This window comes from Rhizobium sp. NZLR8 (assembly GCF_019685025.1).
Taxonomy (GTDB): Bacteria; Pseudomonadota; Alphaproteobacteria; order Rhizobiales; family Rhizobiaceae; genus Rhizobium.
The window spans coordinates 1-55000 of record NZ_JABDVY010000009.1 but is presented as its reverse complement, the minus strand read 5'-3'; the positions used below and the strand labels follow the sequence as shown (position 1 = coordinate 55000).

Genomic DNA, 55000 nt, shown 5'->3' with positions numbered 1-55000 from the left:
CGATGCAGCGCCTGGACCATGTCACGATCGATACCCGCGATGCCTCTCGTATGATCGGCTTCCTCAACGCCGTGCTCGGCGTCGAGGAAGGCTATAGGCCACCCTTCGACTCGCCCGGCCACTGGCTCTATCTGGACGAACGCCCGGTCATCCATCTCAGCCTGACGTCACGCAGCACCGATTTTCCGCCCGGCATCTTCAATCATGTCGCCTTCAGCCTCTACGAATTCGGCGCGGCGCTGGAGCGCATCAAGGCGAGCGGCTATCGCTATGAATATTACGATATTCCCGACACCGATCTCGGCCAGATCTTCGTCTATGGCCCCGAAGGCGTGAAGATTGAGCTGCAATATAAGCGGCCGACCTAAGCGCCCCACCGCCATTCGATGTGACGAATTCAGGGGCAATTGCCGCCTAAAACGGCGTTTGGAACACAAACGTTAAAAAATTCTCATCGACATTAACGGCTTGTTTACCACGTTTCGTGAAAGGTGCGGATTGAGCAGTAGCAATCCGCATTCCTTTTCCCAGTGTCGCGTTTCCCAGGGATGCCGCTACATCGTCCAGCTTGAGGAAAGCCTAATTGACTAACCTCTTATGAATGATGTGCTCCGGTCGGCGTGAAGACGCTGGCCACAGACGGAAAAGCCAATGATCGAGCTCTGACGAGGGGTCGAGCAGTCGAAGCGAGCAAGAAGATGAACGGATCGCGATCAAATCCTTCCCGACAGTCCGACAGGACCTCGCTCGATGCGCTGAACCGCACGATCGAAGGGCTGGAGGCACGCATCGAAGGGCTGATAGGCAGCGGGCGCGAACAGCGGCCGCGCACGGCAACAGCCGAGCGCGAACCCTACCCGGCCTCCAATGCTCCGCGCCCCGCAAGGGCGCCGCTCGAGCCGCGGCCGGATCCGCTCGCCGAAATCCGCCAGCGCCAGCGCGCGCTTGAAGCGGGCCGCGAGCGACCCTACACACGCGAGCCGGCCCCGCAGTTGCGCGAACCAGCCCCACAGTTGCGCGAACCCGCGTCGCGCGTCGCCACACCACAACCGGCACCCGCCCTCCGTGCGGGCGACGACACGATGACCGAGATCGCCCAGGCGCTCGTCAATCTCAGGCATGATCTGAAGCGCGATATTTCCGAGGGCGTCACCCGCGAGATGAACGCGCTGCGCGCCGAGCTGCGCGAGATCAAGGCGAATGCCGGCGATGGCGGTTTCGCCGATGATATGCGCGCCGATATGGGCCGCCTTGCCCAGAGCATTACTCAGTTGACCGGCCGCTCGAGCGGTCCGGAGGCGACCGGCCTGCGCGAGGACTTCGAGGAGCTGCGCTCGCTGATGGACGGGCTGGCGCGCGAGGATTCGCTGCGCCATATGGAAAACCGCTGGGACGGCTTCGAGAGCCGGCTTGCGGCGCTCGATACCGAGGGGCTGCAGGAAGAGCTGGTTTCGCTCGCCTATAGGCTCGACGACATCAAGCGCCATATCGGCGGCATGGGCGAAAGCCCGGCGGTCCGGGCACTTGAGGACAAGCTCATCGCCATCGCCACGGCGATGGAGCAGTTCGGCAACATGATCCAGCCGCACGACCGGGTCATGTCGGAGCAGTTCGCCGCCATGGACACGCGGCTTGACGAGATCAGCCGGGCGATCGCGGCAAGCGGGCGCGCGGCTGCCACCAACGATCCGGCGCTGATGCAGCGGCTGGAAGGCCGGCTTTCGGCGCTGGCCGATCAGATCGATCTGATGAGCCATGATGCGGCCAACCGCGCAACGCCGGCCGACGAGCTGGCGATGCGGCTCGAAGCGCTGACATCTCGCGTCGAGGAGTTGACGAAGGCGGAAGCGACGTCACGGCTCGACGAACGGCTGGAGCATCTTTCCTATCTCCTGGAGCGCACGCAAACGACGGCGCAGCCCGACCTCACCGGCACGCTTTCCGACATTTCCCGCAAGATCGACGCGCTTGAGAACGGCGCGGTCAACGACGTGCTGGCGCAGCGGCTCGACGGTCTCGCCCGGCGCATCGACGAGATGGCCTACCAGCAACCGGCACCGGCCGCCGCGGTTGACGACGGCGCCTTCCGGCGTCTCGAAGGGCGGCTGAGCGACATCGCCGCCCGGCTGGAAGAGAGCACATCGGCAGCGCCGACCGATCCACATGCGCTGAAGAACCTCGAAGACCAGATCGCCAATCTTTCGGCACTGATGAACACGCCACGCGAAAGCGCCGCGATCCCAGCCGAATTCGACCGGCGGATGGGCGCGATCGAAGACTATATGGCGACGAGCGACGAATATATCATCGAGGCGGCGCGCCAGGCGGCAGAAGCCGTCGTCGACGCCTATTCGCGCCATGGCGGCCCGCAGGGCGCCGTGGCTGCTGCCGATATGTCGGCGCTGACGGCGCTGGCCGAGGATCTGCGTCACCTCGAGGAAATCAGCCGCGACAGCGAGGAGCGCACGCACAAGACTTTCAAGGCGCTGCACGAGACGCTGGTGCATATCGCCGACCGCCTCGACGGCATGGAAGAGCGCGGCGGGCGGGTGAGTGCCCAGATGCCGGTGGCCGAGGTCGATTTCGATGTCGATCCCTACGCGCTGATGGTGGCCGAGGCCGAGATGGACAGGACGCCGGCCGCTGTCCTGGAAGCGAAGGCCTCTCCTGTTATCCGCACGGCCGAGGTTGCAGCCGAACCTGCCGCCCCGGTGCAAGCCAATGCCATGAGCGGAACGAGCGCGATCGCCATCGAAGCCGCGACCAGGACGACTGAGAACGTGACGCCAATACGGGCACAGGCACCGGCAAAGGCCAGCCTGCTTGCCAGCCTCGGCAAGCGGCTGCTGCCCGGCAGGAAAGCCGAGAGCCGGGCAACCGAACGCCCGATGATCGACCCCGCGCCATCGATCGATCCGACCGACGTGGTGCCGACGGATGCGGCAAACGAACTGCTCGAACCGGGCTCGGGCGCGCCCGACGTGAAGAAGATCCTTGAACGGGTCCGCGCCAGCCAGAGTGCCGCACGCGGCAAACCTGCCGCCGAAACCGATCGCGCCGATTATATCGCCGCCGCGCGTCGTGCAGCGCAGGCAGCCGCGATGGAAGTGGACGCCAATCCGAAACAGGCAGCCGTCAAGGCCGAGAAGAAGGGCGCAAGCGTCGACAAGGCCGGCAAGACCGATAAGTCTGACAAGACGGGCAAGACCAGCGCCTTTTCGCGCTACCGGCGACCGATCCTGCTGGCCGTCGGCGCCGTTCTGCTGGCGATCATGGCCTTTCCGCTTGCCCGGACGCTGACGAGCGGCGAGAGCGCCCCGCAGGCGCCAGCCGAAGTCTCGGCGCTGACCGGCGCGACGGAAAATCCACCGCCGGCCTTGCCTGAGGCAACACCCGCCCAGCCGGACACCGGCGCGGCAGAAACGGCCGCTCCCACAGCGCAGACGACACCCCCGGCCGCCGAACAGGCTACGCCGGAAGCAACCCCGCCGGTTGCTGGCGATCATCTGACCGATGCCGCGCCGCTCGACGGCGAAGGGGCCGCGACGTTTGCGCCTGCCGCGCCCTCCGGCACAGCGCAGGAGACATCGGGCTTTGTTGCGAACATGTCGGCGGCCGCATCCGCACCGCAGGCCGCCATCACGATTCCCGATGCCATCCAGCCGAAATCGCTTGCCGATGCGGCGCGAACCGGCGATGTGTTGGCGCTGTTTGAGATCGGCGCGCGTTATTCGGACGGCCGCAACGGCATCACCGTCGATCAGAAGCAGGCGGCAGGCTGGTACCAGCTTTCGGCCGACAAGGGCTTTGCACCGGCGCAGTACCGGCTCGGCAGCATGTACGAGAAGGGCAATGGCGTCGAACGCGACATCGCGAAGGCGAAGAGCTTCTACGAGCAGGCGGCAAACCAGGGCAATGCCAGCGCCATGCATAATCTCGCCGTGCTCTACGCTTCCGGCGCGCTCGGCCAGCAGGACTATGCCACGGCCGCCTCATGGTTCACCAAGGCCGCCAACCTCGGCATCACCGACAGCCAGTTCAACCTGGCGATCCTTTGCGCGAGGGGCAACGGGGTTCCGGCGGATATCGAAGAATCCTACAAATGGTTTTCGATCGCCGCCAAGGCCGGCGACAAGGACGCGGCGCAGAAACGCGACGAAGTGGCCAAAGCCATGAAGCCGGACCAGCTCGAGCGGGCCCGCACTAAGGCCGATCTCTGGAAGCCGGAGCCGGTCGACCACCGCACCAACGCTATCGACATTCCCGACGAATGGGCCGGCACTGGCCTCAAGACGGCGACGGTCGACATGAAGAAGGCGATCCGCAATATCCAGGCGATCCTCAACAATAGCGGTTTCGACGCCGGCTCACCGGATGGCGAAATGGGCGCAAAGACAGTGACCGCGATCAAAAACTTCCAGAAGTCGGTCGGCCAGGAGCCGGACGGCAAAGTGACCGACGCAACCGTCAAGGCGCTGCTCGAACGCAACAAGCAGGGCAGCAAGGCCATCTAGAACCTTTCCGCTCTTTTCGGGTGCGGAAATGGCCGATGTCTCGTTTGCGCCAGCCCGGGCGCAAACCGCACGGCCCTTTTGCTGTAATTGCCCTACAAAAGGCTTGGCGGCCTCAGACATTTTTCGTTTTTTCCGCCGCCTGTCACGCAATCTGAAAAAAGCCGGATTATGCGGGACAGATCGATCGTCGCACCTGCCGAATCGTCCGCTTTCGATCTCCGTCGCCACAGGGGCCGATCGAAAGCCTCTGGCAACGATTTCACAGTATGGTGCGCATTCGAACGGGGTCGTGACAGAAACCGCCCGGCAGGGGCGGTCATCATTCGGGGTCGGCTGTGACAATCTATCTGCCCATCGCAGAATTGTCGGTGAACATCTTCATCATTCTCGGCATGGGGGCGGCCGTCGGATTCCTGTCTGGAATGTTCGGCGTCGGTGGCGGCTTTCTGATCACGCCGCTGCTGATCTTCTACAATATCCCCCCGATCGTCGCGGTCGCAACCGGCGCCAACCAGGTGGTGGCGTCGTCGATCTCGGGTGCGATCACGCATTTCCGGCGCGGCACGCTCGACGTCAAGCTCGGCACGGTGCTTTTGGTCGGCGGCCTCTCGGGGGCGACGGTCGGCATCTGGATCTTCTCGCTGCTGCGCGCCATCGGCCAGCTCGATCTGATCATTTCGCTGATGTATGTCATCTTCCTCGGCACGGTCGGCGGGCTGATGCTGCTCGAAAGCATCAATGCCATGCGGCGGGCGGCGCGCAACGAGCCGCCGGCACCACGCAAGCCCGGCCACCAGCACTGGGTGCACAGACTGCCGCTGAAGGTGCGTTTCAAGAAATCGAAGGTCTTTCTCAGCGTCATTCCGATCGTTGCGCTCGGCTTTGCGATCGGCATCCTCACCTCGATCATGGGTGTCGGCGGCGGCTTCATCATGGTGCCGGCAATGATCTATCTGTTGCGCATCCCGACCAATGTCGTTGTCGGCACCTCGTTGTTCCAGATCATTTTCGTGACCGCCTATACGACGATCGTGCAGGCGGCGACGAACTTTTCCGTCGATATCGTGCTCGCCTTCATCCTGATGGTCGCAGGTGTCATCGGCGCGCAATACGGCGTGCGCGTCGGCCAGAAGCTGCGCGGCGAGCAGCTGCGCGCCCTGCTCGGCCTGCTGGTACTCGCCGTCGGCGTGCGTCTGGCGATCGCGCTGGTGGTGACGCCGGCCGACATCTATTCGGTGGTGATGGGAGCGGGCAACTGATGCGCCTGCTTGCCGCCGCCATCGCGCTTCTTTGTCTGCTGCCGGCGGCTGCCGGAGCGCAATGGCTGCCTGGGCAGGCAACCGAAGCGGTGCGTGAAGGGCTGGAAATCGGCACGTCGACCAGCGAAATCGCCATCACCTCGGATTTCCACGGCGCCGACCTGACGATCTTCGGGGCGCTCTCGAACACCGACCAGCTGCTGCTCGCCATCGGCCAATATGACGTGGTCGTGGTGCTGGAAGGCCCGCGCCAGGATGCGACGGTGCGCAAGAAGGAGCGCGTCTTCGGCATCTGGGTCAATACACGCTCGATGACCTTCGAGGCGGTGCCGCACTCCTACTCGATGTCGAGTTCGCGGATGATCGACGACCTGACGACGCCGCTCGAGCTGACCGATCAGGGGATCGGCATCGATCACATTCCGCTGACGCCGGTCGGCTTTGTCGGCGATGGCAGCAATCTCGGCGAATTCCGCGATGCCTTCCGGCGGCTGCAGCAGGGCGGCGGGTTCTACGACCGCAACCCGAGCGGCGTGCGCTTCGTTTCCTCCAACCTCTTCAAGGCGAGCCTGCGCCTGCCGGCAAACATTCCGAACGGCGTCCACACGGTGCGCGCCTATCTCTTCAAGAGCGGCAATCTTATCACCCAGGAATCGCTGCCGCTGCGCGTCATCAAAACCGGCATCGAGCAGACGATCACCGACGCCGCGCATGGTCAGCCGATCCTCTATGGCTTCGCGTCCGTGGCTCTTGCCGTCATCACCGGCTGGGGCGCCAGCCTGATCTTCCGCAGGGACTGATCTGCGATAAGACGCGGCATTCACGCGAATTTCTTCCTTGCAACGGCGGGCGGTCAAGCGGCCGCGTCGCGCCGATGCGGTCATTCTCACCGCTGAAAACCGCTTGCATATTGCTATCAGTTGCATTAGGTTTCAACCAGTTGTGATATGCAATCTGTTTTGATCGTGGCTGGCAAACCCGGAAGGAGGATGGAATGAGAAAGCTTGTCGTCTGGAACCTGATGACCCTCGACGGTTATTTCGAAGGCACGAAGCCGTGGGATATCGACTTCCACAATCTCGCCTGGGGACCCGAGCTGCAGCGCTTGGCCGAGCAATTCGGTGAAGAAGGCGATCTGCTGGTCTTTGGCCGCAAGACCTATGAGGGCATGGCCTCCTACTGGCCGACCGCCGAAAGCGAAGACAAGATCAAGGCCTATATGAACGGCATCGCCAAGATCGCCGTGTCGCGGACGATGACCGAGCCCGGCTGGAACAATGCCCGCGTCGTCAGCGATCCGATCCCCGAATTGACGAGGCTGAAACAAGAGGACGGCAAGACGATCTTCATCTTCGGCAGTGCCGAGCTTGCCGACAGCCTGCTGAAAGCCGGCCTCATCGATGAAGTCAGGATTTGCGTCGTGCCCGTCATTCTCGGCGGCGGCAACCCGCTTTTCAAGCCTGCAGGGGAGCAGGTCGCGCTAAAGCTCATCCAATCCTCAACGACGGAAAGTGGCGCAGTGATCTTGCGCTACCAGCCCGTCAAAGCGTAGCGGGTTAGACTATCTGATGACGACGGCGGTCCAATCTATGGCCGCATTCGGCTTTTCCTCCTCAAATCCCGCCTCTATCATCGTCGCCGAACAGAGGGCGACGGAGCATGGCAAAAGGCGCAGACCCACCGTTTGCGGAAGAACAAGATAAACGGCCGGCGGTGGGTGCACCGGTGGAGATCCGATGCAGCGACGGCGTGATGCTCGGCGGCCATCTCTGGACCTCGGGCGAAGCGAAGGCTCGCGCCAGCGTCATTATCAATCCGGCGACTGGCGTGCTTGGGCGTTATTATCATCGTTACGGCCACTTTCTCGCCGCTCACGGTTTCGACGTCCTGACCTATGACTACCGTGGCATCGGGCTTTCGCGGCCGGTGCGGCTCCGCGGCTGCGATTATCGCTGGCGGGAGTGGGGCGAACAGGATTTCGACGCGGCGCTGTGCTTCATGGACGGACGGGCAGACCAGCCGCTCTATGTCGTCGGCCACAGCATCGGCGGTTTTCTGCCGGGCCTCTCGGAACATGCCGGCCGGATCGACCGCATGCTGACGATGGGCGCCCAATATGCCTATTGGCGCGATTATGCGCCGGCGCGCCGGATGCGGCTGCTGATCAAATGGCACATCGTCATGCCTATGCTGACGGCGCTCTTCGGCTATTTTCCCGGCAAACGGCTCGGCTGGCTCGAGGATCTGCCGGCGGGCGTCGCCCATGAATGGAGCTTTCGCCGGGCGCGCATGGAGATGAGCCACCCGGCCGCGGAGCGGGACGAGGTGCTCAAACGTTTTGCCGCGGTGACCGCACCTATTCTTGCCGTCGCCATGTCGGACGACGAACTCGGGACCGTGCCGGCGATCCGTCGCACGCTTGCCTATTACCGCAACGCCAAGATCGACGAAGTGCTGCTGCAGCCCGCCGATCTCGGCTTCGAGGCGATCGGCCATTTCGGCCTGTTCCATGCACGCCATTCCGAGGGCTTCTGGCGCGATAGCGTCCTCTGGCTGCGCGACGGCATCCATCCCTGGCCGGCGCAGGCAGCTATCCAGGGAAGTTCGTATTCGACTAAAAACCGGTCCTTAACATTTACGAGTTAGTAATCTCTCGGAAACGAGAGGTTTTGTCATGCGTACTCGTATCGTTCTGACCGCCGTGGGTCTCGCACTGCTTGCCGGCTGCGCGACGGCACCGAAGCAGACGAGGAACATCTGTGCCGTCTTCGATGAGCGCGACGGGCTCTTCTCCAGCTGGCAGCGTGCAGCCGAGCGGACGGAGAAGAAATACGGCGTGCCGGTGCCGATCCTGATGGCGACGATGTATACCGAATCCGGCTTCCAGCCCTATGCGCGGCCGCCGCGCACCAAGCTGTTCGGCTTCATTCCCTGGACCCGGCCCTCAACCGCCTATGGTTATTCGCAGGCGCTCGACGGGACATGGGATCACTATCAGTCGCAGACCGGGAACTGGACAGCGCGGCGGGCAAACTTCGCCGACGCCATCGATTTCATCGGCTGGTATCACGCCCAGAACAGCGCGGAGACCGGCATTCCGCTGAACGACGCTTATAATCTCTATCTCGCCTATTATTCCGGCCCGACAGGATACAAACGCGGCGACTGGCGCTCGAACGGACAATTGCAGCAGACGGCGCAGAAATTTGCGCGGATGGCCGGGACGTATCAGCAGCAATTGCAGGAGTGTGATTGATTTCAGGGTGTGCCGTGTAAGTCCCGTATCCGAGACAGCAATCGCTACCCCCGCAAATTCCCGTATCTGACCGAATAGATCCGATCCCGGCCCAGCAGATGCGCCATCAGCGAAGATGTGTCGAACAGGCCCTTCATCGCCTGATGGGCGAGATCCAGGCCGCCGCTCATGACGCCGAAGGCCGGCATCAGGAGGCGGGCGCCATCGGTGGCGAAACACGGACGGCGGACGGATTTTTCGCGGCGGCGCACGGTCGCGGAGGGGTGCAGGTGGCCGGCGATTTCGCCGCTCTGCAAACCGCTCCGCGGCTCGTGGCGAAAGGTCAGTCCTGCATAATGCATCTCGTCGACCGAGGCGCCGGGCAGATCGACGACGCCGTCGGGATCGTGATTGCCATTGACCCAGATCCATTCGCGGCCGCGGGCCATGGCGACGATCAGCGCCCGGAAATTCTCCGGCAGATGCGCAGAACCGATGCGGTCGTGGAAATTGTCGCCGAGCGAGACGACGAGCTTCGGATCATAACGAGAAATGACGGCGGCAAGCACGGTCAGCGTCGCCAACGTATCATAAGGCGGCAGCATCATGCCGCGGCGGGCGAAGGCCGCGCCTTTTTCCAGATGCAGGTCGGAGACGACGAGCAGGCCGGCATCCGGCAGATAAAGCGCGCCGAGCGGGTCGCAGACGGCGGCAATGCCATGGACCGATGTCTCGATCCCCGGCATCGCGGTCTGTCCCGATATGTCGCGCGCAAGCGCCAGGCGGTTGATCACGGTCAATATTCCCAAACAAGTCTCAAGCGAGCGCCTCGGCGATCAGATCGTCGGCCGCTTCGGCGAGCAGCGCATCATGCGCCTCGCCTGGCACCGCTTCACGGCCGATTTCCAGCATCACCGGCACGGCGAGCGGGGAAATATGGTCGAGAGCGCGGTGGGTGATGTGGCCCCTGATTCGCCTCAGCATATCGCCAAGACGGCCAATATCCAAAAGTCCCGTCGCCGCATCCTGCCGCGTCGCCTGCAGCAGGATGTGATCCGGCTCGTGGCTGCGCAGCACGTCGTAGATCAGATCGGCCGAGACGGTGATCTGGCGGCCGCTCTTTTCCTTGCCCGGATGACGGCGCTCGATCAAGCCTGCAATCACGGCGCAATTGCGGAAGGTGCGCTTCAACAGGAAGGATTCGTCGAGCCAGGCTTCGAGATCGTCGCCAAGCATATCCTCGTCGAAGAGGTCGGAGAGGCTGAGCCTGCCATTGCCGATCATCAGTCCCATATCCTCGAGCCCCCAGACGGCCAGCGAATAATCGGTGGCGACGAAGCCGAGCGGCTTGGCGCCGGCCCGCTCCAGCCGGCGGGTGAGCAGCATGCCGAGCGTCTGGTGGGCGAGACGGCCTTCGAAGGGATAGGCGACCATATAGCCGCGGCTGCCGCGCGGGAAGGTTTCGATCAGGAACTCGTCGCGCTTCGGCAGCATCGACTTGTCTTTCTGCAGCGACAGCCAGTCGCGCACTTGATCCGGCAGTTGGCGCCAGCGGTGGGGGTCGGCGATCATCGCGCGCACCTGCTCGGCGAGATAGGTCGACAGCGGGAACTTGCCGCCATTGTAGGAGGGGATCTTCGGATCGAGCGAAAAGGCCTGCGATGCCAGGCATTCGTTTTCGCGGATGCCCTCGAAGCGCAGCACCTTGCCGGAGAAGACGAAAGTATCGCCCGGCGACAATTGCTCGAGGAAATATTCCTCGACCTTGCCCAGCGTGGCGCCGCCGCGGCCGATCCTGCCGCCCTCGCCGCGCTTGACCATGCGGATGTTCAGCATCGGGCTTTCGACGATGGTGCCGAGATTGAGGCGGTATTGCTGGGCGACGGCAGGATTGGAGACGCGCCAGCGGCCCTCCTTGGTCTTGCGGATGCGGGCATAACGCTCGTAGGTGCGGAGCGCATAACCGCCGGTCGCGACGAAATCGACGATGCGCTCGAAGGTTTCCCAGGTCAGATCGGCATAGGGCGAAGCGCTGATGATTTCATCGTAGAGTTCCAGCATGTCGAAAGGTTCGGCGCAGGCCATGCCGAGCACGTGCTGGGCGAGCACGTCGAGCGCGCCGCGGCCGACCGGCGGGGTGTCCTGGGCACCGATATAATTGGCGTCGAGGGCCGCCTGACACTCCATCACCTCGAAGCGGTTGGCCGGCACGAGGATCGCCTTCGACGGCTCGTCCATGCGGTGATTGGCGCGGCCGATGCGCTGGGCAAGCCGCGAGGCGCCCTTCGGCGCGCCGACATGGATGACGAGATCAACGTCGCCCCAGTCGATGCCGAGATCGAGGGTGGAGGTGGCAACGACGGCGCGCAGCCGGTTTTCGGCCATCGCCGCCTCGACCTTGCGGCGCTGGGCGACATCGAGCGAGCCGTGATGGAGGGCGATCGGCAGATTGTCGTCATTGATCGTCCAGAGCGCCTGGAACAGCATTTCCGCCTGGCTGCGGGTGTTGACGAACAGCAGTGTCGTTTTGTGTTCGACAAGCTTGTTGTAGACGTCGGGAATGGCATAGCGAGCGGAATGGCCGGCCCAGGGAATGCGCTCTTCGGTCGACAGGATCGAGATATCCGGTTTGGCGCCACCCTCGACGACGACGAGACCGGCATGATGCTCGCTGCTCTCCTGCCCGCTGCCCTCCTGTTGGGCGACCAGCCATTTCTGCAGATCCATCGGCTCGGCGACGGTCGCCGACAGGCCGATGGTCTGGAGGCCGGGGGCAAGGCGGCGCAGGCGGGCAAGGCCGAGCGACAGCATATGGCCGCGTTTGGAGGTGACGAGCGAATGCAACTCGTCGAGCACGACATATTTCAGGTCCTTGAAGAAGCGCTCGGCCTCGCGGTTGGCGAGAAGTAGCGCGACCTGTTCCGGTGTCGTCAGAAGAATATCCGGCGGGTTGAGCTTCTGGCGCTGGCGCTTGGCGTTCGGCGTGTCGCCGGTGCGGTTTTCGACGGTAACCGGCAGGCCCATCTCCTCGACCGGTTTCATCAGGTTGCGCTCGATATCGATGGCAAGCGCCTTCAGCGGCGAGACATAGAGCGTATGGATGCCGGTGAAGACGGAGCCTGGCGGAATCCGGCCGCGGCGGGTGAGATCGGTAAGCGACGGCAGAAAACCGGCGAGCGTCTTGCCGGCGCCGGTGGGCGCAATCAGCAGCGTGCTTTCACCGGCCTCGGCGCGGGCGAGCAATTCCAGCTGATGGGCGCGCGGCCGCCAGCCCTTTTCCGCAAACCAGCGGGTAAAGGCGGCAGGCAACAAAGCGCGGGCTTCGGCATCGATCTGGTCCACGCCCTGAAACTAGTGAAATCCTAAGGAAAAAGAAGAGCGGCAGCTTTTCACATGGCGATATAGCGGTCTTTGCGATGGTTGATGGCAATCGTGAGGTTGAGCACGACCGCGCCGAGCACGGAGCAGGCAATGATGAAGGGGCTGGCGACGAAGAAGGAGAGCGCCAGGATGATGCCGTCGAAGCCGAGCTGGACGAAACCGGCGCGCCAGCCGAAACGATCCTGAATATAGAGGGCGAGAATGCCGATGCCGCCGAGGCTGGCGCGGTGGCGAAAGAGCGCCAGCATGCCGGCGCCGATGACAAGACCGCCAAAGAGCGCCCCGGCGAAAGGATTGACATGGGCGATGCCGATGAATTCCGGGACGAATTCGGACAGGACCGATGTCAGGGCGATGGCGGCGAAGGTCTTGATGGTGAAGGCAAGACCCAAGCGGCGAAAGGCGAGATAATAGAAGGGCAGGTTCACCGCGAAGAAACAAAGGCCGAAGCTGATCCCGGTCGCATAATGCGCGAGGAAGGCAAGACCCGCCGTGCCGCCGGCGAGCAGCCCCGCGCCGGAGAGAAGCGAGACGCCAAGCACGGCGAGCATGCTACCGGCGACGATGCCCTGGGCGTCGTCGAACGGCGAGTGGCGATCGGCGCTGGTATTCAGAAGGCCTGCGAAGGCGTTGGATGCCATGATGTTCCCCTGTCGGCTTTCTCCGTTTCTATCCGGCGCCGGGAGAAAGGCAAACAGCGCCCTGTTGACAACCGGTATAATCATGGATATTTTTTATCCACGAATTGGAGAGATGCTTCGATGAAGATGAGCGATGGAGTCGAGCAGGCCATTCACAGCGTCGCGATGCTTGCCGGCCTCTCCGAAGGCGGCGTGCTTTCGGCCGCAGCACTGGCGGAGTTCCACGGCGTCTCGACGAGCTATCTGCTGAAACATCTGCAGGCGCTGTCAGGCGCCGGCATCCTCGATACCGTGCCGGGGCCGAAAGGCGGATACCGGCTGGCGAAGGCGGCCGAGGAGATCTCGCTGCTCGACATCCTGCTTGCGGTCGAGGGACAGGCGCCCGCTTTCCGCTGCGCCGAAATCCGCCAGCGCGGGCCGAACCCGGTCGCCGATCGCTTCTTCGCCAAGCCCTGCAACATCAGCGCGGCGATGCTCCGGGCCGAACGGGTCTATCGGACCGAACTCGCCAAGACCAGCATTGCCGACCTCGGCATCGAACTGACGGCCCTCGACGACGGATCGATCGCAGCCCGAGGCTGCGCCTTCCTTGAAATCCATGAACGCAAGACGGCTCGCTGAGCCATAACCAAGGAGAAGATCATGCAACCGCGTTTCAACTTCGCAAAAGCCGCCCCCGATGCCTACAAGGCGATCGTCGCGCTCGAGCAGTACGTCCAGTCCTCCGGGCTCGAGCGCCGCTTCATCCACCTGATCAAGCTGCGCGCTTCGCAGATCAACGGCTGCGCCTATTGCGTCGACATGCATGTGAAGGAAGCCCGCCATGATGGGCTCAGCGAGCAATGGATCAACCTGATGTGTGTCTGGCGGGAATCACCAGTTTATGACACCCGCGAACGGGCGCTGCTCGGCTGGGTCGACGCCGTGACCAACATTGCCAGAACCGGTGCACCGGATGCCGATTACGAGACGCTGAAGGCGCATTTTTCCGAGGAGGAAATGACGAAGATCACCGTGGCGATCGGCGCGATCAATATCTGGAACCGACTTGCCGTCGGCTTCCGCTCGCAGCATCCGATCGATGCCGCAGTCAAGGCAGCGTGATCAATTTCTGCTTAAGGGAACCATCCCGGCGACCGACCCGAAAATCTCGGGTCGGTTGAATATAAGGTCACTCGTAATTCGGAGTGGCCCGCACGGCAACGGCATCAGGCGATGGGCCTGAGAGGTCGATGCTATTGAAGAGGTCGCGGACAACTTTCGCGATTTCCTCTGCGGAAGCGCCCTTGGGGTATTCTTCCTGCATGCGGCGTCTTACAAGCTTTTCCAAATCTGACATAACTCACCTCATCAAATCCGGCGCGGGAAGAAGTGTCGCGTCATGGCTGAGCAGAGGCAAGTTACGTTTTGTTTAGAATGGCTTACCGATTTGTAATGTTAGAGTGCGATGTAGCGGTCGGCACGGTGGTTGATGGCGACGAAAAGGTTGAGGACGACGGCGCCGAGCACGGAATAGAAGACGACCGGCGGCGTGGTGACGAGGAAGGCGGCGGCGAGCACGCAGAGGTCGATGGCGAGCTGGACGAGGCCGGCGCGGATGCCGAAACGCTCCTGAACGTAGATACCGAGAATGCCGACGCCGCCGAGGCTGGCGCGGTGGCGATAGAGCGCCAGTACGCCGAAGCCGAGCAGCAGGCCGCCGAGAAGGGCCGCCCAGGCCGGATGGATGCTGGAAATGGAGAAGAAGCGCGACTGCACGTCGGCAAGCACCGAAGTCAGGCCGATGGCGATGAAGGTCTTGATCGTGAAACCCATGCCGAGACGCTTCCACGACAGCCAGAAGAACGGCAGGTTGAGCAGGAAGAAAGCAAGGCCGAAATTGACGCCGAAGGCATAATGCAAAAGGAAGGCCACGCCGGCCGTGCTGCCGGTAAGAAGCCCGGCGCTGGCGAGCACGTAGAGGCCGAGGGCTGCGACGAGGCTGCCGGAGAATATGCCCTGCACGTCTTCGATCGGGGCATGGCGCGTGGCGCTGGCATTCCAGAAGCCGCCAAGGGCATTGATGAGCTGTGTCATGTCGCCAGTCTCCACGGCAGACGAGTTCAAGAACACGCCGGAGAACACCGGGCGCGGCGAAATTTTGCGTAATGAAATGAGCTTGAGCGCCTTGGCGTTTATCGCTGGGCTCGCTGCCGATGCGGTGCAGTATCGGGTTTTTCAGTGAGCCGATCAAGCGAAATAGGTAAGCAATGCTGACCTATAAAAACATCGCAAGAAATGTTCGCTCACGCCGGCTTGCGCGTAAGAAACAGAATGCCGGCAACTGGTTTGCCGCCATCTTTGCGAATGACCGTCTTGGTGATTTTGAGGATTTCGAGGCCGTGACGGGCGAGCAGCTTCCGCACATAGGCTTCCGAATGGGCGTAACGCAGCGATGGCGCGAGATGAAAGCCGTCGCCCTCCCCCGCATCCTCGACGGAAAAGGCGATGTCGGCGCCGGCGGCGGCGAGGTCTTCGACGATGGCAAAGACGCTTTCGAGATTGCCGAGATACATCAGCACATCGGCTGCCGTCACCAGGTCGGCGCGATGTCGCGCCGCATCGGTAAACAGGCCGGAGAGATCGGGCGCGAGCGACAGATCGGCCTGGGCGAGACTGTCATAGACGTGTTTCTCGGCGGCCTTGGCCAGCATGTTCTGCGAGAGGTCGAAGCCTTCGAGACGGGTGACACGGCCATGGATTTCCGAGCCGAGCAGACCGGTGCCGCAGCCAAGATCGACGGCCAATTGGTAATGCCTGCCGGTGGAGTTAACGAGGGCTGCGAGCTTCTGCGGGACGCTGTAATCGAGTTTTTCGACCAGTGCCGATTCGAAACGGTCGGCATAGTCGTCGAACAGGCGCTCGACATAGCGGCTCGGCGGCCGGTCGGGTGTGGCGCTATCGCCGAGCAGGGCGAGCTTGAGTGCGGCGCCGAAAATGTCTTCGGGATCGAGGGCAAGCGTGCTGCGATAGGCCCCGATCGCGGCTTCCCCCTTGCCCGCCTTTTCGCGATAGGTGGCGAGGCGATACCAGCCGGCGGCCCAGCCGGGCACGAGTTCGAGCGCCTGCTCCATCAGCTCGGCCGCCGCCTCGGGCTCACCGCCTTCGTCGAGCATGCGGGCGTAATCGGCACGGCGGTCGGCGATGACATCGCCTGAGGAAAGCTGGTGGGGCTGCATAATTAGACCTGTTGACTTTTACGCATGTCGTTATCGCAAAACCGCTCCACACTTTTGCGCGACATGCGTTACAGCGCCGCGCGTCTTTTAAGACGCGCAAAGGACGCTGTAACACTTTCAATCCGCGCATCGTGCTTTCCGAAAATCGATTCCGATTTTCGGGCCGATGCGCCAGCCCGCATTTGGCTGCGGCCACAAAAAAACTCAAGTCCTATTTCACAGGCGAAGCGGCCAATCCCGGAAAGGGCTTGCGGGCGGTACGCCGCAACCTTATTCCAAGGGCAAACAGGAGATGGCGCATGTCCGATCAGGTGAACAAGTTCCTCGGCGATTCCTTCGCCCGCACATTGATAAAGCTTATCGTCGTGTCGCTGATCGTCGGTTTCGTCATGACAGTCTTCGGCCTGACGCCGTGGAACATCATCTATGGGTTCCGGGATTTCATCCTGGAAATCTGGCATCGGGGTTTCTCGGCGCTCGGGCGCGTCGGCGACTACCTCATCGTCGGGGCGACGATCGTCATCCCGCTCTTCGTCATCCTTCGCCTTTTCAGCTATCGCCGGTAACATGACATCGATCGACCTTTCCAGGCGCAGCCTGCTCATCCTTTCCGGACTCACGTTTGCCGCCGGCATCGCCGGCTGCACCACGACCCCGCACCTTGCCGGCACGCCGTCCAACGGCGAGGACGAAACGGCGAGCGTGCTGCCGCTCGTCAACCAGTTGAGGGCGAAGAACGGTCTGCCGCCGCTTAGCCCCGATCCGGCGGCGAGCACGGCTGCTCTCTTCCAGGCCAAACGCATGGCGAGTGCCGGCAAGATGGCGCATCTGATGGGGCTAACCGACAGTTTCGGGGCGCGGGTCAAGGCGAGCGGCGTCCAGCTGCCGGCGGCTGAAAATATCGCCGCCGGCCAGCAGAGCGTCGATGCCGTGGTGACGGCCTGGATCAACTCGCCGCATCATCTGGAAAACATGCTCGGGCGCTATGACGGCCTCGGCGTCGCCGTCGCCCATAATGTATCTTCCAGGAACCTGCCCTATTGGGCCATGGTGTTGTCCAGCTGAGGCGATTCGGCCTCGAGATAAGGCCATCATGGATACGCGCAGCAACGACAACAGGTTCGCTTTCGATGTGACGCACCGGCTGGTGCTGTCGATCGCCATTCCGATGACGCTCGGCTTCATGACGACGCCGATGCTCGGGCTGACGAATACCGCCGTCGTCGGCCGTATGGGTGACCCGGAAGCACTTGCGGGGCTGGCGATCGGCGCGATGCTGTTCGATCTGATCATGGGCAGCTTCAACTTTCTGCGCGCCTCGACGACCGGTCTGACGGCGCAGGCCTATGGCCGGCGGGATGGGCACGAGCAGCAGGCGATCTTCTCCCGGGCGATGATTTCGGCGCTCGGCTGCGGATTGGCGCTGCTTTTTCTTTCGCCGCTGCTGATCGCGGCCGGGTTGAGGCTGATGGGCGCGCACGGAGCGATCGCCGAGGCGACCAGCAGCTATTTTTCGATCCGCATCCTCGCCGCACCGGCAGCACTGGCGAATTACGCCATCCTTGGCTTCGTGCTCGGGCGCGGACAGGGCAAGATCGGGCTGCTGCTGCAGGCGATCATCAACGGCATCAACATCCTGCTGTCCATCTATCTCGGCCTGACGCTCGATTGGGGCGTGGCGGGGGTCGCCTGGGGTACGATGGCCGGCGAGACGGCCGGCGCGTTCGCCGGGCTTTTCATCGTGCTCAGCGGCTTTGCCAAGGCGGAGCGGCCAGCATGGTCCGAGGTTTTTTCCCGGCGCCGGCTGGCTGAGCTTTTCGCGCTCAACCGCGACATCCTGATCCGCACCTTCGTGCTGATCGGCGCCTTCACCATCATGACGCGGATCGGCACCGGTTTCGGCGCGGTGACGCTTGCCGCCAATGCCGTTTTGATGAATTTCGTTCTGCTCTCCAGTTATTATCTCGACGGGCTCGCCAATGCCGCCGAGCAGATCACCGGCCGGGCGATCGGCGCGCGCTACCGGCCGGCGTTCGACCGCGGGCTGAAGCTGACGACCTTGTGGTCCTTCGGGTTGGCGGCGATCGTTTCGGCTTTCTTCTTCCTCGCCGGTCCCTGGCTGATCTCGGTGCTGACGACCTCACCGGAGGTGCGACAGGCGGCTGAGACCTATCTGCCCTGGGCGGCGGTGACCGGGCTGACGGGCGCGCTCGCCTTCCTGATGGACGGGGTCTTCATCGGCGCCACATGGTCGGCCGAGATGCGCAACCGGATGCTGATGTCCTTTGCTGGCTATCTCCTGATGCTCGCCGTCTTCGTCCCGCTCTTTGGCAATCACGGCCTCTGGCTGGCAATGAACGCCTTCCTGCTCTTCCGCGGCTTTTTCCTGGCAATACTGGTCAAGCCGCGGGCCGATCAGGCATTTCGGGCCGCCCAGTAATCCAGCCTGGTGTCGCGCAAGTCGCGGATCGAGTTGGCCTTTTCGCGATCCAGGAGTTTGGTGAGGCCGCGGACGATATCGCCGGCCAGACCAGGCCCTTCATAGACCATGCAGGAATAGAGCTGGACGAGATCGGCGCCCGCCCTGATCTTTTCCAGCGCGGTTTCGGCCGAGGAGACACCACCGACGCCGATGATCGGCAAAGCCTGGCCGACGCGCTTGCGCATCCTGGCGAGCACGGCCGTCGATTTTTCGAACAGCGGCACGCCGGAGAGGCCGCCTGTCTCTTTCGCCTGGCGCTGATCCTTGAGACCGTCGCGCGACAGCGTGGTGTTGGAGACGATCAGACCATCCAGCGCATGCGCGAGCGCTTCCGCCGCGATATCGTCCATGCCTTCCTCGGTCAGATCAGGAGCGATCTTCAGAAAGACCGGGACCTTGCGGCCGGATGTCACTGCTGCCTCGTCGCGCGCCGCAAGCACGGCAGACAGCAGTGCGGCGAGGCTTTCACGGCCCTGCAAGTCGCGCAGGCCCGGCGTGTTCGGCGAAGAGATGTTGGCGGTGAAATAACGCGCGACGGAATGGAAGCGGCGAATGCCGGCGACGTAATCGGCGATGCGGTCGTCGCTGTCCTTGTTGGCGCCGATATTGACGCCGACCATGCCCTTGCCGCTCAGCGCGGCAAGGCGCCCGAAAGCTGCCTCATGGCCTTCATTGTTGAAGCCGAGGCGGTTGATGACGGCTTCATCCTCGACCAGGCGGAAGATGCGCGGCCGCGGATTGCCGGATTGCGGCTTCGGCGTCACCGTGCCGATTTCGGTAAAGCCGAAACCAAGCTTCAAGAGCGCCTCCGGCACCTCGGCATTCTTGTCGTAGCCGGCGGCCATGCCGAGCGGATTGTCGAAGACGAGGCCGGCAACCGTCTGGCGCAGGCGTGGATCGGGGGTGAGCTGGCAAGCGGGCACCAGGCCGGATTTCAGCGCGGCGATCGACATGCCGTGCGCCGTTTCCGGATCGAACAGGAAGAGACCCTTGCGGGCGACACGCTTGAAAGGATCGATCATGGCTGCAGCTCCGGGAAGACATGGGCGCCGGTCTCGTCGAGCGGCAGCGGTACTTCTGAGAGCACGGCGGCCAGCGGCAGGTCGGCAAAGAGATGCGGGAAGAGATCGCCGCCGCGCGAGGGTTCGAACACCAGCTTGTCGCCAAAACCCCTTCCATCGACGGCAATCAGCAGCAGCCCGGAGTGGCCGGCAAAATGCAGCGCCGCGGTCTGCTTCACCTGATCGGCGGTCGAGAAATGGATGAAGCCATCCTTCAGATCGATGCCGGCGCCATGAAAAATGCCGGTTTGTCTGGCTTGCTGCCAGAGCGTTTCCGTCACGATCTTGTAAAGGGTCGGTGTCACGCTCATCATGGCCTCGCGATTGCTGGTCCTCGATCACCAGCGCTTTGCCGGAAAGAGGCGGCGATGTCCACGCCCCAGCACTCAAAAACGGGACCGGCAGAAACAAATTCCGGAGGATGAGACGATGAAGATTTTGGTTCTCACGCTTAGCGTTCTTCTCCTGCCGCTTGGCGCCGCGGCGGCCGAACCCGATGCAAGCCGGTTCCAGCTGGAAAAGAGCGGCGACCATTTCGTGCGGCTCGACCGGCAGACCGGGGCAATGTCGATCTGCCAGGACAAGGACGGCGCCCTCGTCTGCCGGATGGCGGCCGACGAACGGGCGGCCTATGAGGACGAACTCGACCGGCTTTCCGAGCGGGTGACGAAGCTGGAGCAAGGCGGCTCCATCCAGCGCGCGCTGCCGAGCGATGCCGAAGTCGACCGCTCGATCAGCATCATGGAGAAGATGATGAAGAGTTTCATGGGGATGGTGAAGGAGTTCCAGGCTGATGAAAACGCCAATCCCCTTCCGCAGAAGACCTGATCTGATATAATCCCATGAGAAAGCCGGCATGAACGCGGCGGGATGGCGTTCGCGCGCCGGCAATGATCGGGCTCTTGGGAGGGAGTTTTCGATGCACGAACAGACCATCATCATTGCGGACGATCATCCGCTTTTCCGGGATGCGCTGCGTCAGGCGGTGATCGGCATGGAAGGCCGGCAGGCGATCGTCGAGGCCGGCGATTTCGCCGCTGCGCGCACGGCCGCAGGCGCCCATGCGGACGCCGACCTAATGCTGCTCGACCTCGCCATGCCCGGGGTCAGCGGCTTTTCCGGCCTGATGGCGCTGCGCTCCGAATTCGCCAGCCTGCCGATCATCATCGTCTCGGCAAGCGACGATGCGACGACGATCCGCCGGGCGCTGGAACTTGGCGCTTCCGGCTTCATCTCCAAATCCTCCGGCATCGAGGGCATTCGCCGCAGCATCCAGACGGTGCTTGCCGGCGATATCGCCACGCCGGAAAACTATCGCGACGGCCAGGAGCAGGATCCCGATGTCGCCGACCTGATCCACCGCCTGCATACGCTGACGCCGCAGCAGAGCCGGGTGCTGACCATGCTGGCCGAAGGGCTGCTGAACAAGCAGATCGCCTATGAACTCGGCGTCTCCGAGGCGACGATCAAGGCGCATGTCTCGGCGATCCTGCTGAAACTCGATGTCGACAGCCGCACCCAAGCGGTCATCCAGCTCGGCAAGATCAATATGGCGATGGTCGCCTAAGCACTTTCAATAACAGGATTTTATTCCTCATTTACCTTTACTCAGGCGGCACGGTCGGTTAATATTCGGCCTGGTTTAAGCGCGGCAGGCACGAGCCGCACGGAATCGGGCGCATATGCTGTCACACGACCAGATCTGGGGAGCGATCGACAGGCTTGCCGAACGGCATGACCTGACGCCATCCGGTCTTGCGCGCCGCGCCGGGCTCGACCCCACCTCCTTCAACAAGTCGAAACGGCTTTCCGCCGATGGGCGGCTGCGCTGGCCCTCGACGGAATCGATCGCCAAGGTGCTCGGTGCGACCGGGGCGAGCATGGAACAGTTCCTTGTCTTCCTGCGGCCGGATGCCGGTCTTTCCAAGCAGTTGGCCGGAGAGCTTGCCGGAGAGCCTGACGACGCCTTTCCGCCGCAGGGAAGCTCGATTCCGCTGCTCGGCTTCGCCCAGGCCGGCGCCGGCGGCTTTTTCGACGATGGCGGTTTTCCGGCCGGCCATGGCTGGGATGTGGTGGAATTTCCGGCGGCCCCGACACAGAAATCCGGCGTCTATGCGCTGGAGGTGCAGGGCGAAAGCATGATGCCGCTCTACCGCGACGGCGACGTGCTGATCGTCGCGCCGGGTGCGCAGGTGCGCCGCAACGACCGCGTCGTGGTGCGCACATGCGCGGGCGAGGTGATGGCCAAGGTGCTGCTGCGCCAGAGCCCGCGATCGATCGAGCTGATGTCGCTCAATCCCGAACATGCCAACCGAACACTCGAGCTTTCCGACGTCGATTGGATCGCCCGCATCATCTGGGCCAGTCAATAGGAAGATATTCCATGCGCCTTGCCGCCTTGTTCACAGGTCTTACGGGAATGGCGGTGGTGGCCGGCCTGCTGATGGCGGGCGAAACAAGGCTGCGCGGCGGCACGGCCGGGGAAGAGAGCGTGTCGGCAGAGGAGACGGCGACTTCGGTGGATCCCGCCGCGCAAGCCGGCGAACCGGCTGCGATGTCGGACGACCGGGCCGAAGTGATCGCCCGTTCGGCGCAACCGCCGGCTCCTCCCTCCCCTCGGCCAGCCGACGGCACGGCGCCCAAACCCGCCGATATCGCACCACCAGCTGAGACCGCCGCCGGGCAAGCCGCAAATCCTTCCGCGAAAAAGCCGATGGAGCTGACGCGGCCGGCGGTCGAAAATGCCGGCATGCTGTCCTTCGGCGAGCGCAGGCTTCAGCTCGCCGGCGTCGTGCCGACGCCGGCCGACAGGATATGCGGGCCGGCGGGCCGGCAATGGCCCTGCGGCATGATGGCGAAGACGGCGCTGCGCCAACTTTTGCGCAATCGCAGCATCGCCTGCGATATCGATCCGGCCGAATGGAAGGAAATGGCGACGACCGCATGCCGGCTCGGCACGCAGGATCTCGGCGCATGGCTTGCCGAAAACGGCTGGGCTGAAGTCGCGGCGGGTTCGCCGCTTGCATCGGCCGCCGAGAAAGCCAGGCAGGCTGGAAAAGGGCTTTACGGCGACGATCCGCGCCGGAGATAACTGGCGGTCATGACGGGGACCGATCCCTTGTAATGGCGGCTGCCAATTCCTAATCTCCGCTGATCGAAAAAGGAATCAGAGATGAACAAGCCGCTTTCCGCCCATGATGCGCTGATCTACGTGATGGTGATGGCCTCTGCCGTCGACAGCACGATGAACGACAGGGAGCTGGAAAGGATCGGCCAACTGATCGGATTTCTGCCGGTTTTCCGGGATTTCGATGACGACAAGCTGATTTCGGTGGCGCGCGACTGCGCCTCGCTGCTTTCCGGACCTGAGGGCCTCGACGTCGTTCTCGAAACCGTGCGCGACACCCTGCCCGTCAAGCTCTACGACACCGCCTATGCGCTGGCCGTCGAGGTGGCTTCCGCCGATCTTTCGGTCAAGGCGGAAGAACTGCGGTTGCTCAGCCTGCTGCGCGACCGGCTCGGCCTCGACAAGCTGACCTGCGCGGCGATCGAGCGCAGTGCGATAGCCCGTTTCCGCAAGAGCTGATCCTTAAGTCTTTGTTTTTATGCATGTCAGTAGAGCCCGTAGGGAAAATAGCGCAGATAGATTTCCTGCAGACGGCCGTTGCGCGACAGCGTGGCGAGCGCGTGGTCGATGGCTGACGTCAGCACGCTGTCCTTCTGCCGCAGCATGATCGTCATGCCCTCGCCGAGGAAATGCTCGGAGAGATAGGGGCCGTCGAACAGTGCGCAGCATTTGGCCGAGGCCGGCGAGGAGACCCAGAAGGAAAGCTGCAGCGCATCGGCGAAGGCGGCATCGACCTTGCGCTCCCTAAGCGCAGCAAGCAGGGCGTCCTTGGTGTCGAAGGTCTGCGCCTTGATCGCGGGAAAGAAGGCGGCCAGCATCGCCTCGTGCACCGTGCCCTTGACCACACCGACCGGGTGAGCCGAAAGCGCGGCCGCCGTTTTGCCGTCGAGCGGTACGGCGAGATTGCGCACGAAGCGCGCCGGCAGCATCAGATAGGGCCGGGAGAAGACGAATTGCCGGCGCAATTCAGGCGTCACGGCAAGACCGGCGATGACGGCATCGCCCTGCGAGGCGGCGAGCGCATCCTTCAGATCGGCGAAAGGGATCGCCTGGATCTGGCACTTGTCTGAAATCTCCAGCTCGCTGCAGATCTCGCGGGCGAGATCGACGTTGAAACCGGAAAGCTTGCCGTTCTGATCGGTAAAATTGAACGGCGGGAAATCGACCGAGGTCAGGAAACGCAAGCGGACCAGCGAGGAGAGATCGGGCCTCGCCAGACGTTCGCGGGCATCGAAAAGCAGCGGCAGCGAGGGTGCAGCCTGCTGAGCGGATGCGGCAAAACCCGAAAACAGCACGCGCAGAAACAGCCCGAATACGAGAAAACCCTTCACAGCCAGGGATGCCAACTTGGATTGCATCATCGTGATCTTGGTCTCGGGTTAAGCGCGAAGCGTGCGGTGTCGGCGAGATGTAGCAGAGTCATGCGGGACGGGGAATATGCATGCGACGGATCGTGCCGCATCCGCCCCTCATCCGCCTGCCGGCACCGACCGGGGTCGAGCCACGGGTCTCGGCCCGTCCTTCGGACCCCCGTTTGCGGGGCGAAGGGGATATGCCGCGACCTCGCCGACGCCTCGCGTGGGATGTCCCCTCGCCCCGTTTACGGGGAGAGGGTTAGGGTGAGGGGCAGCCATCAGCGCAGATCGGGCAGCCATGGCAACGCATTGAAGACGATAATTCGGGCGCTAAAAATCGTGGGTATGCCGCCCCGCCGTTAGCGCGGAATTAAAGAATATCGCCTCTATTTGTGGCGACGACACGGACCCGCCGGCCGATTGCATGATGCATGCGTCAACCCCGCCATAATCCCTGAGCCGCGGCACTTACGCGGCGCTCCGTTTGCAACAATTGATTTCAAAGCACCGGGCGTGCGACGCCCGGTCAACCGGGTGACATTTCCATGTTGAAGCATCTGAAAATCCGCACGAAAATCATATCGGTCGTGGCGCTCTTGGGGCTGATCACGATGGCCGGGCTGATCTATGTCATTGCCGAGTTCCGCCGTGCGGATGCCGCCTTCAGCGCCTTCATCGATCATGAAGCGCTGGCCTCGATGCAGAGCGCGCGCGCCAGCGCCTCGGTGGTGGCCTCGGTGCTGCAGGTAACCCTGCTGGCCGAGATGAAGCCCGATACGCCGGCATTCGCCACAGCGCTCGCCACACCGAGCAAGCTGCCGCAGGCCCGTGACCGGATGAAAGATGCGCTGGCGCTGGTTCCCAGCCGCAAAGCGGCGATCGATGACATCCAGGCCGGCATCGATGAGATCGAAACGCTGGCGAACAAGATCATCGAACAGAGCAAAGCCAAGGACAGCGCCGGGGCGCTGGCGAATGTTGCCCTGATCAATGCCAAGCTCAATGCGCTGACCCCGAAGATGATCGCCAACAATGATGCGATGATGGCGATGCTCAAGGACGGCGGCGACGCGCTTTCGGCCTCGGTCAACGGGCGGATCGTCTTCTGTCTCGTTCTGATCGGCATTGCCGTGCTGCTCGCCGTCGGCTTCAGCGTCGTCGTCGCCCAGATGGGCATTGCCGGCCCGATGACGCAGTTGCGCCTGCGCATGACTCGGCTTGCCGAAGGCGATACCACAAGCGAGGTCAGCGGGCTCGACCGCGGCGACGAAGTCGGCCAGATGGCAAAGGCCGTGTCGATCTTCCGCGACAATGCGATCGAGCGCGGGCGGATCGAGGCGCGGGCCGAAGCTGACCGTAACCTCAGTGACGGCGAGCGGCGTGAACGCGACGCGCAGAAAACCCGTGAAGCATCCGAACTCGAAGGCGCAGTTACCGCGCTCGGCGACGGCCTGCGCCGTCTTGCCGCCGGCGATCTCGCCTCGCATATCGACCAGCCCTTCGTCGCGCATCTCGATGCGCTGCGCGAGGATTTCAACAACTCGGTCGAGAAGCTCAACGAAACTCTGCATACGGTCGGCGCCAACGCCCGGGCGATCGGCGCCGGCGCCAACGAGATCCGGTCTTCCGCAGACGAGCTTTCCAGGCGGACGGAACAACAGTCGGCCTCCGTCGAAGAGACGGCGGCGGCGCTGGAGGAGATCACCACGACGGTGCGCGACGCCGCCAAGCGTGCCGAGGAGGCGAGCCAGCTCGTCGCCCGCACCCGCCTCGGGGCCGAAAAATCCGGCGACATCGTCCGCAAGGCGGTCTCCGCCATGCAGCAGATCGAAAAATCCTCGGGCGAAATCTCCAACATCATCGGCGTCATCGACGACATCGCCTTCCAGACTAACCTTCTGGCCTTGAACGCCGGCGTCGAAGCTGCGCGTGCCGGCGACGCCGGCAAGGGTTTTGCCGTCGTCGCCCAGGAGGTGCGCGAACTCGCCCAACGTTCCGCCAAGGCGGCAAAGGAAATCAAGGGCTTGATCACCAACTCCGGCACGCATGTGCAGACCGGCGTTTCGCTGGTCGGCGAAACCGGCAAGGCGCTCGATTCGATCGTCCAGGAGGTGCAGGAAATCAACCAGCACGTCCACGCCATCGCCGAAGCCTCGCGCGAACAGTCGATCGGGCTGCAGGAGATCAACACCGCCGTCAACACCATGGATCAGGGCACGCAGCAGAATGCGGCGATGGTCGAGCAGTCGACGGCCGCCAGCCACAGCCTCGCCACGGAAGCGACAGCGCTGAACAACCTGCTCGGCCAGTTCAGGCTGACAGGCACCGGCGGCTTTGCCGCCAGTGCGCCTATTGCCGCCGCAGCGCCACGCGCCGCCCCGCGCCCGGCCGTCCGGGCAGCCCCGATCCGCGTCGCACGGGAAGGCACAGCCCGCCCGGCCGCCTCGCCGGCCCGCGCCCTCGGCCAAAAAATCGCCAACGCCTTTAACGCCGGCAACAGCACACCGAAAAGCCAGGATGGCGACTGGACGGAGTTCTGAGCAGCAAATTGTCGGCACGAGGCGCGGCGGTCCGGCCGCGCCTCACCCTAGCTGCTTGGTTCGAGCCACTTTCTTGACCCTCCTCAGCCCCCGTTCTGAACGTACCCTGCGAGACGTCAGCGAGAAACAGAGAGGCTGCCGCAAAATCTCTTCTCCCCTCGGGGAGAAGGCGCCGGCAGGCGGATGAGGGGGTCACACACGGAAACCCCTCCCCTCATAATCTATCCCACCATCGAAGCCTGCGTGGACGTCGCTGGAAAGACCGGCTTCGCCGGCCCCCTCATCCGCCCTACGGGCACCAGCCTGGGCGAGCCACGGGTCTCGCCCGTCCTTCGGACCCCCGCTGGGGAGAAGAGGGAATTGCGAAGCCGCGGCATGTCCCTTCGCCGCGTCTATCGGGCCGGCCGCGAGCCGACCTCGACGAGGATATTCCCCGGCGCCGTGCAATAAAACAGCCAGCCACCGCGCATGGCGGCCGGCGGGCCGGAGAGCGCCGCGCCGGCGGCAAAAAGCCCGGCATGCACCCTATCGACATCCGCCCTTTCGGGCAGGATGAAGCCGATATGATAGGTCTGGCGCTGCAGTTCAACCTGGTCGGCGGTGCCGAATTTGGCAATGGCGTGACTGAGGACGATTTCGAGACCGGCATCGTCCGCAAGGATCGCCAAGCCGTTCTGGCCGCGCATATCCTTAAGCGTCAGGCCGAAATGGCGGATGAAAAAATCCGCCGTCGCAGTGATATCGGGTACGTGAAAATCGAGATGGTTCAGGCGCATGACAGTCTCCGTTCAAAAAATCCCGGGACTGCCTTTTGCCGTCTCCGCACGCCGCCGGGATCCCGCATCTGGTGCGGATCACGTCGCGGGTTCTCGTGCCATGGGCCACGGAGCAGAGCTTCGTCAGAGCGCTCTTGACGCTCCAGCGGAAGGGATCGGGCTTACCTCAACCGATCCTGCCTTTTTCGACACTGCCGATCTAGCAGACGGCGCCGGTTTCGGCAATGGAAGCGCTGACACGATCACGCCATTCCAAGCGGTGCTTCTCGAAGGATTGAAACCGGCCATGCCGTTTGCGTGATGCGCCGGCGCCAATAGAGAGTAAGATCGCGTCGTCGCCGGCATCGGAAGGGATCGACATGAAACCCGCACTCATCGGCCTCATCGGCACCCTCATTCTCACCGGTTGCAGCACCGCTAGCTATAGCGGCCCCGGCATGGAGCCGATCCCGGGCAGCATCACCTATAACGGCCAGCCGCGCACCAAGCTCACCAAATCACCCATCGGCTCGGCCTTTCCGCATGATTTCATCGACCAGTACGGCCAGCAGGTGGAGGAAACCTACATCATCCAGCCCGACCGGAGCCTGATCATCGCGCACCGCCGATATAAGCCTATCCGGTTCTTTGGGGATTAGGTGTTGGTCGGCTTCGCGTGCGGGAAGCTGGAGCGGGTGAAGGGAATCGAACCCTCGTATTCAGCTTGGGAAGCTGCTGCTCTACCATTGAGCTACACCCGCGATAGCTGAGATTTCCAACAGATGGGGGCCGCTGTCAAGTCGCGGCAGCCGGGAAGTCTCAGATGCGGAAGTGCTTCGAGAGTTTGAGGCCTTGGGCCTGGTAGTTGGAGCCGAGGCCGGAGCCGTAGAGGCTGGTCGGCTTTTCCTGCATGTGTTCGTAGACCAGGCGGCCAACGATCTGGCCGTCTTCGAGGATGAAGGGCACTTCGTGGCTGCGCACTTCGAGCACGGCGCGGCTGCCGCGGCCGCCGGCCGGCGCATGGCCGAAGCCCGGATCGAAGAAGCCGGCATAATGGACGCGGAATTCGCCGACCAAGGGGTCGAACGGGGTCATTTCGGCGGCATAATCCGGCGGCACATGCACGGCCTCGCGCGAGACGAGGATATAGAACTCGTCGGGATCGAGGATCAGTTCGTTGCGGCCGCGGCTATAGAGCGGTTCCCAGAAATCGTAGATGTCGTGCTGGGCTTTCTTGTCGACATCGACGACGGCGGTGTGGTGTTTGCCGCGATAGCCGATCAGGCCGTCTTCGTCTCCGGCGAGGTCGATCGACAGAGCGATGCCGCTGCCGGACACATTCGGCTGCTTGCTGGCGACCAGCGTCTCGCTTTCATGCAGCTTCAACAGCTCCGGCTCGCTGAGCAAAGCATGGCCGACGCGGAAGCGGATCTGCGACAGGCGCGAGCCGCGGCGTACGACGATCGGGAAGGTGCGCGGGCTGATTTCCAGATAGAGCGGTCCGGAATAACCGGCCGGGATCTTGTCGAACTCCTGGGCATAGTCGGTGATGACGCGGGTGAAGATATCGAGCCGGCCGGTCGAGCTCTTCGGATTGGCCGAGGCCGACATGTCGGCCGGCAGCGCTAAGCTCTCCATCAGCGGCACGATGTAGACGCAGCCGGTTTCGAGCACCGCGCCTTCGGAAAGGTCGACCACATGCAGGCTCAGCCGGTCGAGCTTGTCGGCCACCAGATGCGAGGGGCCGGGCATGAAGCTGGCGCGCACGCGAATAGCCTTGGCGCCCAGGCGCAAATCGAGGCTTGCCGGCTGGATCTGGTCGCGGTCCAGCTCCCGTTCGGAGATCAGACGACCCGTTTCAAACAGCGCTGATATCGCGCCGTCCGCCAGAATTCCCGTTTCACGAGCCATCATGCCTCATCCATCATTTGCCGCCGACAAAACCAAACTCGGGGAATTGACGCAAGCAGCTAACAGCAGTATTGCAGAATTATCCCGTGGTGATTTGGCCGGTCGGCTTGCAGCCACGTTAAACAAGTGGCTAAAAAGACCGGGTTGAAAACCGGTCTGCTTTTGCGACCGGTTTTTTTGTTATGTGAAGGTGATGGCATGAGCAAGACCTGGCGCCCGGCAACCCAACTCGTCCACGGCGGAACCTTGCGTTCGCAATATGGCGAGACGTCCGAAGCAATCTATCTCACGCAGGGTTTCGTCTATGACACGTCGGAGGCGGCCGAAGCCCGCTTCAAGGGCGAGACGGAAGGCTACATCTACGCCCGCTACGGCAGCCCGACCAACGACATGTTCGAAAAGCGGATGTGCATGCTCGAAGGCGCGGAAGACGCCCGCGCCACCGCCTCCGGCATGGCGGCCGTCACCGCGGCGGTGCTCTGCCAGGTCAAATCAGGCGACCATATCGTCGCGGCGCGCGCGCTGTTCGGTTCCTGCCGCTGGGTTGTCGAGACATTGGCGCCGAAATACGGCATCGAGTGCACGCTGGTCGACGGCCGGGATCTTGCAAATTGGGAAAAGGCAATCCGGCCGAACACCAAGGTGTTCTTCCTGGAAAGCCCGACCAACCCGACGCTCGAAGTGGTCGATATCTCAGGTGTTGCCAAGCTCGCCAACCAGATCGGCGCCAAGGTTATCGTCGACAACGTCTTCGCCACGCCGCTTTTCCAGAAGCCGTTGGAGCTCGGCGCCCATATCGTCGTCTATTCCGCCACCAAACATATTGACGGCCAGGGCCGCTGCCTCGGCGGCGTGGTGCTGGCCGACAAGGACTGGATCGACGAGAATCTGCACGACTACTTCCGCCACACCGGCCCGGCCATGTCGCCGTTCAACGCCTGGACGCTGCTGAAGGGCATCGAGACGCTGCCGCTGCGCGTGAAGCAGCAGACTGAGAATGCGGCGAAGATCGCCGATTTTCTGGCCGAGCAAAGCAAGGTCGCCAAGGTGATCTATCCCGGCCGCAAGGACCATCCGCAGGCCGATATCATCGCCAAGCAGATGACCGGCGGCTCGACCCTCGTCGCCTTCGAGCTGAAGGGCGGCAAGGAAGCCGCCTTCGCGCTGCAGAACGCGCTCGATATCATCAAGATTTCCAACAATCTCGGCGACAGCAAGAGCCTGATCACCCATCCGGCAACCACCACCCACAAGAACCTGTCGGAGGAGGCGCGCGCCGAACTCGGCATTTCCCCGGGTACGGTCCGCCTTTCGGCCGGCATCGAGGATACCGACGACCTGATCGAGGATTTCGCCAAGGCGCTTGCCAAGGTCTCGGCCTGATCCAGGGATATTGGCGGCCGGACCTCGCTTGGGGTTCGGCTCGCCAGACCTCACCGGCGTTCGGCTCGCCGGACCTCAGCAGGTTGAGGCCGGGGGAACAAGCTCGGTCGCGCCGGCGTTCGGAAGTGGAATTGACACCGACAATTAGGCTTAACGATCGAAACACTTCGATCACGACCGTTTTAGTGACGATCAACGTTCCGTTTCTTGACGGGCAGGGCCTCTTATAAGATACGGGTAACATATCTTGACTAAGGTGCAAGGCATGTATCGCGCCCTCACAAAAGATATCGAAGTCGTCGTCGAACCATTCTATCTGGAGGAGCAATCCGATCCGGACGACGATCGCTATGTCTGGGGCTATCGGATTGTCATCAGCAACAATTCCGGCATCGCCGTTCGCCTGGTCAATCGCTATTGGAATATCACCGACCAGAATGGACAGGTGGACGAGGTCACCGGTCCGGGCGTCGTCGGCGAACAGCCGCGGCTCAGCCCCGGCGACACCTACGAATATTCCTCCGGCTGCCCACTCGACACCCCCTCCGGGCTGATGTTCGGCCATTACCAGATGGAAACGGACGAAGGCGACACCTTCAATGTCGACATTCCCGCCTTCTCGCTGGATTCACCGGGGTTGTTGCGCGTGCTCAACTGACAGGCCGGCCCGAAATCATTTTGCCCGCTTGATAGATTGCCGACACCGGCCCCTCATCCGCCTGCCGGCACCGACCGGGGTCGAGACCGGTGGCTCGACCCCGGCAAGGGTTAGGGTGAGGGGCAGATATCAGGGGCCAACCGAGCCTATTCGGCCGGCTGAAGTTCGACCGGCTCGAAGCGATAGGTGGTCGAGCAGAATTCGCAGGTGACAGCGATCTCGCCATCTTCCTGGCTGGCCTCGATCTCCTCGGCAGAGAAGCCCTTCAGCACGCCCTTGATCTTGTCACGCGAACAGCTGCAGCGATCGAAGACGGCGCGCGGTTCGTAGACGCGCACGCCGCGCTCGTGGAACAGGCGGAACAGCAGCCGCTCGGTGCCAACCAGCGGATCGGTGAGTTCATCCGCATCGATGGTCTCGACCAGCGAACGCGCTTCGGCCCAGGAATCGTCCTCGCTATGCGGGCGGCTGCCGGTGTCGCCGTCGCCGCCGTGGAGATCCGGTTGACGCATGCGCTCCGGCGCTTCCGGCAGGAACTGGGCGACAAGGCCACCTGCCCGCCAGCGATGGCGTGGCTGGCCTTCATCGTCGCGATCGAAGAGTTCGGCCGCGGCCAGACGCACGCGCGTCGGGATCTGCTCCGACTGGCGGAAGTAGACGCCGGCAATGTCCTCGAGCGTGGTGCCGTCGAGCGCGACAATACCTTGGTAGGGCTGGCCGAACTTGCCCTGGTCGATGGTGAAGGCAAGCACGCCGTGGCCGAGCAATTGCTCCGGCTCGGTTTCGCCAGCTTCAATGGCCTTGTCGAGCAGCGCCTGGTCGAAACGGGCATAGGCACGGACATTTTCCGGCGTCGAAAAATCGGCAACGAGAAGATCGACCGGGCCGTCGCCCTTGGTCTGCACGGTGAACTTGCCGTCAAACTTCAGCGAGGTGCCGAGCAGCACCGTCAGCACGACGACTTCGGCGAGCAGCCGGGCGACAGGGGCCGGATAATGATGGCGCTCGAGGATCGCGTCGAGCATCGGGCCGAGCTGGACGGCGCGGCCGCGCACATCCAGCCCGTCCACCTGAAAGGGGACGACATGGTCATCGCCGGCGAAATCGAACTGGCCGAGGGCGGCTGCAGCTTCTGCCATGGATTCACTCCTAGTTTTCAAGCGAAAGGACAGGGTGCTCTTCGCTCGCGCGGCCACGCGTTTTTCGCACGCGGCGTCCGATTATGGTTCAGATCGCGCCCAGGCACCAAGCAAGAATCGACTTCTGCGCATGAAGACGGTTTTCCGCTTCATCGAAGACCACGGATTGCGGACCATCGATCACGTCGTCCGTCACTTCCTCACCGCGATGAGCGGGCAGGCAATGCATGAACAATGCATCATTGCCGGCCTTCGCCATCAAGGCCGCGTTGACCTGGTAAGGCTGAAAGACATTGTGACCCCGGGCCCGATGTTCCTGATTCATGGAGACCCAGGTATCGGTCACCACGCAATCGACGCCTTCGACCGCACGGTCGGCATCATGGCAGAGCATGATTTCGGCGCCCTCATTGCGGGCCCAGTTCAGATAGTGATCCTTAGGCTCCGAACCAAGGGGCACGGCCATGTTCATGCGGTAGCCGAAGCGGGCGGCGCCTTCGACCAGCGAATGCAGCACATTGTTGCCGTCACCGGTCCAGGCGATGGTCTTGCCCTTGATCGGGCCGCGATGCTCTTCGAAGGTCATGACATCGGCCATGATCTGGCAGGGATGGGTGTCATCCGTCAGCGCATTGATCACAGGCACGGTCGCATGTTCGGCAAGCTCCACCAGCCGCGAATGTTCGGTTGTGCGGATCATGATCGCATCGACATAACGCGACAGCACCTTGGCGGTATCGCCGATCGTCTCGGCGCGGCCGAGCTGCATTTCGGTGCCGGAGAGAAACAGCGTTTCGCCGCCGAGCTGGCGCATGCCGACGTCGAAGGAGACGCGGGTGCGCGTCGACGGCTTCTCGAAGATCATCGCCAGCATCTTGCCGGCGAGCGGCTTGTCGCCCTTGCCGGCCTTGAAGGCCTGCTTGCGGGCGAGCGCATCGTTCATGATGGTTCTAAGATCGGCTGATGTGACCGCCGAAAGATCGAGGAAATGTTTAGGAGCCATGTTCTTACCTGTGCTGCGCCCGAAGGCGGCAATCTCTTCAAGCTGTCTTCTTGACCTTGGCGGCGCGGATGCTCTCGGCGGCGCGCTCGATGCGGGCAAGGCCCTCGCGGGCTTCCTCGGCGGTGACGACGAGGGGCGGAAGAAGGCGGATGACGTTGTCGCCGGCGGGCACGCCGAGCAGATGCGCCGCCCGGATCGCCTGCAGCAGTTCGGCTGAGGGAACGGCCGCCTTGATGCCGAGCAGAAGCCCCTCGCCTCTGATATCCTCGATCACATCGGGATAACGGTCCTTCAACGAGGCCAGCCCCTGGCGGAAGACAAGCGCTACGTCGCGCACCTGCTGGAGGAAGCCGTCGGCGAGGATGATGTCGAGCACGGCGCTGCCGACAGCCATGGCGAGCGGATTGCCGCCATAGGTCGAGCCGTGGGTGCCGGCCTTCATGCCGGAAGCGGCTTCTGAGGTGGCAAGGCAGGCGCCGAGCGGGAAACCGCCGCCGATGCCTTTGGCGACCGCCATGATGTCGGGTGTGACGCCCGACCATTCATGGGCAAAGAGCCTGCCGGTGCGGCCGACGCCGGTCTGGACCTCGTCGAGGATCAGCAGCAGGCCGTTGTCGTCGCAGAGCCGGCGTAACGCCTTCATGAACTCGGTGGTGGCAGGACGCACACCGCCCTCGCCCTGCACCGGCTCGATGAGGATTGCCGCCGTGGCGTCGGTGATCGCGGCGCTGACCGCTTCGATATCGCCGAAAGCCACCTGATCGAAGCCGGGCGCCTTGGGGCCGAAACCTTCGAGATATTTTTCCTGGCCGCCGGCGGCGATCGTCGCCAGCGTGCGGCCGTGGAAGGCGCCTTCGAAGGTGATGATGTGGAAGCGCTCGGGATGGCCGTTGGAAAACTGGTAGCGGCGCGCCGTCTTGATCGCGCATTCCAGCGCCTCGGCGCCCGAATTGGTGAAGAACACCTTGTCGGCGAAGGTGACGTCCGTCAGGCGTTTCGCCAGGCGCTCCTGGCCGGGGATCTCATAGATGTTGGAGAGGTGCCAGACTTTGTCGGCCTGCTCCTTCAGCGCGCCGACCACATGCGGGTTGCTGTGGCCGACCGAGGTGACGGCGACGCCGGCGCCGAAATCGAGATAACGCTCGCCGCCTTCGGTGATCAGCCACACGCCCTCGCCTCGCTCGAACCGCAGCGGGGCACGAGAGTAGGTGTCATAAAGCGGCGCGGCTTCAGCCATGGCGCGATCTCCTGGTTGCCGGGCAACGACTCCGGCTAAGGAAACCAGGCCCGAAAAATCAAAAATGCCGCCTTGCGGCGGCCAGCGGTACTATTTCCTTTTCGCGCTGCAATGTCAACAAAACTGCGCCCTTAGCGCATGCAGCAAGGTTGTACAGCGGTGTTTTCGACCTTCAACAGGCTTTATTGCAGAAATGACACGCTGGGGCAGCAAGTTGGGGAAAACTCCGAATTCGATTCATCCGGATTCATGCGACTCTTGTCACGGAGTCACGCTCACACTAGGTTAAAGTTCAATTACTAGACTGCATGCGGCGGAACTAGTCACCAAAATTGATCAAGCGTTTCTTGTTTCGGAGCTTCCGAGGCAACGGTGAGGGATTCTGCCATCACCAACGCAGAAGGTGGAGACAGGGCATGAACTGGACAGACGAGCGGGTCGAGAAACTCAAGAAGCTTTGGGCCGAAGGACTGAGCGCCAGCCAGATCGCGGCGCAACTTGGCGGTGTCAGCAGAAACGCTGTAATCGGCAAGGTGCACCGCCTGAGCCTTCCGGGCCGCGCCAAGGCCGGCGGCACGGCCGCCACGGCCCGAACGCCGAAACGCAATACATCGGCGCCGCGCGCGCCGAACTTCGCCTCTCGGATCACCACCCGCACCGTTACCCGCCAGCAGGGCGCAACGATGCTGAAGGAAGAGATCGAGATCGAAACGGTCGAGGAAATGGAATACGTGCCGAAAGGCAACGTGGTCGTGCCGATCTCCCGCCGCCTCGGCCTGACGGAACTGACCGAACGCACTTGCAAGTGGCCGGTCGGCGATCCGCTGAAGGATGACTTCCACTTCTGCGGCTGCGAGTCCCCCGACAATTCACCCTATTGCGGCTATCACCAGAAACTCGCCTACCAGCCCGTCAACGAACGCCGCCGGGCGGCAGCGCGGGCGAGCTGAACGGGTGACATTGTCGACATGCAAAAACGGGCTGGAAGGCCCGTTTTTTTATGTGAGAACGTTGGGTGTGGCTGCCCCTCATCCGCCTGCCGGCACCGACCGGGGTCGAGACGAGTGGCTCGACCCCGGTCGGGTTAGGGTGAGGGGCAGAGCTTGCTCGACTTTATCGGAAACCCCTCAGGCTTCCATCGAATAGCCGGCGCCGCGGACGGTGCGGATGACGTCTTGCATGTTGGAGAAGTTCAGCGCCTTGCGCAGGCGGCCGACATGGACGTCGACGGTGCGTTCGTCGACATAGATATCGTGGCCCCAGACGCCGTCGAGAAGCTGCGAGCGGGAGAAGACCCGGCTCGGCGACGACATCAGGAATTCCAGCAGGCGGAATTCGGTGGGGCCGAGGCGGACTTCGCGGCTTTTGCGATGGACGCGATGGGTTTCGCGGTCGAGTTCGATATCGCCGCATTTCAGCACCGTCGACAGCACCTCGGGACGGGCGCGGCGTAGCATCGCCTTGACGCGGGCAACGAGCTCCGGGGTCGAGAACGGCTTGACGACGTAATCGTCGGCCCCGGTCGACAGTCCGCGGACGCGCTCGCTCTCTTCGCCGCGCGCCGTCAGCATGATGATCGGCAGACGTTCGGTTTCCGGCCGCATGCGCAGGCGCCGGCAGAGTTCGATGCCGGAGACGCCGGGCAGCATCCAATCGAGGATGAGCAGGTCGGGCGTGCGCTCCTGAAGCCTGATTTCGGCTTCGTCGCCACGAAGGATAGTATCGACCTCGAAGCCTTCCGCTTCGAGATTGTAGCGAAGAAGCACGCTCAAGGCTTCCTCGTCTTCAACAACTGCAACTCTCGGGATCATGCCTGTCGGTCTCCTCGCGCATGTTCCTTAAACCGGGGTGATTTAAGCAATGCATCCTGCGCAAATTCAGAAAGGTGGCTGCGACCTCTTTGCGCGCCCGGATGGGCGCGCACGCAACGGCTAGTATGGGCTTTATTCCGTGACCGCGCCGACGGTGTTGGCGCTGTCGTCTTTCGGACGGTCACCTTCCGGCTGTGCGCCGGTCGCCATGTAGTAGATCGTCTCGGCGATGTTGGTGGCGTGGTCGCCGATGCGCTCGATGTTCTTGGCGCAGAAGAGCAGATGCGTGCAGCTGGTGATGTTGCGCGGATCTTCCATCATGTAGGTCAGCAGCTCGCGGAACAGCGAGGTGTACATCGCGTCGATCTCGTTGTCGCGTTCACGGATCGCATTGGCCTTGTCGGCGGAGCGCGTCGTGTAGACGTCGAGCACTTCCTTGAGCTGGACGAGCGCCAGCTCGGACAGATGCTCGAGACCGCGGGCGAGCTTGCGCGGAACGCCGGTGCTCTGCACGGCGATGACGCGCTTGGCGGTGTTCTTGCCGAGGTCGCCGACGCGTTCGAGATCGGCGGCGATGCGGATCGAACCCATGATTTCGCGCAGGTCCGAGGCCATCGGTTGACGGCGGGCGATGGTAACGATCGCCTTGTCGCCGATTTCTCGCTCGGCGTGATCGAGGATCACATCGTCGGAGATGACCTTCTGCGCCAGCGCGGTATCGCCGTTGACGAGCGCCCGGACGGCCTCGCTGACCATCTGCTCGGCCAGGCCGCCCATTTCGGAAATCCGCCTGGACAGGAACTTCAGATCATCATCATAGGCAGAAAAAATATGTGTCGATGCCATGGGGCTTTATCCTCGAATAACGGGAAGGCTTGGTGTCGCCAAAATCAACCGAAGCGACCCATGATGTAGTCCTGGGTGCGCGGATCGTCGGGATTGGTGAACATCTTGTCGGTGTCGTTCTCCTCGACGAGATTGCCGAGGTGGAACATGGCGGTGCGCTGCGAGACGCGCGCGGCCTGCTGCATGGAGTGGGTGACGATGACGATCGTGTAGTTCTCGCGCAGTTCGTGGATCAGTTCCTCGACCTTGGCGGTGGCGATCGGGTCGAGCGCCGAGCAGGGCTCGTCCATCAGGATGACTTCAGGGCTGACGGCGACGGCGCGGGCAATGCAGAGGCGCTGCTGCTGACCGCCGGACAGGCCGGTGCCGGATTCATGCACGCGGTCCTTGACCTCGTTCCAGAGGCCGGCACGCTGCAGGCTGGTCTCGACGATCTGGTCGAGATCGGCCTTCGACTTGGCAAGGCCATGGATGCGCGGGCCGTAGGAGACGTTTTCATAGATCGTCTTCGGGAACGGGTTCGGCTTCTGGAAGACCATGCCGACGCGGGCGCGAAGTTCGACGACGTCGATATCGGGATCATAGATATCGTCGGTATCAAGCGTGATCTTGCCGGTGACCCGGCAGCCGTCGATCGTGTCGTTCATGCGGTTTAGGCTCCGCAGGAAGGTCGACTTGCCGCAGCCGGACGGGCCGATCAGCGCGGTTACGGTGTTTTCGCGGATGTTCAGGTTCACATCGAAAAGCGCGCGCTTCTCGCCATAGTAAACCGAGACATCCTTGCCGATCATCTTATAAGGGACGTTGCTCATCTTCTGATCCAGCGCTTTTTCAACTGCAGCTTCCGTCAACATGTTCATGATGTGTAACTCCGTTTACCAGCGGCGCTCGAAGCGACGACGCAAGAGGATGGCGCCCATGTTCATGACGATCAGGAACAGGAGCAGGACGATGATGGCACCCGAAGTCCGCTCGACGAAGGCACGTTCGGCCTCGTTGGCCCACATATAGACCTGCACGGGCAGAGCCGTCGAGGGATCGAGCGGCGTCGTCGGCGCGTTGGCGACGAAGGCGACCATGCCGATCAGCAGCAGCGGCGCGGTTTCGCCGAGCGCATGCGCCAGGCCGATGATCGTGCCGGTGAGGATGCCGGGCATGGCGAGCGGCAGAACATGGTGGAACACCATCTGCATCTTCGAGGCGCCGAGGCCGAGGGCTGCAGCGCGGATCGACGGCGGCACGGCGCGCAGTGCGGCGCGCGTCGCAATGATGATCGTCGGCAGGGTCATCAACGTCAGCACCAGGCCGCCAACCAGCGAAGCCGAACGCGGCAGGCCGACGAAGTTGATGAAGACGGAAAGGCCGAGCAGACCGTAGACGATCGAGGGCACGGCGGCGAGGTTGTTGATGTTGACCTCGATCAGATCGGTCAGCTTGTTCTTCGGCGCAAACTCCTCGAGATAGATCGAGGCGGCAACGCCGATCGGCAGAGCGAGCACCAGCACGATCAGCATCAGGTAGAGCGAGCCGATGAGGGCGACGCCAAGGCCTGCGGCCTCCGGACGGCTGGAATTGCCGTTGACGAAGAGGCCGGTGTTGAACTGCTTGTGGAGAGCGCCGCTCGCCTTCAGCTCGTTCATCCAGCCAACCTGCTTGTCGTTGACCTTGCGGTTCTTCTCATCGACCGACAGGTCGATCTGGCCCTTGTTGGCGCTGTCGACATTGGCGTCGGCGAGCACGGTGACATTGACCGTCTTGCCGATGATCGACGGGTCGGCGACGACCATGTCGCGCAGTTGGACCGGCGCACCCTTGGAGAGCATGGCGGATGCATCGCGCACGTCGGGACGGCTTGCGGCATTGACGTTCAGCTGCTTGACGATCGCGTCGCGCAGGAGAACCGGGTAGTTGGCGGCGATCAGCACCGAAGCATCGGTCGCACGCTTATTGCTGGGGTCGATCGTCTTCTCGGAAAATTCGATCGGCAGGGTGATCGCCGTCTGCTGAAAGGCGGTGTAGCCTTTGCCGATCACCGTCCACAGCAGGATGAACAGGAAGATGAGGCCGAAGGAGATGGCGGCGATGCCATAGGCCTGGAACCGGCGTTCGGCGGCGTAGCGGCGCTTGATGCCGATATCGCGGCGCGTGGGCGCCTTGGAAACGGTTATCCCGGCGGGAGAAACAATATCCGTCATTCGTACTGCTCCCGGTATTTGCGCACGATGTAGAGCGCGTAGATATTGAGGCAAAGCGTGATGCAGAACAGCGTGATGCCAAGGGCGAAGGCAACCAGCGTCTGCGGCGAGGTGAACTCGAGGTCGCCGGTGAGCTGATTGACGATCTTGACGGTCACCGTCGTCATCGGCTCGAAGGGGTTGATCTGGATGCGGGCGGCGACACCGGCGGCCAGCACAACGATCATAGTTTCACCGATGGCGCGCGAGGCGGTCATCAGCAAGGCGCCGACGATGCCGGGAAGGGCTGCGGGCAAGACCACTTTCTTGATGGTTTCGGAGCGTGTGGCGCCAAGACCGAGCGAACCGTCACGCAGCGTCCGCGGCACGGCGGTGATGATATCGTCCGACAGCGAGGAGACGTAGGGGATCAGCATGATGCCCATGACGATGCCGGCGGTCAGAACGCTCTGCGCCTGAATGAAGTTGGTGTAGTTGCCGGAGAGCAGGCCGCTGATCTGAGCCGAGAAATCGCGCAGGAACGGGCCGACGGTGACGAGCGCAAAGAAGCCGTAAACGATCGTCGGAATGCCGGCGAGCACTTCGAGCAGCGGCTTAGCGATCCCGCGCAGCTTCGGCGAGGCGTATTCGGCCATGTAGATCGCGGCAAACAGGCCGACCGGTACGGCAACCAGCATGGCGACCATGCCGATATAGAGCGTGCCGAGCAGCAGCGGGATAAGGCCGAACTGACCGAAGGACGAGCTGCCGGCGCCGGCAAAACGCGGGTCCCAGACGGTGCCGAAGAAGAAATCGGCGGCGGGAACGGCGGCAAAGAAGCGGGCGGCTTCCGACAGCATCGAGAATACGATGCCGATCGTCGTCAGGATAGCAATCGAAGAGGCGAGTAGCAGGCCCCAGAGCATGAAACGCTCAACCCGATTGCGGGCGCGGAAGCGCGGGGCGATGGCGCGCAGCGCATAGAAGGCGCCGGCAATGGCCAGAATAAAGACCACCGCCGTCATGGCGAGGCGGCTCGTCATGCTCATGGCATTGAGCTTTTTGGCGGCGTCGAGCATGTAAGGCAGCGGCTGGCCGGCAAGCGGCACACCCTTTTCGCTGAGCTTGGCCTGGAGTGCCGCCGGATCGCTGGCGACCGCTGCGGTTTCATCCGAGGTCAGCATCGTCAGGCCGCGGGCGACCGTCGCCACCATGGAATAACCAAGATCCTGCTCGACGGCGGCTTGAGCCTTGACATCGGCGGGGAAGTGGCTGCGAACCGAGGACTGGATGATGCCGGGGCTGACCGAGAGCCAGACGCAGAGCGCGAGGAGAGCAGGGAGAACCGCCCAGATCGCCGCATAGGCGCCGTAATAGACCGGCCGTGAATGCAATGCGGAGGACCGGCCCCCGGCAAGTGCCGTGGCCCGACTGCGCGCGACCAGATAGGCGGCGGCACCGATCACCACAAGGCACAGAAGTATGACGGATGTGCTCATTCGTTACGTCCCCAGGCCATAGCCCCAAAAAGCCCAATCATGCGGAATGAATTCAACCCTGCAGCGGAAATGTCGGCGCGCCAGGGTTTAAGGCAATGCCGGCGCGGGCCTTTAGAGCACCGCGCCGGCAAAGTCATTACATAGCCTTACCGGCTTCGACTTCCTTGCGGATCGCGTCACGCTCGGCATCCGGAGCGGCAACCAGGCCGTATTCGACGAGCGGGCTATCGGGGCCGATCATCTGGTCGGATACGAAGAAGTTGACGTATTCCTTCAGGCCCGGAACGGCGCCGAGATGTGCCTTCTTGACGTAGAAGAACAGCGGGCGAGAAACCGGATAGGTGCCGTTGGCGATCGTTTCGGTGGACGGAACGATGCCGCTCATGCTGGCAACCTTGAGCTTGTCAGCGTTGTTTTCATAGAAGGAAAGGCCGAATACGCCGACGCCGGTCTTGTTGGCGGCGATGCGTGCCAGGGTTTCCGGATAGTCGCCGTCGATGTCGACAGCAGCGCCGTCCTTGCGGACTGCGACGCAGGCCTTGCCCTGGGCAGCCTTGTCGGCGATTTCCTTGGCGATGACGTCGACAGCGCCAGCGGCCTTGCAGCCGGCGGCGAGAACGTTCTGTTCGAAGACTTCGCGGGTGCCGTGCTTTTCGCCCGGGATATAGGCAGCGATATCAACAGCCGGAAGCTTCGGGTTGACTTCCGACCACTTCTTGTAAGGGTTGGCGACGAGCTTGCCGTCGACGACGACCTGGGCTGCGAGGGCCTTGTAGATGTCTGCGGGAACGTAGGCAACATCCGGGTTGGAAGCGTCGGTTGCGAAGACGATGCCGTCATAACCGATCTTGACTTCCTGAATGTCGGTGACGCCTGCAGCCTTGCAGGCTTCGGCTTCGTTCTTGTTGATCGGACGCGAGGCGTTTGCAATGTCGATGGTGTCTTCGCCAACGCCCTTGCAGAATTCCTTCAGACCAGCGCCCGTGCCGCCGGATTCAACGACCGGCGTCTTGAAGTTGGTGAAGGTTTCGCCGAAGGACTCGGCAACGATCTTTGCGTAAGGCAGGACGGTGGACGAACCAGCAACCTGAATCTGGTCGCGGGCGACGGCAGCGCCAGCGAAAGCAGCGGTTGCAGCGAGCGCGGCAACGGTGAGCTTGAAGGTGTTCATTAGAAATCTCCCGGCATTTGGGCTTGTGTGAGTGCGGCCTTTCGAGAGGCCCTCGCAGTGCCTTTTTTCATCGGCGGGACTCTCTTAGCGCTGTAAGCACCGTCCTTTTATGTCAAATCGGTGAAACATTTGTGACAGTTTATCTCGTTGATTCTAAAAGCATATTTTCAGCGCTGCCGAGTGCTTGTGTCGGTCACGCTATGAACTTCGAGCCCGCCTCAACCTTATGTTGCAAAAAACCGCTGGAACATCGTTACTTTAGGGGACAGGCAGCGTATCGCCTTAAAACCGCACGGTGAAATCGGTGCCCTTGCCGACTTCCGATTTGACGATCAGTCGCGCCCGGTGGCGGGTGAGGATGTGCTTGACGATGGCAAGGCCGAGGCCGGTGCCCTTTTTCGAGCGGCTGTCCTCGATGCTGACGCGATAGAAACGCTCGGTCAGGCGCGGCACATGCTCGGCCGGAATGCCCGGCCCCTTGTCGACGATGCTGACCTCGACCGGCTGGCCGGCGCCGTTCTTCAGCCAGACATCGACGATCTCGCCTTCCTGGCCATATTTGCAGGCGTTTTCCATCAGGTTCTCGAAGACCTGGACGAGTTCGTCGCGGTCTCCCAGCACCTCGACCTTGCCGTCGGGCAGATGCAGGTTGATGTCGACGCCGACATCCCTGGCAAGCGGGCCGAGTGAATCCCTGACATGGCCGAGCAGCGGCACCAGGTCGACCTTCTCATCCGGGGCGATATGCGATTTCAGCTCCAGCCGCGAGAGCGACAGCAGGTCGTCGACCAGCCGGCTCATGCGTGTCGTCTGATCGAACATGATGGCGAGGAACCGCGCCTGCGCCTTCAGATCGTTCTTTGCCGGCCCCTGGATGGTCTCGATGAAGCCGCGGAGCGACGCTAGCGGCGTGCGCAGCTCGTGGCTCGCATTGGCGACGAAATCCGACCGCATGCGATCGATGCGACGAACCTCTGAAATATCGCGGAAGGAGAGGATGAAATAGCGCTCATGCGGGCCGCCATCTGCCGAAAATTCAATGGGGGCGCTGCGGACGATATAGACACGCTCGGAGGGCAGCCGCTCGGCATGTTCGATCTGGTTCGGGGCGTTGGTGGCGATGGTTTCGCGCACCATGTCGAGCACGCCGGGCGAACGTAGACGGGCCGATATATGGGCGCCGAGCGCCACCTCGCCGAAAGCCTTTTCGGCAGCCCGGTTCTGAAAGAGCACCGAGGCATCGTCCGACAGCACCATGACCGGAATATCGAGGCCGGCGAGCGTGGCGGACACTTCCGGCAGGCGGCTTGGCAACATTTCCGGCTTGATCTCAACCGGCTCGATCGGTTCTGCCTTGATATCAGGCGCCTCGTTGAAAAGCGCGGTGACGATCATCACAAGCAGCAGGATGAGCACCACCCACTTGTTCATGCCGGCGGCAAGCGTGACGAGCGCACTGAGGATCGCCGCCAGCAGCACCGGCCGTTCGCGCCGGATGCGCGCCGACAGGCTTTTTCTCCATGGAATTTCGTCTTGCAAGTGCCCTCGCGGCGTCGATTCGTTTTTCTTGATATTGAACTCTGCCTGATAGCGCCAATTCATGACAGTAGTTTTCGGGCTGCCGCTCCGATGTGAAAGGCCGCCGGCGAAACCCACAAAAAACACCGGCCGAACGCGAAAGATTTGATTTTCAACGGTAACTATGCTCGCCTGCGGGAAAGAAGCGATCGCTAAGGAGGAGCATATGGCCGAGACCGTCGAAAGCAGGGCTGTGGAGCTGGATATCCGCGGCAAGAAGCGCACCTTCGATGTCGACAATCCCGTCCTGCCAGACTGGGTGGAGGAACACGCACTGGCTTCCGGCGACTTTCCCTACAAGAAGAAGCTCAAGGAAGAGGATTATCTGGAGCAGCTGGAAAAGCTGCAGGTGGAACTCGTCAAGGTACAGTTCTGGCTGCAGGCATCAGGCAAGCGGGTGATGGCGCTGTTTGAAGGACGCGACGCTGCCGGCAAGGGCGGCGCGATCTCGGCCTCCTCAGCGCATATGAACCCTCGTCTTGCACGCGTCGTGGCGCTGACCAAGCCGACCGAGCGCGAACAGGGACAATGGTATTTCCAGCGTTATGTCGCCCAGTTTCCAACCGCTGGCGAATTCGTGCTGTTCGACCGCTCCTGGTACAACCGCGCCGGCGTCGAGCCGGTCATGGGCTTCTGCACGCCGCAGCAATATGAGGATTTTCTCAAACAGGCGCCGCAGCTCGAAAAGATCATCGCCCATGAAGGCATCTTCTTCTTCAAATTCTATCTCGATATCGGCCGCGAAATGCAGCTGAAGCGTTTTCACGACCGCAGGCACGATCCGTTGAAAGTCTGGAAGCTGTCGTCGATGGACATCGCGGCGCTGACGAAATGGGGCGATTACAGCGAAAAGCGCGACCGGATGCTGAAGGAAACCCATACGGATTTCGCGCCCTGGACGGTGATCCGCGCCAACGACAAGCGGCGGGCGCGCCTCGAACTCATCCGCCACATGCTGAACCGGATGGATTATGACGGCAAGGACAAGACGGTGCTCGGCATGGTCGATGAGGAGATCATCGGCTCAGGGCCTGGATTCTTGAAATAGGGTTTTCTGAAAGAGGTAGCGCAGCCGGGGTCACCGGCTTCGCTGGGGCTGGGGCCATCGGCTTCGCCGAGGCTGGCGCCACCGGCTTTGCCGGGGCTGAGATCACTGCCCCGGCAGGATGCGGATCGCGAAGAGGTTGATGCCGCGCGCCTTGCCGTCGAGATCGCTGTTGATCGTCAGCGTGCCCGGCGCATTCGGCGCCAGCGAGCGATCGAATTTCACCTGCAGCAGCGCATCCGACTTTTCGCGGGTGACGTTGAAGCGATGGCGGGGGCAATTGCCGAGCGACTGGAAATTGCATTCGACGGTGACCTGCGTTGGCTCGTCGGTGGTCGATTGCAGCGTCAGCGCGATCGTCGAGGATTTGCCGGCAAGCTGCTGCAGCACCGTGGCGGGAACGCTGATCGAGATATTGCCGTCGGCTGCGCCGCTCTCAGAAATCAGGCGGATGGCGGGGCCGTCATTCTCGGTAATCTTTTCGGTGCGCGCCCGCGGACCGCTCTGGATCTTGTCGGCCTCTTCGGGTTTGAACAGCGGGATCCAATCGGCCGAAAAGCTGTTCTGCGGATCGATGGTCACCGGCTCGTCGGTGTGAGGAGCGGCATTGTCGTCATTGCCGGTGAAATCCTCGGGCTGGGTGCTGGCCGGCGGATTGGCGACGCTGGTGTCGCGCTCGGCCGCCGTCAGCAGCAGGCCCGACGTATGCGCCCACCAGGCGCCGATGCCGATGAAGGCAAGCAGGACGCACCAGACCAGCAGCCTGGAAAAGAATTTGCGCGGCTTGCGGCGGCCTGCCGCCCGTTCCGGGCGGAAATCCATATTGGTGGCGCGCTGGCCGCGGCTAAGCCGCTCCTCGCCGACGGGCGCGGCAGCCAGGTGATCGGCACTGCCCGCATGCACGTCGTCGAGACTGAAATCGTCGCTGCGGCCGTGGGCCACTTCGGGGGCGCGGGTCTCGCCTGCGGCCACGGGGCTGTCGATGAGGTTGTCGATATCGGCTACATCACCCTTGTGAATGGGCGGCGCCGGCATTTCCACAACAGGCGGCACGGGCACTTCAGGCGGCCTCTGGCGTGGGTGAAGGCGGTCGCGCTCCTCGCCTTCGATGGCGTGGATGGTGCTTTCCAGGCGATGGCGGTGATGGGCAACGACCTCGGAATCGGTGATATCCTGCTTGCGCAGGCCGGCTTCAAGCGCCTGGCGGGCCGACTGATAGATCCTCGCTCGAACCTCCGGATTGTCGCGATCGGAATTCTCGAGCGCTGTTCTGATGGCCGTTTCTAATCCGCTCACATTCAGTCCTTCACCTTGAACCCGGCATCGGACTGCAATCCCCGCCGTTCTCCATCAAAATTCGGTAGCGGCAAGCGCGGCAAACCGCAAGCCTTGCAGGCCCGCCTGCGGGTCATCGGCCGGATTATTGCCGGGTTTCACCGCTTACGGGGCTTATTTTATTAGCTTTCCCGGACGTATATATTCGGGCTGAAATCGACGAAGGCATGGCAGCCGCTCTTTTATCGCGTTTTCTTCTCTGTTAAGAGATTGACGTTTTCGTAAACGTCAATGGAAGCGATGAACCATGGCCCTGCCCCCGATCCTCAAAGACAAATTGAGACTGCCGGTCATCGGCTCGCCGCTGTTCATCATCTCGCATCCGGCGCTGACGCTGGCGCAATGCAAGGCGGGTGTCATCGGGGCGTTTCCGGCGCTGAACGCCCGGCCGGAAAGCCAGCTCGACGAATGGCTGGCCGAGATCACCGAAGAGCTTGCCCGCCACGACGCCGCCGATCCGGAAAGGCCGGCTGCCCCCTTTGCCGTCAATCAGATCGTCCATATGTCGAACAAGCGGCTGGAGCACGATCTGTCGCTCTGCGTCAAATACAAGGTGCCGATCGTCATCTCCTCGCTCGGTGCGGTGCCTGAGGTCAATGCGGCTGTGCATTCCTATGGCGGCATCGTACTGCATGACATTATCAACAACCGCCACGCCCATTCGGCAATCCGCAAGGGGGCCGACGGGCTGATCGCGGTGGCGGCCGGGGCCGGCGGCCATGCCGGCACGCTGTCGCCCTTTGCGCTGATCCAGGAAATCCGCGAATGGTTCGACGGGCCGCTGCTGCTGGCCGGTGCGATTTCCACCGGCGGCGCCATTCTCGCAGCAGAAGCGATGGGCGCCGACATGGCCTATATCGGCTCGCCCTTCATCGCCACGCAAGAGGCACGCGCCACCGAAGCCTACAAGCAGGCGATCGTCGAAAGTGCCGCGGCCGACATCGTCTATTCCAACTATTTCACCGGCGTGCACGGCAACTATCTCAAGCCCTCGATCGTCGCCGCCGGCATGGACCCCGACAACCTGCCCGCAGCCGATGTCTCGAAGATGGATTTCGAACAGGCGGTCGGCGGCGCCAAGGCCTGGAAGGACATATGGGGCAGCGGCCAGGGCATCAGCGCCATCAAGGCCGTCGAGCCGGTGGCCAACCTCGTCGACCGGCTGGAGGCCGAATACAAGGCCGCTCGCGCCCGGCTTAGCCTCTGAACCGGCTCTCCCCGCCGCTGCCCTCTTTTTTGCCAAAGGCATGACAGGGCGCTTGAAATCTTCGGACAATGGCTGTATCAGCGCCATGCAAATCGTAGGCCGCATGCTTCGGCCGTGAGATGCCGCTTTAGCTCAGGTGGTAGAGCACATCATTCGTAATGATGGGGTCGCAGGTTCGAGTCCTGCAAGCGGCACCATTTTTCTCTCAGATTTCAACATGTTATTGAGATAATGCGCCGAAGTACGGTGAGGCCTTTTCTGCGGGCAGCATCTGGGCAGCACGCATGTAAATGGCATTCGCGGCCGAATAAGACGAGTGTGAGCCTCCACCACGGAACTCAAGTCTCCTCCAGTCGGAAGTTTCGCAACCGCTGCCATAAAGGTGTTCAGCTAGAGGGACAATAGCTCAGAACCCTTCCTCCATGGAACAGGAATAGGTGCTATGATCACCGTAGTCGGTGATCCATCCTCGGTCATCAATGGGCTCGTTCTGTCCAGATCCGGAAAGTACTTTGAGGTCCCTTCCCGTGCGCTGCAGGATGTTGTCATGCAGCGTCTTTGCTTTTTCCGGGAACGAAAAGTAGTAGTAGAAGGGCGACATGCAGCCGCCGCCAGCATCGAGAGCGTAGATCGGCATGCTGAACTGGGTGTATCTGTTTCCGAAGAATTCACCACTTGTAGCGACATTTATTAGCGGCATGTCATTCGAAGTGCATGTCGCCGTTATCTTTCTTTCCATCGTCTTGAGGCTTGCTTTGGCCTCGTCTGGAATGGCGACGGTGATATTGATCGCCTGATCATCGGCGTAATATGATATTGCCCCTTCTGTGAAGGCGCATTTGAGCGGATCTGGAAAGACTTTCTCTGCCCATTTATCTGCCGCAATCCTCGAAGTCGGAAGAAGAACGGCGGTCGAACATAAAACCGCAACCGACAAGCCCTGCAAACTGAAGAGAAATGAAAACATTTGAAATAGCCCCAAACCCGCTCGCAAGTTGCATGGTATCGGGAGATTTTCAACTATCGTTTCTGCGAAAAACTTCAGCAAGGCTTCCGGTGAAGCTCTTACGCAAATGCAAATGACCGAGGAGGATATGGCCCATCCGGCGGCGCAGGCATAACCCCGTCATCATTTGATAGCCCACTTGAAAAACCGCCTCAAAACGTCATGGAGAATCAGAAAGGAACACATGCTGATCCAGCCGCCCCAAAGGCAAATCAGATAAAACGCGCCAAATCTGAAATGACCAAATAGCTCGGTCCCGCCTCGGCACTTCGCGTTGGTACATGTGGTGATTTGACCCATGCCATATGCAGCTAGCGCAACTAGAGCCAGACCTGAAAGCGCAATGCCTAACGCCTTGGCGGTTGAAATCTGCGGGTCAGGTTTGCGTTTAATCTGGCGCGAGTAGATGAAATAGATTGCTAAACAGGCGCACGGAAGAGCCGTCGCCAGTGAGGCTGACAGCATCGAAACGGCCGTCTGATCTACCAGGATCGAGAAAACGTTCGCCCAAATATAAGCAAAAATAGGGACGCAAAGCATTGAGGTCTCCCAGCTTTTTGGGCCAGGTTTATAGAACTCCTGGAAGACAATGACGAAATGGCACGCCAGCGCGAAGAGCGCTGGAAGTAGTGGGAACTCCCATCGTAAAATAAGCAATCTCAACAATCTGAAAGCTACCTAGCGCTCTGCCGAAAATGAGGCGATGATGCGTTAAAGAAATGTCCCCTGTCCAGGAGCCACCTTGAATTTCCGGTTTAACTAGACGGCAGTGGCTAGGACCTCGACGACGGGCCGCATCAGCAGAGCAAGACAAACAGCAATTAATCGATAGAGCGGCAAAGAAGGGCACCTTGAATATGGGCGGGCCACGTTAGCAGTCGCCGAAAAGAAAACAATCGGCGCGCGAATTTATCCGAATTTTCCCACCTTGCACCGATGCCCCCGCTTATACCGTCAACAACCTGAAAATCGCGACATTGCAGGAACAATGCCGCCGCCGAGCTGGTTCCCCCTGAGGCAACAAGCATGGAGAACATTATGTCCTGCAAATTCATCGCGATATCGCTGCTTTCGATCGGTCTTGCCGGCACGGCGCTGGCGCAGACGACGGGTGGAGCAGATTCCAGTGGGCGGCTGTCGGTGGCGCCGATCATTGGCGGATCGGGGAGTTCGGGTGCGGGTTCGGCCGGTGCCGGTTCTGGCAGCACTGGTTCGGCGGGCAGCGGTTCTGTCGGGACCGATCCCGGCACCACCGGCAGCACGAGCGGCGGCACCACCGGCAATGGCGGCGTCGAGTTGAATAGCGGCCGCAGCACGATCAATCCCGGCGGCGTCAATCCGGACCTCAAGCCGACGCCGGATTGCACCGCCGGTTCCGCGAATACCGGCTCGGGCGGCGAGGCCTGCCCGCAATGAGGGTGGAGCGGATATCAGCCTGACCTCCTGACAGAATGAAGGCCCGGGGACGCCGGGTCTTCGCTTCGGCCGTCGCTGCTCCGAAATCGCGCGAAAATAACAGCCGCGAGAACGGCTTTACGACTCGCGCTTGCGGACGTAAAACTACCCATCACTCCGCAAGCGGCGCATCGCCCCACATCCCAGCCAGCCTGCCGACATTCCCGGCATCTGCGGAGCACCCGAAGAGGATCGTCATGTCGAATGCAGCGCAACGCTCGAACCGCGTGCTTATCGTCGCCACCATCATGGTCGCGACCTTCATGGTGGCGATCGAGGCAACGATCGTGGCAACCGCGATGCCGCGCATCGTCGGGCAGCTCGGCGGTTTTTCCTATTACAGCTGGGTGTTTTCGGCCTTCCTGCTGGCGCAGTCGACGACGACCGTGATCTACGGCAAACTCTCCGACATCTTTGGGCGCAAGCCGGTGCTGATCGGCGGCATCCTGATTTTCCTTCTGGGCTCTTTGCTCTGCGGCTTTGCCTGGTCGATGATGTCGCTGGTGCTGTTCCGGCTGTTGCAGGGGCTGGGTGCGGGCGCGATCCAGCCGGTGACGATGACCGTCATCGGCGATCTCTTCAAGCTCGAGGAGCGCGGCCGCGTTCAGGGTGCAATGGCGACCGTCTGGGCGACGTCGGCCGTCGTCGGGCCGCTTGCCGGCGGCATCATCGTCGACAATATCTCCTGGGCCTGGATCTTCTGGATCAACCTGCCGATCGGCATTATCTCGATCATCGCCTTCATGGTCTTCCTCAAGGAGGACGTGGCGCACAAGCAGGCAAAGATCGACTACCTCGGATCGGTACTGTTTTCGATCTCGATCGTCGCGCTCCTGGTCATGCTGACGGAAACCGATGCGAGCGCCTGGATCCTGCTGTCGCTTTTCGCCGTCTTCATCGTCTCGGGCATTCTCTTCCTCGCCCAGGAGAAGCGGGCGCCGGAGCCGATTATTTCGATCCCGCTCTGGAGCCGCCGCTTGATCGCCACCAGCAATGCGGCGACGCTGCTGGCCGGCATGGCGCTGATCGGGCTTTCGACAATCCTGCCGCTCTATGTGCAGGGCGTGCTCGGCCGCTCGCCTCTTGTCGCCGGCTTCACGCTCACCATGCTGGTCGTCGGCTGGCCGCTGGCCGTCATGCTCTCCAGCCGCTTCTACAAAGCCTTCGGCATCCGCCGGACGCTGCGGGTCGGCAGCCTGCTCTTTCCGTTCGGCGCCTGTTTCCTGTTGTTCCTGACACCTGAGAGCTCGCCGGCGCTTGCCGGCGCCGGCTCCTTCTTCATGGGCTTCGGCATGGGTCTGATCAGCCTCACCAGCATCGTGCTGGTGCAGGACAGCGTCGAATGGTCGATGCGCGGCAGCGCCACCGCCTCGATCATCTTTGCCCGCAGCCTCGGCAATACGCTCGGCGCCACCGTGCTCGGCGCCATTCTCAATGCCGGCATCAACCATTATGCAGGCGGCGAGGCGGCGGCCGGCCTGCGCGAGGCGCTGAACCAGCCGACCGGGCTTTCTGCGCTCGCCGCCGACCCGGCGATCCGCTCGGTCTTCAACGCAGCCCTGCACTGGAGCTTCTGGGGCGTGGTCGTCGTCGCGGTGCTGACCTTCTTCACAACGTGGCTGATCCCGGTCGGGTCTAGTCGGAGCCAAAAGGGCGCGGCAGTTGCAAGCGAGGCGGCCTCGCATTAGGCGGTTCGGCTGGGCCGCCGAGGGATCGATGGTCGTCCCCGGCATAGTCAGTACAAGCTTACAGAGCATGTGGGCTTATAAGGCATCCTGGATATCGAAGCGAATAATCCCATCGCCTGCGATGCGGAAGATATGCGTCACGGTCTTGTCCTTCAGGCCGTGGGTCTGCCCCTCAAGCGGCCGGCCATCAAGGTCGAAGACCGACTGGATCACCTCGACAGCGACGGCGCCATCTTCGGTTTCTTCGAATGCGACCGGCTCGACGTGCGGGCTGATGACAGCCCACTGCCTTGTCCAATAGTCGCGCACGGCCTCACGACCATGGATATGGCCACCATCCATGCCGTTGGCCCAGGCGACATTATCGGACAGGACGGCAAGGACCGCGTCGATATCTCTCGCATTGAAGCTGGCATAGATGCGCTTGATCATCTCAACATCATTTTGCGACATATCGGTTCCCTCCGTGGAAATTGAAACATTCGCTGTCGAAACGGCATTGTCGAACGCCGTGCATGAAGATATATATGTACGTATATATCTTGCAGTCAAGCGCGTGGGAAAAAGGGGAATTGGAATGGACGAAGACGTGCTGTCGACGCCGGGGCATCTCATCAGTCTCGCGGCGCGGGGGTTTGTGCGGCTGAGCGAGTCACGCCTCAAACCGCTCGGTTTCGGTGTTGGCCAGTTGCCGGTGCTGGTGGCGCTGCAAGATGGCAAGGCAAGCACGCAGCGCGATCTCGCCCGCTTTGCGAGGACAGAGCAACCGCCGATGGCGCAGATGCTTACCCGCATGGAGCGGGATGGCCTGATTGCGCGGACACGCGACCCGGCTGACGGGCGCAGCAGCCGCATCGCGCTGACGAAGGCTGCACAAGAAGCCATGCCGGAGGCGATTGCCGCCTTGTTCCAAGGGAATAACGAGGCATTGGCAGGGTTTACGGATGCGGAAGCGGCACAGCTTGTCGATCTGCTCAGGCGGCTGATCGAAAATCTGGATCGTATTGCCAGCGCGGAGGTTCCCTTGCGCGACCGATGAATTCTGCGCCCAAGCGGACGTCATTTCCCATTCCGCGGCTGCGCCGCCTTGTTCGCGGCCGTGCCGGCCTTCGGCAGGGAGCGGCGGTTCTCCAAAACGCGTGACAATAAGGTCCGCTTTCTCTTGCGCTTGATCAGATCGATATCACTGACCAGCTTTGCTCCGCCCTCGCGCCGCTCCAGGATGATCTTGCGGCTATGGAAGACTTCGAGTTCGGCGCGATGCGCGACACTGATGATGGTCACCTCTGGCAATTCTTGGATCACCATCTGCATCATCTTGTCCTGGCTCTTCTCGTCGAGTGCCGAGGTTGCTTCATCCAGCACGATGATATCGGGCGTGTGCAGCAGGAGACGTGCAAAGGCGAGCCGCTGCTTTTCGCCGCCCGACAAGGTCTGGTCCCAGGGCGCGTCTTCCTCGATCCTGTCGTTCAGATAATCCAGTCCCACCTTGGCGAGGGCCTCCTTGATCTTATCCAGCGTCCAGCTATCGGCGGCGCCGGGATAGGCGACGGCGCGGCGAAGCGTGCCCGACGGGATGTAGGGCCGTTGCGGCAACATGAACAAGCGTCGGTCGGCGTGGAAATTGACGCTGCCGTCACCCCACGGCCAAAGACCGGCGATCGCCCGCACCAGCGTGCTCTTGCCCGACCCGGATTCGCCGGATACGAGCACCCGCTCGCCGGGTTCGATCGCCACCTGGGTTTCCGTGACCACGGCGGTGCCGTCGTCAAGCGACACGGAGAGATCGTTCAGGCTGAGCATCGCCTCGCCCTCCGTTTCGCCGTGCTTGATGCGCCCGAGCGCGTCGCTCTGCTCGGCCCGCTCCAGCCCGTCGAGCGACATCATCAGCGAAGCGATGCGCCGTGCACAGGCGTTCCAATCGGCAAGACGGGGATAGTTGTCGACCAGCCATCCGAACGCGCCCTGGACGATGGCGAAAGCCGACGCTGCCTGCATGACCTGTCCGAGCGTCATGCTGCCTTCGAGAAACTTCGGAGCGCACAGCAAGACCGGCACGACGGGAGCAATCAGCATCGATCCATGCGACACAAGCGTTGTGCGCATGTGCTGGCGGGCAAGCAGCGCCCATTGCCCGAGCACATTGGTGAAGGTCTTGTTGAGGTCGTTGCGCTCCTCCTCTTCGCCGCCGAGCAATGCGATGCTCTCACCGTTTTCCCGCACATGCGTCAGCGTGTAGCGAAATTCGGCTTCGGTTTGATTTTTAGCCTCGGAGACCTGGACGAAATGCCGGCCGATGACCGCCATCGAACTGGAGGTAATCGCGGCATAGAGAACCGCAGTGACGACGAGAAAACCGGGAATGGTGACGGTGAAACCTGCAATCGGCAGCGTCAATGCCCCGCCGATCGTCCAGAGCACGACGATGAAGGTCGAGGCCGCCAGGAATGCGGAAATGACCCCGGCGATGAAATCGACAGGGGCTTCGGTGGCAATCCGCAAATCCTCCGAAATGCGCGCTTCGGGGTTCTTGTGGTCACCGCCGATCAGGTTCAGCTGATAATAACGGCCGTTTGCCAGCCAGCGCCCGATGACGGCGGTCGTCAGCCAGGAACGCCAGCGGCGCTGGATCATCATGCGTAGCGCGACTTGTGTGGTGACAACGGCGACGGTGCCGAGCACCAGCGGCAGGAAGACGGCGCTGAGGAAATAGACGGTGCCGGCATCGTGTCGCTCTATGGCGTCAAAGATCCCGCGGTTCCACAGATTGATTCCATACTGGAAACCGACATTGATGCCGATCAGGGCCAGCAGCCCAAGTGTGCACGGCCAGGCGAGCCTGTCGCCGCCGCGGCTCCAGTAATGACGGGCGCTGATCCAGAAACGCTTGAGCAAATACTTCTTGCGTGCGTGCTCGGCCTCCTCGGGCGTGAGCTCCAGACCGGGTTCGATGACATCTGGCGGCGGCACGACCTCGACAGTCGATGCCTTCTCGTCGAGCGACGCCTCGGAACCCTGCGGTTCGGTGCCGTCGACCGATATCGGATTAAGTTTAGCGCCGGTCATAAGCACGACAACGGCTTACAGATCGAAAGGTTTCATGATGCCGACGTTTGGCGTTGTGCCGTGTGGCCCCTCATCCGACCCTGCGGGCCACCTTTGTAACTTCCCTTTACCCGCTATTGGCGTAGTACTGCCTGTTGCGGTGGCGGATGGAAGACCGTTGCACCTTTGGGACACCAAGCCCGTGGGAGAGCCTGGGTCTCCGTCCGCCGTTCCATTGAAC

Annotated in this window: 55 protein-coding genes, 2 tRNA genes and 1 riboswitch; of the genes, 30 read left to right on the top strand and 27 right to left on the bottom strand. The window is 62.2% G+C overall.

The features are described 5' to 3' along the window. Positions 1 to 2 precede the first annotated feature (2 nt). From HJB89_RS19905 to HJB89_RS19875, 7 genes are all read left to right on the top strand, one after another. Complete coding sequence (locus HJB89_RS19905; RefSeq protein ID WP_207582842.1) at positions 3 to 368, top strand: VOC family protein; 366 nt, start codon at positions 3 to 5, stop codon at positions 366 to 368. Positions 369 to 698: 330 nt separating this feature from the next. After that, on the top strand, positions 699 to 4514 hold the full coding sequence (locus tag HJB89_RS19900; protein WP_221150430.1) for a peptidoglycan-binding protein: 3816 nt from the start codon (positions 699 to 701) through the stop codon (positions 4512 to 4514). Between the two features lie 335 nt (positions 4515 to 4849). Then, positions 4850 to 5773, top strand: a complete 924-nt coding sequence (locus tag HJB89_RS19895) for a sulfite exporter TauE/SafE family protein (RefSeq protein ID WP_221116127.1) — start codon at positions 4850 to 4852, stop codon at positions 5771 to 5773. Beyond that, the gene (locus HJB89_RS19890; protein WP_221133090.1) at positions 5773 to 6573 is read left to right on the top strand and encodes a TIGR02186 family protein; all 801 of its coding nucleotides are present in this window, start codon (positions 5773 to 5775) and stop codon (positions 6571 to 6573) included. The genes HJB89_RS19895 and HJB89_RS19890 overlap by 1 nt, the downstream gene beginning before the upstream one ends. A 194-nt stretch (positions 6574 to 6767) precedes the next feature. Further along, positions 6768 to 7325, top strand: coding sequence for a dihydrofolate reductase family protein (locus HJB89_RS19885; protein ID WP_221133091.1), 558 nt, complete (start codon positions 6768 to 6770; stop codon positions 7323 to 7325). A gap of 107 nt (positions 7326 to 7432) precedes the next feature. Further along, the gene (locus HJB89_RS19880) at positions 7433 to 8419 is read left to right on the top strand and encodes an alpha/beta fold hydrolase (RefSeq protein ID WP_221140366.1); all 987 of its coding nucleotides are present in this window, start codon (positions 7433 to 7435) and stop codon (positions 8417 to 8419) included. Positions 8420 to 8447: 28 nt separating this feature from the next. Further along, entirely contained in the window at positions 8448 to 9029 is a 582-nt protein-coding gene (locus HJB89_RS19875) for a transglycosylase SLT domain-containing protein (protein WP_164006436.1), read from the top strand. A gap of 44 nt (positions 9030 to 9073) precedes the next feature. Here the strand turns inward: HJB89_RS19875 and pdeM are convergent, their stop codons facing one another. From pdeM to HJB89_RS19860, 3 genes are read right to left on the bottom strand one after another with little or no spacing between them, the layout of a single operon-like run. Then, complete coding sequence (gene pdeM, locus HJB89_RS19870; protein WP_221133093.1) at positions 9074 to 9802, bottom strand: ligase-associated DNA damage response endonuclease PdeM; 729 nt, start codon at positions 9800 to 9802, stop codon at positions 9074 to 9076. A 22-nt stretch (positions 9803 to 9824) separates the two neighbouring features. After that, positions 9825 to 12350 (bottom strand): ligase-associated DNA damage response DEXH box helicase, encoded by a 2526-nt coding sequence (locus HJB89_RS19865; RefSeq protein ID WP_221150429.1) that lies wholly within the window; start codon positions 12348 to 12350, stop codon positions 9825 to 9827. Between the two features lie 47 nt (positions 12351 to 12397). Further along, the gene (locus tag HJB89_RS19860) at positions 12398 to 13030 is read right to left on the bottom strand and encodes a YitT family protein (protein ID WP_207582833.1); all 633 of its coding nucleotides are present in this window, start codon (positions 13028 to 13030) and stop codon (positions 12398 to 12400) included. Positions 13031 to 13150: 120 nt separating this feature from the next. On the opposite strand from HJB89_RS19860, the gene HJB89_RS19855 reads away from it, so the two are divergent. Beyond that, positions 13151 to 13651 (top strand): Rrf2 family transcriptional regulator, encoded by a 501-nt coding sequence (locus HJB89_RS19855; protein WP_207582832.1) that lies wholly within the window; start codon positions 13151 to 13153, stop codon positions 13649 to 13651. A gap of 21 nt (positions 13652 to 13672) precedes the next feature. Beyond that, positions 13673 to 14134: a carboxymuconolactone decarboxylase family protein gene (locus tag HJB89_RS19850; protein WP_221150428.1), complete on the top strand. Its 462-nt coding sequence runs from the start codon at positions 13673 to 13675 to the stop codon at positions 14132 to 14134. A gap of 67 nt (positions 14135 to 14201) precedes the next feature. Here HJB89_RS19850 and HJB89_RS19845 read toward each other — a convergent pair whose 3' ends face one another. After that, entirely contained in the window at positions 14202 to 14369 is a 168-nt protein-coding gene (locus tag HJB89_RS19845) for a hypothetical protein (RefSeq protein ID WP_221150505.1), read from the bottom strand. A gap of 98 nt (positions 14370 to 14467) precedes the next feature. Then, positions 14468 to 15106: a YitT family protein gene (locus HJB89_RS19840; protein WP_207582830.1), complete on the bottom strand. Its 639-nt coding sequence runs from the start codon at positions 15104 to 15106 to the stop codon at positions 14468 to 14470. Here HJB89_RS19840 and HJB89_RS19835 point away from each other — a divergent pair. Beyond that, the gene (locus tag HJB89_RS19835; protein WP_207582829.1) at positions 15105 to 15254 is read left to right on the top strand and encodes a hypothetical protein; all 150 of its coding nucleotides are present in this window, start codon (positions 15105 to 15107) and stop codon (positions 15252 to 15254) included. The genes HJB89_RS19840 and HJB89_RS19835 overlap by 2 nt on opposite strands. A gap of 61 nt (positions 15255 to 15315) precedes the next feature. On the opposite strand, the gene HJB89_RS19830 is transcribed toward HJB89_RS19835, so the two are convergent. After that, positions 15316 to 16248: a class I SAM-dependent methyltransferase gene (locus HJB89_RS19830; protein ID WP_207582828.1), complete on the bottom strand. Its 933-nt coding sequence runs from the start codon at positions 16246 to 16248 to the stop codon at positions 15316 to 15318. Between the two features lie 299 nt (positions 16249 to 16547). Between HJB89_RS19830 and HJB89_RS19825 the strand changes: the two genes are divergently transcribed. The 3 genes from HJB89_RS19825 to HJB89_RS19815 are packed head-to-tail and all read left to right on the top strand — an operon-like array spanning position 16548 to position 18688. Then, positions 16548 to 16814 carry a DUF6460 domain-containing protein gene (locus HJB89_RS19825; protein WP_221116130.1) on the top strand — a complete coding sequence of 89 codons (267 nt, stop codon included), beginning with the start codon at positions 16548 to 16550 and terminating at the stop codon, positions 16812 to 16814. A 1-nt stretch (position 16815) separates the two neighbouring features. Then, positions 16816 to 17313 (top strand): CAP domain-containing protein, encoded by a 498-nt coding sequence (locus tag HJB89_RS19820; RefSeq protein WP_207582827.1) that lies wholly within the window; start codon positions 16816 to 16818, stop codon positions 17311 to 17313. A gap of 28 nt (positions 17314 to 17341) precedes the next feature. Further along, positions 17342 to 18688, top strand: a complete 1347-nt coding sequence (locus tag HJB89_RS19815) for an MATE family efflux transporter (RefSeq protein ID WP_207582826.1) — start codon at positions 17342 to 17344, stop codon at positions 18686 to 18688. Here the strand turns inward: HJB89_RS19815 and HJB89_RS19810 are convergent. Both HJB89_RS19810 and HJB89_RS19805 read right to left on the bottom strand, forming a co-directional pair. Next, positions 18664 to 19752, bottom strand: coding sequence for a quinone-dependent dihydroorotate dehydrogenase (locus HJB89_RS19810; RefSeq protein WP_207582825.1), 1089 nt, complete (start codon positions 19750 to 19752; stop codon positions 18664 to 18666). The two genes, HJB89_RS19815 and HJB89_RS19810, sit on opposite strands and share 25 nt — an antisense overlap. Next, positions 19749 to 20102 carry a DUF952 domain-containing protein gene (locus tag HJB89_RS19805; RefSeq protein WP_221116132.1) on the bottom strand — a complete coding sequence of 118 codons (354 nt, stop codon included), beginning with the start codon at positions 20100 to 20102 and terminating at the stop codon, positions 19749 to 19751. The genes HJB89_RS19810 and HJB89_RS19805 overlap by 4 nt, the downstream gene beginning before the upstream one ends. A 118-nt stretch (positions 20103 to 20220) precedes the next feature. Here HJB89_RS19805 and HJB89_RS19800 point away from each other — a divergent pair, with 118 nt between their 5' ends. From HJB89_RS19800 to HJB89_RS19780, 5 genes are all read left to right on the top strand, one after another. Beyond that, positions 20221 to 20619: a hypothetical protein gene (locus HJB89_RS19800; RefSeq protein ID WP_207582823.1), complete on the top strand. Its 399-nt coding sequence runs from the start codon at positions 20221 to 20223 to the stop codon at positions 20617 to 20619. A gap of 91 nt (positions 20620 to 20710) precedes the next feature. Further along, positions 20711 to 21358 (top strand): response regulator transcription factor, encoded by a 648-nt coding sequence (locus HJB89_RS19795; RefSeq protein WP_207582822.1) that lies wholly within the window; start codon positions 20711 to 20713, stop codon positions 21356 to 21358. 115 nt (positions 21359 to 21473) lie between these two features. Continuing rightward, positions 21474 to 22163, top strand: a complete 690-nt coding sequence (locus tag HJB89_RS19790; RefSeq protein ID WP_207582821.1) for a helix-turn-helix transcriptional regulator — start codon at positions 21474 to 21476, stop codon at positions 22161 to 22163. Between the two features lie 11 nt (positions 22164 to 22174). Then, a complete protein-coding gene (locus HJB89_RS19785) occupies positions 22175 to 22882 on the top strand; it encodes a thermonuclease family protein (RefSeq protein WP_207582820.1) in 708 nt (235 codons plus the stop codon). Between the two features lie 81 nt (positions 22883 to 22963). Further along, the gene (locus HJB89_RS19780) at positions 22964 to 23377 is read left to right on the top strand and encodes a tellurite resistance TerB family protein (RefSeq protein ID WP_207582819.1); all 414 of its coding nucleotides are present in this window, start codon (positions 22964 to 22966) and stop codon (positions 23375 to 23377) included. Between the two features lie 26 nt (positions 23378 to 23403). Here the strand turns inward: HJB89_RS19780 and HJB89_RS19775 are convergent, their stop codons facing one another. Continuing rightward, complete coding sequence (locus tag HJB89_RS19775) at positions 23404 to 24279, bottom strand: transporter substrate-binding domain-containing protein (RefSeq protein ID WP_221116133.1); 876 nt, start codon at positions 24277 to 24279, stop codon at positions 23404 to 23406. 539 nt (positions 24280 to 24818) lie between these two features. On the opposite strand from HJB89_RS19775, the gene HJB89_RS19770 reads away from it, so the two are divergent. Beyond that, complete coding sequence (locus HJB89_RS19770) at positions 24819 to 26813, top strand: methyl-accepting chemotaxis protein (protein ID WP_221150427.1); 1995 nt, start codon at positions 24819 to 24821, stop codon at positions 26811 to 26813. 392 nt (positions 26814 to 27205) lie between these two features. Here the strand turns inward: HJB89_RS19770 and HJB89_RS19765 are convergent, their stop codons facing one another. Further along, the gene (locus tag HJB89_RS19765) at positions 27206 to 27589 is read right to left on the bottom strand and encodes a VOC family protein (protein ID WP_221133098.1); all 384 of its coding nucleotides are present in this window, start codon (positions 27587 to 27589) and stop codon (positions 27206 to 27208) included. Here HJB89_RS19765 and HJB89_RS19760 point away from each other — a divergent pair. Together HJB89_RS19760 and HJB89_RS19755 are read left to right on the top strand one after the other, a co-directional pair. After that, complete coding sequence (locus HJB89_RS19760; RefSeq protein ID WP_221116136.1) at positions 27588 to 27890, top strand: hypothetical protein; 303 nt, start codon at positions 27588 to 27590, stop codon at positions 27888 to 27890. The genes HJB89_RS19765 and HJB89_RS19760 overlap by 2 nt on opposite strands. Positions 27891 to 27948: 58 nt before the next feature. After that, positions 27949 to 28227 carry a hypothetical protein gene (locus HJB89_RS19755; protein ID WP_221116137.1) on the top strand — a complete coding sequence of 93 codons (279 nt, stop codon included), beginning with the start codon at positions 27949 to 27951 and terminating at the stop codon, positions 28225 to 28227. A 28-nt stretch (positions 28228 to 28255) separates the two neighbouring features. On the opposite strand, the gene HJB89_RS19750 is transcribed toward HJB89_RS19755, so the two are convergent. Further along, positions 28256 to 28329, bottom strand: a tRNA-Gly gene (locus HJB89_RS19750). A gap of 58 nt (positions 28330 to 28387) precedes the next feature. Further along, positions 28388 to 29482, bottom strand: coding sequence for a 2'-deoxycytidine 5'-triphosphate deaminase (locus tag HJB89_RS19745; protein ID WP_207582785.1), 1095 nt, complete (start codon positions 29480 to 29482; stop codon positions 28388 to 28390). Positions 29483 to 29555: 73 nt separating this feature from the next. Beyond that, positions 29556 to 29634, top strand: a riboswitch (SAM riboswitch). Between the two features lie 43 nt (positions 29635 to 29677). Between HJB89_RS19745 and HJB89_RS19740 the strand changes: the two genes are divergently transcribed. Further along, complete coding sequence (locus HJB89_RS19740; RefSeq protein ID WP_221116138.1) at positions 29678 to 30862, top strand: O-succinylhomoserine sulfhydrylase; 1185 nt, start codon at positions 29678 to 29680, stop codon at positions 30860 to 30862. 265 nt (positions 30863 to 31127) lie between these two features. After that, positions 31128 to 31520, top strand: a complete 393-nt coding sequence (gene apaG / locus HJB89_RS19735; RefSeq protein WP_221150502.1) for a Co2+/Mg2+ efflux protein ApaG — start codon at positions 31128 to 31130, stop codon at positions 31518 to 31520. A 146-nt stretch (positions 31521 to 31666) separates the two neighbouring features. Here the strand turns inward: apaG and HJB89_RS19730 are convergent, their stop codons facing one another. The 3 genes from HJB89_RS19730 to HJB89_RS19720 form a co-directional block, all read right to left on the bottom strand. Beyond that, on the bottom strand, positions 31667 to 32659 hold the full coding sequence (locus tag HJB89_RS19730) for an Hsp33 family molecular chaperone (protein ID WP_207582783.1): 993 nt from the start codon (positions 32657 to 32659) through the stop codon (positions 31667 to 31669). Positions 32660 to 32747: 88 nt separating this feature from the next. Continuing rightward, the gene (argF, locus tag HJB89_RS19725) at positions 32748 to 33662 is read right to left on the bottom strand and encodes an ornithine carbamoyltransferase (protein WP_221150426.1); all 915 of its coding nucleotides are present in this window, start codon (positions 33660 to 33662) and stop codon (positions 32748 to 32750) included. A 37-nt stretch (positions 33663 to 33699) separates the two neighbouring features. Then, positions 33700 to 34899, bottom strand: coding sequence for an aspartate aminotransferase family protein (locus tag HJB89_RS19720; RefSeq protein WP_221150425.1), 1200 nt, complete (start codon positions 34897 to 34899; stop codon positions 33700 to 33702). A gap of 416 nt (positions 34900 to 35315) precedes the next feature. Between HJB89_RS19720 and HJB89_RS19715 the strand changes: the two genes are divergently transcribed. Then, a complete protein-coding gene (locus HJB89_RS19715; protein WP_207582780.1) occupies positions 35316 to 35849 on the top strand; it encodes a GcrA family cell cycle regulator in 534 nt (177 codons plus the stop codon). A 177-nt stretch (positions 35850 to 36026) separates the two neighbouring features. Here HJB89_RS19715 and phoB read toward each other — a convergent pair whose 3' ends face one another. The 7 genes from phoB to phoR all read right to left on the bottom strand — a co-directional run bounded on the left by phoB (position 36027) and on the right by phoR (position 43795). Further along, complete coding sequence (gene phoB / locus HJB89_RS19710; protein WP_007633570.1) at positions 36027 to 36710, bottom strand: phosphate regulon transcriptional regulator PhoB; 684 nt, start codon at positions 36708 to 36710, stop codon at positions 36027 to 36029. A gap of 132 nt (positions 36711 to 36842) precedes the next feature. Further along, on the bottom strand, positions 36843 to 37556 hold the full coding sequence (phoU, locus tag HJB89_RS19705) for a phosphate signaling complex protein PhoU (protein ID WP_164006409.1): 714 nt from the start codon (positions 37554 to 37556) through the stop codon (positions 36843 to 36845). Positions 37557 to 37600: 44 nt separating this feature from the next. Then, positions 37601 to 38416, bottom strand: coding sequence for a phosphate ABC transporter ATP-binding protein PstB (gene pstB, locus HJB89_RS19700; RefSeq protein ID WP_007633576.1), 816 nt, complete (start codon positions 38414 to 38416; stop codon positions 37601 to 37603). A 15-nt stretch (positions 38417 to 38431) separates the two neighbouring features. Further along, positions 38432 to 39751: a phosphate ABC transporter permease PstA gene (pstA, locus tag HJB89_RS19695; protein WP_207582779.1), complete on the bottom strand. Its 1320-nt coding sequence runs from the start codon at positions 39749 to 39751 to the stop codon at positions 38432 to 38434. Next, the gene (gene pstC / locus HJB89_RS19690) at positions 39748 to 41229 is read right to left on the bottom strand and encodes a phosphate ABC transporter permease subunit PstC (protein WP_221150424.1); all 1482 of its coding nucleotides are present in this window, start codon (positions 41227 to 41229) and stop codon (positions 39748 to 39750) included. The genes pstA and pstC overlap by 4 nt, the downstream gene beginning before the upstream one ends. 136 nt (positions 41230 to 41365) lie before the next feature. Continuing rightward, on the bottom strand, positions 41366 to 42400 hold the full coding sequence (locus HJB89_RS19685) for a substrate-binding domain-containing protein (RefSeq protein WP_207582777.1): 1035 nt from the start codon (positions 42398 to 42400) through the stop codon (positions 41366 to 41368). A 282-nt stretch (positions 42401 to 42682) separates the two neighbouring features. Beyond that, entirely contained in the window at positions 42683 to 43795 is a 1113-nt protein-coding gene (phoR, locus tag HJB89_RS19680) for a phosphate regulon sensor histidine kinase PhoR (protein WP_405049180.1), read from the bottom strand. A 349-nt stretch (positions 43796 to 44144) separates the two neighbouring features. On the opposite strand from phoR, the gene ppk2 reads away from it, so the two are divergent. Continuing rightward, a complete protein-coding gene (gene ppk2, locus HJB89_RS19675) occupies positions 44145 to 45026 on the top strand; it encodes a polyphosphate kinase 2 (RefSeq protein ID WP_221116140.1) in 882 nt (293 codons plus the stop codon). Between the two features lie 102 nt (positions 45027 to 45128). Here the strand turns inward: ppk2 and HJB89_RS19670 are convergent, their stop codons facing one another. After that, positions 45129 to 46319: a regulator gene (locus HJB89_RS19670; protein ID WP_221133099.1), complete on the bottom strand. Its 1191-nt coding sequence runs from the start codon at positions 46317 to 46319 to the stop codon at positions 45129 to 45131. A gap of 286 nt (positions 46320 to 46605) precedes the next feature. Between HJB89_RS19670 and HJB89_RS19665 the strand changes: the two genes are divergently transcribed. Both HJB89_RS19665 and HJB89_RS19660 read left to right on the top strand, forming a co-directional pair. Further along, a complete protein-coding gene (locus tag HJB89_RS19665; protein ID WP_221133100.1) occupies positions 46606 to 47565 on the top strand; it encodes a nitronate monooxygenase family protein in 960 nt (319 codons plus the stop codon). A 121-nt stretch (positions 47566 to 47686) separates the two neighbouring features. Then, positions 47687 to 47762, top strand: a tRNA-Thr gene (locus tag HJB89_RS19660). Between the two features lie 209 nt (positions 47763 to 47971). On the opposite strand, the gene HJB89_RS19655 is transcribed toward HJB89_RS19660, so the two are convergent. Together HJB89_RS19655 and HJB89_RS19650 are read right to left on the bottom strand one after the other, a co-directional pair. Then, the gene (locus HJB89_RS19655; protein ID WP_221150423.1) at positions 47972 to 48532 is read right to left on the bottom strand and encodes a hypothetical protein; all 561 of its coding nucleotides are present in this window, start codon (positions 48530 to 48532) and stop codon (positions 47972 to 47974) included. A 162-nt stretch (positions 48533 to 48694) separates the two neighbouring features. Further along, positions 48695 to 49111 carry a hypothetical protein gene (locus tag HJB89_RS19650; protein WP_207582772.1) on the bottom strand — a complete coding sequence of 139 codons (417 nt, stop codon included), beginning with the start codon at positions 49109 to 49111 and terminating at the stop codon, positions 48695 to 48697. Positions 49112 to 49609: 498 nt separating this feature from the next. Between HJB89_RS19650 and HJB89_RS19645 the strand changes: the two genes are divergently transcribed. Both HJB89_RS19645 and HJB89_RS19640 read left to right on the top strand, forming a co-directional pair. Further along, positions 49610 to 49987 carry a hypothetical protein gene (locus tag HJB89_RS19645; protein ID WP_221116143.1) on the top strand — a complete coding sequence of 126 codons (378 nt, stop codon included), beginning with the start codon at positions 49610 to 49612 and terminating at the stop codon, positions 49985 to 49987. A 236-nt stretch (positions 49988 to 50223) separates the two neighbouring features. Then, positions 50224 to 51714: an MDR family MFS transporter gene (locus HJB89_RS19640; RefSeq protein ID WP_221150422.1), complete on the top strand. Its 1491-nt coding sequence runs from the start codon at positions 50224 to 50226 to the stop codon at positions 51712 to 51714. A gap of 75 nt (positions 51715 to 51789) precedes the next feature. Here the strand turns inward: HJB89_RS19640 and HJB89_RS19635 are convergent, their stop codons facing one another. Then, on the bottom strand, positions 51790 to 52167 hold the full coding sequence (locus HJB89_RS19635) for a nuclear transport factor 2 family protein (RefSeq protein WP_221150421.1): 378 nt from the start codon (positions 52165 to 52167) through the stop codon (positions 51790 to 51792). Between the two features lie 124 nt (positions 52168 to 52291). On the opposite strand from HJB89_RS19635, the gene HJB89_RS19630 reads away from it, so the two are divergent. Continuing rightward, positions 52292 to 52753, top strand: a complete 462-nt coding sequence (locus tag HJB89_RS19630) for a MarR family winged helix-turn-helix transcriptional regulator (RefSeq protein ID WP_221150420.1) — start codon at positions 52292 to 52294, stop codon at positions 52751 to 52753. A 20-nt stretch (positions 52754 to 52773) separates the two neighbouring features. On the opposite strand, the gene HJB89_RS19625 is transcribed toward HJB89_RS19630, so the two are convergent. Beyond that, the gene (locus HJB89_RS19625) at positions 52774 to 54780 is read right to left on the bottom strand and encodes an ABC transporter ATP-binding protein/permease (protein ID WP_221150419.1); all 2007 of its coding nucleotides are present in this window, start codon (positions 54778 to 54780) and stop codon (positions 52774 to 52776) included. Positions 54781 to 55000: the final 220 nt, after the last annotated feature.

Excerpts from the sequence above, each read along its gene's own strand:
- HJB89_RS19905 (WP_207582842.1), top strand. The coding sequence starts at position 3 with ATGCAGCGCCTGGACCATGTCACGATCGATACCCGCGATGCCTCTCGT.
- HJB89_RS19900 (WP_221150430.1), top strand. The coding sequence starts at position 699 with ATGAACGGATCGCGATCAAATCCTTCCCGACAGTCCGACAGGACCTCG.
- HJB89_RS19890 (WP_221133090.1), top strand. The coding sequence starts at position 5,773 with ATGCGCCTGCTTGCCGCCGCCATCGCGCTTCTTTGTCTGCTGCCGGCG.
- HJB89_RS19885 (WP_221133091.1), top strand. The coding sequence starts at position 6,768 with ATGAGAAAGCTTGTCGTCTGGAACCTGATGACCCTCGACGGTTATTTC.
- HJB89_RS19880 (WP_221140366.1), top strand. The coding sequence starts at position 7,433 with ATGGCAAAAGGCGCAGACCCACCGTTTGCGGAAGAACAAGATAAACGG.
- HJB89_RS19875 (WP_164006436.1), top strand. The coding sequence starts at position 8,448 with ATGCGTACTCGTATCGTTCTGACCGCCGTGGGTCTCGCACTGCTTGCC.
- HJB89_RS19860 (WP_207582833.1), bottom strand. The coding sequence starts at position 13,030 with ATGGCATCCAACGCCTTCGCAGGCCTTCTGAATACCAGCGCCGATCGC.
- HJB89_RS19855 (WP_207582832.1), top strand. The coding sequence starts at position 13,151 with ATGAAGATGAGCGATGGAGTCGAGCAGGCCATTCACAGCGTCGCGATG.
- HJB89_RS19850 (WP_221150428.1), top strand. The coding sequence starts at position 13,673 with ATGCAACCGCGTTTCAACTTCGCAAAAGCCGCCCCCGATGCCTACAAG.
- HJB89_RS19845 (WP_221150505.1), bottom strand. The coding sequence starts at position 14,369 with ATGTCAGATTTGGAAAAGCTTGTAAGACGCCGCATGCAGGAAGAATAC.
- HJB89_RS19835 (WP_207582829.1), top strand. The coding sequence starts at position 15,105 with ATGTCGCCAGTCTCCACGGCAGACGAGTTCAAGAACACGCCGGAGAAC.
- HJB89_RS19840 (WP_207582830.1), bottom strand. The coding sequence starts at position 15,106 with ATGACACAGCTCATCAATGCCCTTGGCGGCTTCTGGAATGCCAGCGCC.
- HJB89_RS19830 (WP_207582828.1), bottom strand. The coding sequence starts at position 16,248 with ATGCAGCCCCACCAGCTTTCCTCAGGCGATGTCATCGCCGACCGCCGT.
- HJB89_RS19825 (WP_221116130.1), top strand. The coding sequence starts at position 16,548 with ATGTCCGATCAGGTGAACAAGTTCCTCGGCGATTCCTTCGCCCGCACA.
- HJB89_RS19820 (WP_207582827.1), top strand. The coding sequence starts at position 16,816 with ATGACATCGATCGACCTTTCCAGGCGCAGCCTGCTCATCCTTTCCGGA.
- HJB89_RS19815 (WP_207582826.1), top strand. The coding sequence starts at position 17,342 with ATGGATACGCGCAGCAACGACAACAGGTTCGCTTTCGATGTGACGCAC.
- HJB89_RS19810 (WP_207582825.1), bottom strand. The coding sequence starts at position 19,752 with ATGATCGATCCTTTCAAGCGTGTCGCCCGCAAGGGTCTCTTCCTGTTC.
- HJB89_RS19805 (WP_221116132.1), bottom strand. The coding sequence starts at position 20,102 with ATGAGCGTGACACCGACCCTTTACAAGATCGTGACGGAAACGCTCTGG.
- HJB89_RS19800 (WP_207582823.1), top strand. The coding sequence starts at position 20,221 with ATGAAGATTTTGGTTCTCACGCTTAGCGTTCTTCTCCTGCCGCTTGGC.
- HJB89_RS19795 (WP_207582822.1), top strand. The coding sequence starts at position 20,711 with ATGCACGAACAGACCATCATCATTGCGGACGATCATCCGCTTTTCCGG.
- HJB89_RS19790 (WP_207582821.1), top strand. The coding sequence starts at position 21,474 with ATGCTGTCACACGACCAGATCTGGGGAGCGATCGACAGGCTTGCCGAA.
- HJB89_RS19785 (WP_207582820.1), top strand. The coding sequence starts at position 22,175 with ATGCGCCTTGCCGCCTTGTTCACAGGTCTTACGGGAATGGCGGTGGTG.
- HJB89_RS19780 (WP_207582819.1), top strand. The coding sequence starts at position 22,964 with ATGAACAAGCCGCTTTCCGCCCATGATGCGCTGATCTACGTGATGGTG.
- HJB89_RS19775 (WP_221116133.1), bottom strand. The coding sequence starts at position 24,279 with ATGATGCAATCCAAGTTGGCATCCCTGGCTGTGAAGGGTTTTCTCGTA.
- HJB89_RS19770 (WP_221150427.1), top strand. The coding sequence starts at position 24,819 with ATGTTGAAGCATCTGAAAATCCGCACGAAAATCATATCGGTCGTGGCG.
- HJB89_RS19760 (WP_221116136.1), top strand. The coding sequence starts at position 27,588 with ATGACAGTCTCCGTTCAAAAAATCCCGGGACTGCCTTTTGCCGTCTCC.
- HJB89_RS19765 (WP_221133098.1), bottom strand. The coding sequence starts at position 27,589 with ATGCGCCTGAACCATCTCGATTTTCACGTACCCGATATCACTGCGACG.
- HJB89_RS19755 (WP_221116137.1), top strand. The coding sequence starts at position 27,949 with ATGAAACCCGCACTCATCGGCCTCATCGGCACCCTCATTCTCACCGGT.
- HJB89_RS19745 (WP_207582785.1), bottom strand. The coding sequence starts at position 29,482 with ATGATGGCTCGTGAAACGGGAATTCTGGCGGACGGCGCGATATCAGCG.
- HJB89_RS19740 (WP_221116138.1), top strand. The coding sequence starts at position 29,678 with ATGAGCAAGACCTGGCGCCCGGCAACCCAACTCGTCCACGGCGGAACC.
- apaG (WP_221150502.1), top strand. The coding sequence starts at position 31,128 with ATGTATCGCGCCCTCACAAAAGATATCGAAGTCGTCGTCGAACCATTC.
- HJB89_RS19730 (WP_207582783.1), bottom strand. The coding sequence starts at position 32,659 with ATGGCAGAAGCTGCAGCCGCCCTCGGCCAGTTCGATTTCGCCGGCGAT.
- argF (WP_221150426.1), bottom strand. The coding sequence starts at position 33,662 with ATGGCTCCTAAACATTTCCTCGATCTTTCGGCGGTCACATCAGCCGAT.
- HJB89_RS19720 (WP_221150425.1), bottom strand. The coding sequence starts at position 34,899 with ATGGCTGAAGCCGCGCCGCTTTATGACACCTACTCTCGTGCCCCGCTG.
- HJB89_RS19715 (WP_207582780.1), top strand. The coding sequence starts at position 35,316 with ATGAACTGGACAGACGAGCGGGTCGAGAAACTCAAGAAGCTTTGGGCC.
- phoB (WP_007633570.1), bottom strand. The coding sequence starts at position 36,710 with ATGATCCCGAGAGTTGCAGTTGTTGAAGACGAGGAAGCCTTGAGCGTG.
- phoU (WP_164006409.1), bottom strand. The coding sequence starts at position 37,556 with ATGGCATCGACACATATTTTTTCTGCCTATGATGATGATCTGAAGTTC.
- pstB (WP_007633576.1), bottom strand. The coding sequence starts at position 38,416 with ATGAACATGTTGACGGAAGCTGCAGTTGAAAAAGCGCTGGATCAGAAG.
- pstA (WP_207582779.1), bottom strand. The coding sequence starts at position 39,751 with ATGACGGATATTGTTTCTCCCGCCGGGATAACCGTTTCCAAGGCGCCC.
- pstC (WP_221150424.1), bottom strand. The coding sequence starts at position 41,229 with ATGAGCACATCCGTCATACTTCTGTGCCTTGTGGTGATCGGTGCCGCC.
- HJB89_RS19685 (WP_207582777.1), bottom strand. The coding sequence starts at position 42,400 with ATGAACACCTTCAAGCTCACCGTTGCCGCGCTCGCTGCAACCGCTGCT.
- phoR (WP_405049180.1), bottom strand. The coding sequence starts at position 43,795 with ATGATCGTCACCGCGCTTTTCAACGAGGCGCCTGATATCAAGGCAGAA.
- ppk2 (WP_221116140.1), top strand. The coding sequence starts at position 44,145 with ATGGCCGAGACCGTCGAAAGCAGGGCTGTGGAGCTGGATATCCGCGGC.
- HJB89_RS19665 (WP_221133100.1), top strand. The coding sequence starts at position 46,606 with ATGGCCCTGCCCCCGATCCTCAAAGACAAATTGAGACTGCCGGTCATC.
- HJB89_RS19655 (WP_221150423.1), bottom strand. The coding sequence starts at position 48,532 with ATGTTTTCATTTCTCTTCAGTTTGCAGGGCTTGTCGGTTGCGGTTTTA.
- HJB89_RS19650 (WP_207582772.1), bottom strand. The coding sequence starts at position 49,111 with ATGCTTTGCGTCCCTATTTTTGCTTATATTTGGGCGAACGTTTTCTCG.
- HJB89_RS19645 (WP_221116143.1), top strand. The coding sequence starts at position 49,610 with ATGTCCTGCAAATTCATCGCGATATCGCTGCTTTCGATCGGTCTTGCC.
- HJB89_RS19640 (WP_221150422.1), top strand. The coding sequence starts at position 50,224 with ATGTCGAATGCAGCGCAACGCTCGAACCGCGTGCTTATCGTCGCCACC.
- HJB89_RS19635 (WP_221150421.1), bottom strand. The coding sequence starts at position 52,167 with ATGTCGCAAAATGATGTTGAGATGATCAAGCGCATCTATGCCAGCTTC.
- HJB89_RS19630 (WP_221150420.1), top strand. The coding sequence starts at position 52,292 with ATGGACGAAGACGTGCTGTCGACGCCGGGGCATCTCATCAGTCTCGCG.
- HJB89_RS19625 (WP_221150419.1), bottom strand. The coding sequence starts at position 54,780 with ATGACCGGCGCTAAACTTAATCCGATATCGGTCGACGGCACCGAACCG.